The following is a 56,728-nucleotide window of genomic DNA, read 5'->3' on the forward strand; positions in this document are numbered from 1 at the left end:
ACCGACATGAAAGCCTTGTACGCCTACTTCATGCACGGCGTGGTGCCTGTCGCTCAGGAGAACAAGGACAGCCACATCCCCTGGCCTTTGAGCATGCGTTGGCCCCTTGCGGGCTGGCGCTGGATGTTTGCCCCGGCCGTGGCGGACTACAAAGCGGCACCCGGCGAAGATGCCGTGGTCAGTCGTGGGGCTTATCTGGTTGAAGGCCTCGGACATTGCGGCGCATGCCATACGCCACGAGCCCTGACCATGCAGGAAAAAGCCCTGAACTCAGGTGAGGGCAGTACATTTCTGTCAGGCAGTGCACCACTGGAAGGCTGGATCGCGAAAAGTCTGCGCGGCGATTACAAAGACGGCCTCGGCAGCTGGAGCGAAGAACAATTGGTGCAGTTTCTCAAGACCGGTCGCAGCGATCGCAGCGCGGTGTTTGGCGGCATGAGTGATGTGGTGACACACAGCATGCAGTACATGACCGACAACGATCTGACCGCAATTGCCCGCTACCTCAAGTCCTTACCAGCGAATGATCCCAAGGATCAGCCGCACCAGTACGACAAACAGGTCGCACAAGCGCTGTGGAACGGGGACGACAGCAAGCCCGGCGCTTCGGTGTACATCGACAACTGCGCGGCCTGCCACCGTACCGATGGCCATGGCTACACCAAAGTGTTCCCGGCGCTGGCAGGCAACCCGGTGTTGCAGTCGGAGGATCCGACGTCGCTGATTCACATCGTGCTCAAGGGCGGTACGCTGCCGGCGACACACACGGCGCCTTCGACCTTTACCATGCCGGGATTCGCCTGGCGCTTGTCGGATCAGGAAGTGGCGGATGTGGTGAGTTTCATCCGCAGCAGCTGGGGCAACGGCGGCTCGCCGGTCAAGGCGAGCGAGGTGGCGAACCTGCGCACGGATGATATGAAGACCACGTCGAGCGATGACCTAGGGCAAGTCACCCAGAAGAACTGACTGCCCAGCGGCACTAGCCAGATGAATAACGCCTCTATACTGTATATAAAAACAGTACCGAGGCGTTTTCATGTCCACCCCTCTTCCCCCGCGCGGCCGCGGCACCGCCACCAACCCGCACAACCGCTTCGCGCCGAATCGCTCGGTGGCCGAGGATGACGGCTGGTATCAGGAAGCGCCGATCACCCAAGGCACCGAGGTGCGCATCGAAACGGCGAAAACCATCATCACTCGCAACAACTCGCCGGATTTACCCTTCGATCGTTCGATCAATCCCTATCGCGGCTGCGAGCACGGCTGCATCTATTGCTACGCGCGGCCCAGCCATGCGTATTGGGACATGTCGCCAGGGCTGGATTTCGAAACCAAGCTGATCGCCAAGACCAACGCCGCCGATGTGCTGGAAGAACAGCTGTCCAAGCGCGGCTATCAATGTGCGCCGATCAATCTGGGCTCCAATACGGACCCTTATCAGCCGATCGAACGCGAACACAAAATCACCCGCAAAACCCTCGAAGTGCTGCTGCGTTATCGTCACCCGGTGACCATCATTACCAAGGGCTCGCTGATTCTTCGGGATCTGGACCTGCTGGCCGAACTCGCCGAGCAAAGACTGGTGGCGGTGATGATCAGCCTCACCACCCTGGACGATGAGCTCAAACGCATTCTCGAACCGCGCGCCGCGGCCCCCAAGGCTCGGTTGCGGGCGATCCGCGTGATGCGTGAAGCGGGAATTCCGGTGGGCGTGTTGTGTTCGCCGATGATTCCGATGATCAACGACAGCGAACTCGAAAGCCTGCTGGCCGAGGCACATACCGCCGGTGCTCAGAGTGCGGCCTATATGATGTTGCGCCTGCCTCTGGAAGTTGCGCCGCTGTTCGAAGAATGGCTGGCGGCCCACTATCCTCAGCGTGCCGCACATGTGTTGAGCCTGATTCGTCAGAGCCGTGGCGGCGAGCTCTACGACAGTCGCTTCGGTGCCAGGATGCGCGGCGAAGGGCCGTTTGCCGATCTGCTGGCGCAACGATTTGCCAAAACCATCAAACGTCTGGGGCTCAATCGTCGGGAGGGATTCGATCTGGACTGCGACGCCTTCTGTCCGCCGGGTCGCCAGATGTCATTGATATAAGCGCGGTCTTAAACAGGGTCGTTGGCCGATCTGTCGATCAGCCAACGACCCGATGATATGTCACCGGCTCCGCATGTTAACCCTGTAACGATATATCACTCCATCGACTATCAAGCATTATCACGCCCGAACAAACCAGCCCTGGATCCAGTCGCCGATGTTGCCAAAAGTATTCTTGATATCCTGGAAGGCGGTCTTGACCCAAGTAATAACTTTGGACAGCACCTTGGCGAGGAATTCATTGAAAACTCTCGACATTTCACGGAACAGACCGGTTACCAGTTCAGTGAATGTAACAATCGCCTCTTGCGCTGCAGGATGACGCTCGCCAATTTCAATGGCTGAGTCAAAGATCTTGTCGATGTTTTGTGCAGAAAGATGTTTTTCACGCTCGCGTTTCAGGTTCATTTTTTGTTTGAACGCCTCAGTCGCTCCAGGCGTGACGCCCTCATTGCTCAAGGCCTGGGCATCATTAATGATACTGACCTCCATATTTTTGTTCTGCTCTTCGGCCAACTTCTGCGACATGGCCTTCAATGCTTCAATTTCAAGAGCGGCTTCAGGGCTTACATCACTGGCACCATTGACAGTCGACATGGTAATACCACGCGAGAGAATAGTTGCAGTGTTAATATCTGTATCGTTACTCGTCTGAATGACACCCATATGTGGTGCAATGGCTGCCCGACCAGTCAGCCTGGCTTTGTGATAAGCCCGCAGACTATTCATGGTTTGTACGAAATGGCTCATTAGTTAAATCCTTTTAGTTAGCTAGTTAGCTAGTTAGTTATTCAAGTGCCTCAGCACTCGAGTTTCAGACTAATGCATCTTGCAAAAAACAACAGACTTTAAAAGTTTCACCTGATGTCAAAACAACAACTAAGAACAGCAATCAGCATTAAATAAAACCACTTTAGTTCTTCAATCCCGCAGTCATGGGGCCATCAATGATGATGCAGGCGAAACGACCGACGGTAAGCCGCTCGGATCTCTGGAACCATCGTTCCAGAGCCTTTGATTCAGTTTCAGTTAAGAATTCGCGACTATGGTGAAGGCGCTCCCATCGCATGGGAGTGACAGTTCATCGCCACAAGAGTTTTCGGATCAAATATCAGCCCATAGGCACGGTAAACTCCGACATACTCCCCTAATGCGCCAAAGAGGATGAATCATGAGTGACAAGGATAAACAGCCGTTGGCTGCGTCGGCTTCAGCCCAACCGGAGGCGGAAACCGCCGATGCAGCGCTGCAGCATATCGTTGACGGCTTTTTGCATTTTCATCACGAAGTTTTTCCTCAGCAGGAAGAACTCTTCAAAAAACTCGCCACGGCCCAGAGCCCCAGAGCGATGTTCATCGCCTGCGCCGATTCGCGCATCGTTCCTGAGTTGATCACCCAAAGCGCCCCCGGCGACCTGTTCGTGACCCGTAACGTCGGCAACGTTGTGCCGCCTTATGGGCAAATGAACGGCGGTGTTTCCACAGCAATCGAATACGCAGTACTGGCCCTCGGCGTGCAGCACATCATCATCTGCGGGCACTCCGACTGTGGCGCGATGCGCGCAGTGCTCAACCCGCAAAGCCTGGAAAAAATGCCGACGGTCAAAGCCTGGCTGCGTCATGCCGAAGTGGCAAAAACCATGGTCCAGGAAAACTGCCATTGCGCTGACGAAAACGAAAGCATGCACGTCCTCACCGAGGAGAATGTGATCGCTCAGCTGCAACATTTGCGCACGCACCCGTCGGTGGCCTCGCGTATGGCCAATGGTCAGCTGTTTATCCATGGTTGGATCTACAACATCGAAACCAGCGAAATCAGAGCTTACGACGCGGACAAGGGTTGTTTCCTGCCGCTCGATGGCAGCCATCCGATTCCGGTGGCGACGCCCAAAGCGCGCTTCTAAATCCTCCTAAATCCCAGTGTGGTTTAGCCAAGGCTGCCGATCAGGCAGCCTGGCTTCGCCACGCCTGAAGAAAACTTCGGGAGAGTCACCATGCGTGCTGCTCAACTCAAAGCTGTTCTGCCACGGGAGCTGCTGGCGTCCGTGGTTGTGTTTCTCGTCGCCCTGCCCTTGTGCATGGGCATCGCCATCGCCTCGGGGCTACCGCCGTCCAAAGGCTTGATCACCGGGATCATCGGTGGCCTGGTGGTGGGCTGGATTGCCGGTTCGCCACTGCAAGTCAGCGGCCCGGCGGCCGGTTTGGCTGTTCTGGTGTTCGAACTGGTGCGCCAGCACGGCATCGACATGCTCGGGCCAATCCTGCTGCTGGCCGGTTTTCTGCAACTGGTGGCCGGGCGTTTGAAACTGGGCTGTTGGTTTCGGGTCACCGCGCCTGCGGTGGTGTATGGCATGCTCGCCGGGATTGGCGTGTTGATCGTGCTGTCACAGGTGCATGTGATGCTCGACTCCGTGCCCAAGCCCTCTGGGCTGGATAATCTGGCAGCCTTCCCGGCGGCGGTCGCCCAGGCCTTGCCCTCCTTGGGCTGGCAAGCCGGTTTGCTCGGACTGTCGACGATTGCGGTGATGTGGTTGTGGGAGAAATTCCGCCCCCATTCCCTGCGCTTCATTCCCGGCGCACTGCTGGGTGTGGGCCTGGCGACCGTCGCCAGCCTGATGCTCGCCTTGCAGGTCAAACGAGTGGAAGTCCCAGCCAACCTGGCGGAAGCCATCGACTGGCTGAAACCCGCAGATTTACTCAACCTGGCTGATCCGACACTGCTAATCGCCGCATTTGCCGTGGCGTTTATCGCCAGCGCCGAAACCCTGCTCTCGGCCGCTGCGGTGGACCGCATGCACAGCGGCCAGCGCTCGGACTTCGACCGGGAATTGTCGGCTCAAGGCGTCGGCAACATGCTCTGTGGTCTGCTCGGCGCACTGCCAATGACCGGCGTGATCGTGCGCAGTTCGGCCAACGTCCAGGCCGGCGCCACCACGCGAATGTCGACGATCTTCCATGGCCTGTGGCTGCTGGCTTTCGTGTTGCTGCTGTCCAGCGTGCTGCAAAGCATCCCGGTGGCGAGCCTGGCGGGCGTTCTGGTTTACACCGGTTTCAAACTGGTCGATCTCAAGGCCTTTCGCGGTCTGGGCCGTTATGGGCGGATGCCGATGTTCACCTACGCGGCAACAGCCCTGGCGATCATCTTCACCGACCTGCTGACCGGCGTGCTGATCGGCTTCGGCCTGACCCTGGCCAAACTGGCCTGGAAGGCTTCGCGGCTGAAAATCAGCCTGATCGATCTGCCCAAGGACGGCGAAATGGAACTGCGATTGATAGGTGCAGCGACCTTCCTCAAAGTGCCGGCGCTGACCCAAGTGCTGGGGACCATTCCGGCAGGTACGACGGTGCATGTGCCGCTCAATAACTTGAGCTACATCGATCACTCGTGTCTGGAATTGCTGGAGGAATGGGGTCGGGCCAATGCGGCCAAGGGATCAACACTGTTGATTGAAGCGCGGGGGTTGAAACGCAGGCTGGAAGGGAGATTGCGGACCACGGCGGGCGTCGGCTCCGCAGCCGCTTAAAAAAAATCGCAGCCAATAGGCTGCGATTTTTTTATGGGCAACGAATCAAGCGGCTGGCTGATCCAGCTCCAGGCCTACGCCCAGTTGGCGCGACAGGCACGGCCAGCGCTTCCACGCAGCGCCAGTGTCCGGGCTGTTGAGTTTCTCACGGTAGGCTTCCACCGATTCCAGCGCGAAACTGTCTTCGTTGAGCATCTCGTCCACGGCGTGATGCACCGCCTCATCCAGTTGGTTGGCGAACTCCTCACCTATCAGCTGGTGAGCAATCAGGTTGGCAACAGTCGTGTCCAGTGGGATCAGCGGCTGGCCAAAATGCTTGATGTACAGGTCATTGACCTCTTCGACCAGGCGGTGCGCCAGATAGGCTTCGTCCAGCAGGCTGTCCAGACCGACATGACCGGCCATGATGGCCGGCGGCTGAAGGAAAAACTGCTCGGCGATTTTCAGCACCGGTTTGATCTGTGATTCGATACCCGCTTCCCTGGCGACTTCATTGGCTGCATCCAGCAGGTCCGGCACTTGCTCTATATACGCGGCCACAAAACGCGTCATCACGCCGTTGGCGTCGACATCCGGCAATTGGATGGCGGAGTGAAGGTGTGGCAGTTGGGTTTCCAGCTGACGAGTCAGCAGGCCGGTTTCGGCTTCATGTTGTTGGGCTTTTTGGATCTGCTCGCGCAATGCGGCGGTGTTCATGAAAACTCCAGGAAACAAAGGCAATGAAATAGGGAAGACATAACTTAGCTGGCATACGAAAAATGCTAAGACTCATTTGTCATAATTATTTCATCCTTGAGACATCAAAGTTATATCGATTTGCCACCACTCGTCTGCATCCTTCTCCATTCGTGACATAGAACGCAAGTCCCAGCTGTTTCAGATGATTTACGCCATCACGTTGCGAGGTGGCAGTCGCTGTCTATACTCGGGTGGGAATGGAGTTAGCTGATGACGCCCGACTGCACACGCAGCAAGGCTCGGCGATTCAAGTTCGTAGTCTGAAAAAGCCGCTCCCTTGCCGCAGGTGAAAGCCGGCGGGATAACAAGAACGATAAGGGGAACCCGCAATGATGCGACATCCACATGTCTGGATGGGCCTCCTGTTGTGGTCGATTTTCAGTCAGGCACAAGCGGCCTGGACTGTGAATATGGCGCCTGGAGCGACTGAAATCAGTCACGCAGTATTTGACCTGCACATGACCATTTTCTGGATCTGTGTAGTGATCGGCATCATCGTCTTCGGCGCCATGTTCTGGTCGATGATTCTCCACCGCCGCTCGACCGGGCAGGTGGCCGCAAAATTTCATGAAAGCACCACCGTTGAAATCCTCTGGACCATCGTGCCCTTCCTGATCCTGGTGGCCATGGCGGTTCCCGCGACTGCAACCCTGATCAAGATGTATGACGCCAGTGAGCCGGATATCGATATCCAGGTCACCGGCTATCAGTGGAAGTGGCACTACAAATACCTGGGCCAGGACGTTGAGTTCTTCAGCAACCTGACCACGCCCGCCGATCAGATCCACAACAAGGAAGCCAAGGGCGAGCACTACTTGCTTGAGGTCGATAAGCCTTTGGTGCTGCCGATCGGCGCCAAAGTGCGCTTCCTGGTGACTTCCGCCGACGTCATCCACTCCTGGTGGGTGCCGGCCTTTGCGGTCAAGCGCGATGCGATTCCGGGGTTCGTCAACGAAGCCTGGACCCGTGTCGACAAGCCCGGCCTCTATCGCGGCCAATGCGCCGAATTGTGCGGCAAGGACCACGGCTTCATGCCGATCGTGGTCGAGGTCAAGGAAAAGGCCGATTACGAAAAATGGCTGGCCGAGCGCAAGGCTGAAGCCCTGCAGCTCAAAGAGCTGACCAGCAAGGAATGGACCCTCGACGAGCTCAAAGAGCGCGGCGACAAGATCTATCACACCACCTGCGTCGCCTGTCACCAGGCCGAAGGTCAGGGCCTGCCGCCGATGTTCCCGGCGCTCAAGGGCTCGAAAATCGCTACCGGACCGAAAGAAGGTCACCTGAGCATTGTCTTCCACGGCAAGCCCGGCACCGCCATGGCGGCGTTCGGCAAGCAGCTCTCGGAAGTCGACATCGCAGCGGTCGTGACCTACGAACGTAACGCCTGGGGCAACAACAAAGGCGACATGGTCACCCCTAAAGAAGTGCTGGAGCTGAAACAGGCGGAAAGCAAATGACCCGGTCTATTGCGCACGTAAGGAACCAGTCGGGGCATCGCGCCCCGGCCTGCCCAGCCCATCTGTTTGCAGGAGACAGGACATGACTGCTGTCGTCGATGACCATGTTCATACCGGCACCGCCCACGCCCACGGCCCCGCCAAAGGCCTGATGCGCTGGGTGCTGACCACCAACCACAAGGATATCGGCACGCTGTACCTGTGGTTCGCGTTCTCCATGTTCTTGCTCGGTGGCTCGTTTGCGATGGTGATTCGCGCCGAGTTGTTCCAGCCGGGCCTGCAAATCGTCCAGCCGGAATTCTTCAACCAGATGACCACCATGCACGGTCTGGTGATGGTCTTCGGTGCGGTGATGCCGGCCTTCGTCGGCCTCGCCAACTGGATGATCCCGTTAATGATCGGCGCGCCGGACATGGCGCTGCCACGGATGAACAACTTCAGCTTCTGGCTGTTGCCGGCGGCGTTCATCCTGCTGGTATCGACCCTGTTCACCCCCGGCGGTGGACCGAACTTCGGCTGGACGTTCTACGCCCCGCTGTCGACGACCTACGCACCGGAAAGCGTGACCTTCTTCATCTTTGCCATCCACTTGATGGGGATCAGTTCGATCATGGGTGCGATCAACGTGATCGCCACCATCCTCAACCTGCGCGCCCCCGGCATGACGCTGATGAAAATGCCGCTGTTCGTCTGGACCTGGCTGATTACCGCGTTCCTGCTGATCGCGGTGATGCCGGTACTGGCCGGCTGCGTGACGATGATGCTGATGGACATCCACTTCGGCACCAGCTTCTTCAGTGCCGCCGGTGGCGGTGACCCGGTATTGTTCCAGCATGTGTTCTGGTTCTTCGGTCACCCCGAGGTGTACATCATGATCCTGCCGGCCTTCGGTGCCGTCAGCTCGATCATTCCGGCCTTTTCGCGCAAGCCGCTGTTTGGCTACACCTCGATGGTCTATGCGACGGCGAGTATTGCGTTCCTGTCGTTCATCGTCTGGGCGCACCACATGTTCGTGGTCGGCATTCCGTTGGTGGGCGAGTTGTTCTTCATGTACGCCACGTTGCTGATCGCGGTGCCGACCGGCGTGAAGGTGTTCAACTGGGCCAGCACCATGTGGCAAGGCTCGCTGACCTTCGAAACACCGATGCTGTTTGCGGTGGCGTTCGTGATCCTGTTCTCCATTGGCGGGTTCTCCGGGTTGATGCTGGCCATCGCCCCGGCGGACTTCCAGTACCAGGACACCTACTTTGTGGTCGCGCACTTCCACTATGTACTGGTACCGGGGGCGATCTTCGGGATCTTCGCCTCGGCCTACTTCTGGCTGCCGAAATGGACCGGCCACATGTACGACGAAACCCTGGGCAAGCTGCACTTCTGGCTCTCGTTCATCGGCATGAACATGGCGTTCTTCCCGATGCACTTCGTGGGGCTGGCGGGCATGCCGCGACGGATTCCCGACTACAACCTGCAATTCGCCGACTTCAACATGGTGTCGTCGATCGGTGCGTTCATGTTCGGCGCCACGCAGATCTTCTTCCTGTTCATCGTGATCAAGACCATCCGTGGTGGCCCGCCAGCACCGGCCAAACCGTGGGATGGGGCCGAAGGCCTGGAATGGAGCATCCCGTCACCGGCGCCGTATCACACCTTCACCACGCCGCCGGAAGTGAAATGAACAGCCTTGCCTTTGTGGGAGCGAGCGTATGTGGCGAGGGAGCTTGTCGGATCGCCGCACCGTCCCGCTCGGCTGCGAAGCAGACGCAAAGCTTTTGGGGCCGCTTCGCGCCCCAGCGGGAGCAAGCTCCCTCGCCACAAAGGCCCGCTCCTACAGGGTTATGCGTAGAGGTTGGAAGTCATGGCTGACTCTATTTCTTTGAAAAAACTGGTCACGCGCCTGCTGCTGGTGGTGGTGGCGATGTTTGTCTTCGGGTTTGCCCTGGTGCCGATCTACGACGTGATGTGCAAGGCGTTCGGCATCAACGGCAAGACCGGCGGGCAGTACGAGGGCGAACAAACGGTCGACACCTCGCGGCAGGTCCGCGTGCAGTTTCTGTCGACCAATTCCGCCGACATGTCCTGGGACTTCTACCCCAAGGGCGATGAACTGGTGGCGAACCCGGGGGCGGTGAACGAGATGATTTTCATCGCCCATAACCCGACCGACCGCCCGATGAGTGCCCAGGCAGTTCCGAGCATCGCACCCAGCGCCGCGGCGGCGTACTTCCACAAGACCGAATGTTTCTGCTTTACCCAGCAAGTGCTGCAGCCCGGTCAACGGATCGAGATGCCGGTACGTTTCATCGTTGACCGTGACATGCCCAAGGATGTGAAGCACCTGACGCTGTCCTACACGCTGTTCGATATCACCGCCCGACATCCACCGGTGGCTGTAAATACTGGCGGCTGAGCGTGCCCGATAAGGAGAACAATAAATGGCAACTCATGAACACTATTACGTACCGGCCCAAAGCAAATGGCCGATCATTGCCACGGTCGGTATGTTCGTCACCGTGTTCGGCCTGGCCACCTGGTTCAACGACCTGAAGGCGGCGCGGCCGGAGTCCCACGGCCCGCTGATCTTTTTCGTCGGTGGCCTGCTGGTGGCCTACATGCTGTTCGGCTGGTTCGGTACGGTGATCAAGGAAAGCCGCCAGGGGTTGTACAGCGCACAGATGGATCGCTCGTTCCGCTGGGGCATGAGCTGGTTCATCTTCTCGGAGGTGATGTTCTTCATCGCGTTCTTCGGCGCGCTGTTTTATGTGAGAAACATTTCCGGCCCGGCGCTTGGGGGTGAAGGAGCCAAAGGCCTCGCTCATATGCTCTGGCCGAACTTCCAGTTTGCATGGCCATTGCTGCATACCCCTGACCCGAAACTCTTTCCGCCGCCCAAAGAAGTCATCAGCCCCTGGGGCCTGCCGCTGCTCAATACCGTTCTGCTGGTGAGTTCCAGCGTCACCGTGACCATCGCTCACCACGCCTTGAAGAAAGGTCATCGCGGCGCGCTGAAAATTTGGCTGGCGCTCACCGTGTTATTGGGCTGCGCGTTCCTCAGTTTTCAGGCCGAAGAATACATCCATGCCTACCACGAACTGGGCCTGACGCTCGGTTCGGGCATCTACGGCGCGACCTTCTTCATGCTCACCGGCTTCCACGGCGCCCACGTGACCATCGGCACCATCATCCTGTTTGTGATGTTGATGCGGATCATGCGCGGGCACTTCGACGCCGATCATCAGTTCGCGTTTGAAGCGGCGAGTTGGTACTGGCACTTCGTGGACGTGGTGTGGATCGGTCTTTTCGTTTTCGTCTACGTGCTCTGAGGCTTACCAAGGTGCGTGTGACACCAACTGGCCGCTGAAAAAACCCCAGGCAATCAAGCCGACGGTAATGGCGGCCAGCGCAACACGAACACTCAAGGCAATGACGAGGCGGTTCGAGCTGCTGTCGTCCTTGACCAGAAAAAACAGGCCGCTGAACAGGCTGACAACCGTGGCAATCAGCATCAGGACGATGGCTGCTTTGAGCATGGTGAGACTCCGGGGGAAAGGCGATGCACTTGAGTATAGCTATCGCGACTACCGACTTTCTGGCGACGCCATGAAGCGTTTCCGGCCGGGCATCGTGCCGACCCTGGTGGTCGCAGTGTTGTTGCCCATGCTGGTGTCACTCGGGTTCTGGCAATTGAGCCGGGGCGCAGAGAAAAGCGCGCTGCTGCAAAGTTACACCCAGCGCCGTGCCGCCGAACCAATGGCCAGCACCGAGCTGCAACACACCGCAGATCCGGCCTTCCGCCGGGTTCGTTTGCACGGCCAGTTCGATGCCGCCCACAGCCTGTTGCTGGATAACCGTCAGCATGGCGGCAAGGTTGGCGTCGAACTGCTGCAACCGTTTCAGGATCAGGCGACCGGCCTCTGGCTGCTGGTCAATCGCGGCTGGCTGCCATGGCCGGATCGCCGCACCCCACCGCAATTCACCACACCGACCCAGGCCTTGAGTCTTGATGCCTGGGTCTACGTCTCCCCCGGCGCCACTTTCCAGTTGCACGCCGACCCGAACACCACGACCTGGCCACAACTGATCACCGCGGTCGAACCGGCCAGGCTCTGGACGGCGCTGGATCGCGAAGGTTTTGCCTACGAATTACGCGCAGAAAGCGGTCCCGCGACTTACCAGGCTGACTGGCCGGTAGTCGCCATGGGACCGGAAAAACACCTGGCTTATGCCGTGCAGTGGTTCGCCATGTCGATCGCCCTGTTCGGCCTCTATCTCTATCTCGGCTGGCACAACGCAAAGGAGAAACACCATGGGAGCGGCCATGAATCCACCCAGCATGTCTGAGGCGAAAACGCCGGCGAGTCGGCGTAAAGGTCGCTTGCAGTTGCTGCTGATCCTGCTTGGGGTGATCGGTCCGATGATCCTCGCCACCGGCATGTACAAATTACAGTTCTGGGTGCCGGAAGGTCGCAGCTATCACGGCGAACTGATCGGCAACGGCCAGACCCGCGCCGACCTCGGCGTGCAGGCGCAGGAGGATCGCTGGCAGATACTGGTGACCGCGCCCAAGGATTGCTCGGTGGACTGCCAGCAACTGGTGTACCTGGCGCGGCAGATCCAGATCGGCCTCGGCCGTGATGCCGGGCGCGCCAGTCATGCCTTGGCCGTGGCACAACCGCTGAGCAGCGAGTACGACGCCAAGCTCACGCGCGAGTATCCTCAATTGCAGCGCTATCCACTGAGCCTGACCGACTTCCAGAAAACTGCCGGCGACAAAGCTGTGCCGCAGCTGTGGATCATCGACCCTCACGGCAATCTGGTGCTGCGCTACGACCCGACGGTGAAGGGTAAGGATCTGCTCAACGACCTGCGCCATTTGCTGAAACTGTCGAACATCGGATAAGGGCATCGTCATGGCCAAACCTGGATTTCGCCTCGCGTTGTTTGCCACCTTGCTGGCACTGATTGTGGTGTTGCTCGGCGCCTACACCCGCCTGACCCACGCCGGGCTCGGCTGCCCGGACTGGCCGGGTTGCTATGGGTTTATCAGCGTGCCAAAAAGCGAAGTTCAATTGGCCCATGCCGAACTGCATTTTCCCGACGCTCCCGTCGAAGCCCATAAGGGCTGGAACGAAATGGTTCACCGCTACTTCGCCGGCACGCTGGGGCTGTTGATCTCGGTGCTGGCGGGTCGCGCCTGGGTCCATCGTCGTCATCCGGGGCAACCGGTGAAGTTGCCGTTGTTCCTGCTCGCCGTGGTGTTCGCCCAGGCAGCGTTCGGCATGTGGACGGTGACGCTCAAGCTCTGGCCGCAAGTGGTCACCGGGCATTTACTCGGTGGTTTTGCGACGTTGAGTCTATTGTTTTTGCTGACGTTGCGATTGTCCGGCGTGTTGCCGGCGCTGACCGTGCCACGGCGTTTGCAGTACTGGGCGACCGCCGGGTTGCTGCTGGTGATCCTGCAAATAGCCTTGGGTGGATGGGTCAGTTCCAACTACGCAGCGGTGGCCTGTATCGACTTCCCGACCTGTCATGGGCAATGGCTGCCGCCCGCGGACTTCGCCAATGGCTTTCACCTGACTCAACACATCGGCCCCAATTACCTCGGCGGGCAACTGGACAGCGATGCCCGCACCGCGATTCATGTGACTCACCGCATCGGCGCGTTGTTAGTGACGCTGGTGCTGATCGGGTTGGCGTGGCAATTGAAGGTGGTCGGCATGACGCGTCTGGCCGGGCTGGTACTGATAGCACTCGCCGCACAAATCACCCTCGGCATCAGCAATGTGCTGTTTCACCTGCCACTGCCAGTGGCCGTCGCGCATAACGCGGGCGGCGCGGCACTGTTGCTGACGATGGTGCTGGTCAATTATCACGCGCGAACCAGTCTGGTTCGGGTCAAGCAGCAACCCCCTGCGCGCTGGCGGTTCAGCCCGCGCAAACACTCAGCCGGGCCCATAACTATAAAAGGAGAGATGCCATGGCGACTCTGATCGGCGCACGTCACAGTCAGGCGATCTGGCGTGACTACCTGGAGCTGACCAAGCCGAAAGTGGTGGTGCTGATGCTCATCACCTCACTGGTGGGGATGTTCCTCGCGACCCGCGCCGGGGTGCCGTGGACGGTGCTGGTGTTCGGCAATCTGGGGATTGCCTTGTGTGCCGGTGGTGCGGCAGCCGTCAATCATGTGGTGGACCGACGCATCGATGCAGTCATGGCCCGCACGCACAAACGTCCCTTGGCCGAAGGTCGAGTGTCACCGGCGGCCGCGCTGACGTTTGCCTTGGTATTGGCGGTGCTTGGGCAAGCCATACTGCTGGCCTTCACCAATCCACTGACGGCCTGGCTGACCCTGGCCTCGCTGCTCGGCTATGCGGTGGTCTACACCGGTTTCCTGAAACGCGCGACGCCGCAAAACATCGTCATCGGCGGACTGGCCGGCGCCGCCCCACCGCTGCTCGGCTGGACCGCCGCCACCGGTCATGTCAGCGCCGAACCACTGCTGCTGGTGCTGATTATCTTCGCCTGGACCCCACCGCACTTTTGGGCGCTGGCCATTCACCGCAAAGAGGAATACGCCAAGGCCGACATTCCGATGCTGCCGGTGACCCATGGCGAGCACTACACCAAGGTCCACATCCTGCTTTATACCTTTGCGCTGCTGGCCGTCAGCCTGATGCCGTACGTGATCCACATGAGCGGCATGCTCTACCTGATTTGCGCGCTGGGACTGGGCGCGAGGTTTCTGCAATGGGCCGTGGTGCTGTACCGTGGCACTCGGCCGCACGCGGCGATCAACACGTTCAAGTACTCTATTTACTACTTGTTCCTGCTGTTTATCGCGCTGCTCGTAGACCACTACTTACTGTTGAACCTATGACTCGAACCCAGAAAACCGTCTTCATCCTTGTCGCCCTGATCGCGCTGGTCCTGGGCCTGACCATCAACAAAGTGCTGTCCGGCAAAGGCCAGGGCGACCCGACGGCGCTGATCGATGCCGGGATCATTCTGCTACCGCAAAGCCGTAACCTGCCGGCCCTGACAATGACCGACCAGAACGGCAAACCGGTGGCGGTCAACGAGCTGAAAGACAAATGGTCGCTGCTGTTCTTCGGCTACACCTTCTGCCCGGACATCTGCCCGACCACCCTCGCCCAGCTGCGCCAGATCAAAAGCGAACTGCCGCCAGAGGCGGTGGCCAGGTTGCAGATTATTCTGGTCAGCGTCGACCCGAATCGCGACACACCCAATCAGCTCAAGCAGTACCTGGGCTACTTCGATCCGCAGTTCCAAGGGCTGACGGCTTCGTCGGTTGAAGACATTCAGAAACTGGCCAACGCGGTGAGCATTCCGTTCATTCCGGCGGACACCAGCAAGCCAAACTACACCGTCGATCACAGCGGCAACCTGGCAGTGATCGGGCCGGATGGGACGCAACGTGGGTTCATTCGCGCACCGCTGAACAACGTGAAATTGGTGGCGCAGTTGCCGGTGATGCTTACCCGCAAATAATTAACACCGCATCCCCCCTGTAGGAGTGAGCCTGCTCGCGATAGCGGGCTGACCTTCAACATGAATGTTGGCAGTGATGGCGCTATCGCGAGCAGGCTCACTCCTACAGGGGACGGTGTTTCAGGCATAAAAAAATGGGGCGCATTCAATGCGCCCCATTTTTCGTTACAGCTTCGAATCAGAACGCCGGCACGACCGCGCCTTTGTACTTCTCGAGGATGAAGGCTTTCACTTCCGGGCTGTGCAGGGCAGCAATCAGCTTCTTCATCGCTTCGCTGTCCTTGTCGTCTGGACGGGCAACGAGGATGTTCACGTAAGGCGAGTCGCTGCCTTCGATGACCAGCGCGTCCTTGGACGGGTCAAGCTTGGCTTCCAGCGCGTAATTGGTGTTGATCAGCGCCAGGTCGACCTGGGTCAGCACGCGCGGGATGGTCGCGGCTTCCAGTTCACGGAATTTCAGGTCCTTGGTGTTCTCGGTGATGTCCTTCACGGTCGCCAGGATGTTGTTCGAATCCTTCAACTTGATCAGGCCAGCCTTGGCCAGCAGCAACAGCGCACGGCCGCCGTTGGTGGCGTCGTTCGGGATCACCACGTTGGCGCCACCTGGCAGCTCGGTCAGTGCTTTGTACTTGCTGGAGTAAGCGCCCAGTGGTTCCAGGTGTACGCCGGCAACGGCCACCAGGTTGGTGCCCTTGGCCTTGTTGAATTCATCGAGGTACGGCCGGTGCTGGAAGAAGTTGGCGTCCAGACGTTTTTCGGCCACCTGCACGTTCGGCTGGATGTAGTCGGTGAAGACTTTGACCTTCAGGTCCACGCCTTCTTTGGCCAGCGCCGGTTTCACGAATTCGAGGATTTCTGCGTGCGGGACCGGGGTGGCCGCGACGGTCAGTGTTTCATCGGCCTGAGCAGCAAACGCTGCAACGGCTGCGAACGCTACGAGTAGTTTTTTCATTCAGCTAACTCCTTGTGAGGCGCCTGAATTCGGCGCCTGCCAGCGAATGGCCGGCTCATGACTTATTGACGTGAACGCTTTATTTTCTGGAGAAATGGACAACCAGTTTGTCGCCAACGGTTTGCAAAACCTGAACGATCACCAGCAGCAACATCACCGTCACGACCATCACATCAGGCTGGAAACGCTGGTAACCGAAACGGATCGCCAGGTCGCCCAAACCACCTGCGCCGACCACACCTGCCATCGCCGTGTAGGACACCAGTGTAATGGCTGTCACCGTAATCGCGGCGAAGATGCCAGGGCGGGCTTCCGGCAGCAAGGCATTGGTGATGATCTGCCGCGTCGTCGCGCCCATGGCCTGGGTCGCCTCGATGATGCCGCGATCCACTTCACGCAGGGCGGTTTCCACCAGCCGCGCGAAGAACGGCGTAGCGCCCACCACCAGCGGTGGAATCGCACCGGCGACACCGAGGGACGTACCGGTGATCAACACCGTGAACGGAATCATCACGATCAGCAGAATGATGAACGGCAGCGAACGCAGGATGTTCACCACCAGTGACAGCATCGCGTAGACGCCTTTGGCTTCCAGCAACTGACGCGGGCTGCAGAGGAACAACAGCACGCCCAGGGGCAGGCCAAGCAAAACGGTGAACAACAGCGAACCGAAGAGCATGAGGAAGGTGTCGCCGGTAGCCAACCAGATTTCGAACCAGTCGATATTGACGAAGAAACTTGTCAGGACTTCCATCAGCGCAGCACCTCCATATGGACGTCAGCTGCAGTGAAGCGGGCGAACGCCGCTTCCATGTCGCCACCGGTAACGGCCAGGGTCAACTGCCCGTAGGGCACGTCTTTGATTCGGTCGATACGACCGGCCAGGATGCTGTAGTCCACACCCGTTTCACGAGCGACGGTGCCCAGTAGCGGTGCGTAGGTCGCTTCGCCCTGGAACGTCAGACGCACGATGCGGCCTGGAACGTGAGCGAAGTCGTCGCGCTGCTCGCTTTCGTCGATCTGCTCGTCTTCTTGCACGAAGCGCTTGGTGGTCGGGTGCTTCGGATGCAGGAACACCTCGGCGACCGAACCTTGCTCGACGATCACGCCAGCGTCCATCACCGCAACCTGGTCGCAGACCCGGCGGATCACGTCCATCTCGTGGGTGATCAACACGATGGTCAGCTTCAACTCGCGATTGATCTCGGCCAGCAATTGCAGGACCGACGCAGTGGTCTGCGGGTCCAGTGCGCTGGTGGCTTCGTCGCACAGCAGGATTTTCGGCTTGGTCGCCAGGGCGCGGGCGATGCCGACGCGCTGCTTCTGGCCACCGGACAATTGCGCCGGGTACTTTTTGGCATGGTCGGACAGGCCGACCCGCTTCAGCAATTCGGCCACACGCCGGTCAATCTCGCTGCGCGACAGTTCACCGGCCAGGGTCAGTGGCAGCGCGACGTTGTCGGCCACGGTCTTGGACGCCAGCAAGTTGAAGTGCTGGAAAATCATCCCGACTTGCTGACGGAAACGTCGCAGGCTGTTGGCGTCGAGCGCGGTGACTTCTTCGCCGTCGACGAATATCTTGCCGCCACTGGACTCTTCCAGGCGATTGATCAGACGCAGCAGGGTACTTTTTCCGGCACCGGAATGGCCGATCAGACCGAAGACCTCACCGTTCTCAATCGTCAGACTGGTCGGATGCAGGGCGGGAATATCCTTACCGGCGACGCGGTAGGTTTTGTGGACGTTTTGAAACTCGATCACGTAGCGAACCTTGTGGGGCGCGTTGGAAAAGGGTCAGCGGTTAGCCGGGCGCGCATTTTAGCCTGTCCGTATAGAGGTTATTAGCATTTATTCGGCATTCAACCTTCCATTTGGCAATAACGCGATCAAAGGTTAGAAAAAAGGAACGGCGCAAAACGTCATCAGTCACTAATTAGGCAACTCGAAAACGCCCCCGGTCCGTGCCTGGGGCATTGCTCAAGAGTCCTGGCTACGGCGGGAATCGCAACGAGGAGTTTTGTCTGATGAGTACTAAAAAACCTGCCGCAACCAAAAGCGCACTGGCCGGGACCGATACCCCGGACCGCGCAAACACCAATGCCAAGCTCGACAGCCTGGAACAATTTCGCTCCGACGCCACTGAACAGGCCCTGCGCACCAACCAGGGCGTGAAAGTCTCGGACAACCAGAACACGTTGAAGGCCGGCGCCCGCGGACCATCGTTGCTGGAAGACTTCATCATGCGTGAAAAGATCACGCACTTTGACCATGAACGCATTCCCGAGCGCATCGTCCACGCTCGAGGCACCGGTGCTCACGGCTACTTCCAGAGCTATGAAACCCATTCCGTGCTGACCAAGGCCGGATTCCTACAAGACCCAAGCCAAAAAACCCCGGTCTTCGTCCGCTTCTCCACGGTGCAGGGCCCTCGCGGGTCGGGCGATACCGTGCGGGACGTACGAGGTTTCGCGGTGAAGTTTTTCACCGACGAAGGCAACTTCGACCTGGTGGGCAACAACATGCCGGTGTTTTTCATTCAGGATGCGATCAAGTTTCCTGACTTCGTGCACGCGGTGAAACCCGAGCCGCACAATGAGATGCCCACCGGCGGTTCAGCTCACGATACCTTTTGGGATTTTGTCTCTCTGGTACCGGAGTCGGCACACATGGTGATCTGGACCATGTCCGACCGGGCGATCCCGAAAAGCCTGCGCAGCATGCAAGGCTTCGGTGTTCACACCTTTCGCCTGATCAACGCCGAAGGTAAATCGCGCTTCGTCAAATTCCATTGGCGCCCCACTGCCGGGACCTGTTCGCTGGTGTGGGATGAAGCGCAGAAGCTCGCCGGTAAAGACACGGATTACCACCGTCGCGATCTCTGGGAGTCGATCGAAATGGGCGACTACCCGCAATGGGAACTGGGCGTACAGATCATCGAGGAAGAGAACGAACATAAATTCGACTTCGACATCCTCGACCCGACCAAGCTGATTCCGGAAGAACTGGTGCCGATCACCCCATTGGGCAAAATGACCCTCAACCGTAATCCCGACAACTTCTTCGCCGAAACCGAACAGGTCGCCTTCTGCCCTGGGCATATCGTGCCGGGGATCGACTTTTCCAACGATCCATTGCTGCAAGGTCGATTGTTTTCCTACACCGATACGCAAATCAGCCGACTCGGTGGGCCGAACTTTCACGAAATCCCGATCAACCGCCCGGTGGCGCCGTTCCACAATGGTCAACGGGACGCGTTGCATCGCACCACCATCGACAAGGGTCGCGCGTCCTACGAGCCGAACTCCATTGATAGCGGTTGGCCGAAAGAAACCCCGCCGGCAGCCCAGGATGGCGGCTTCGAAAGTTATCCAGAGCGCATCGACGCCAACAAGATCCGTCAGCGCAGCGAATCATTCAGCGACCACTTCTCCCAGGCGCGGCTGTTTTTCCACAGCATGAGCAAGCACGAGCAGGAGCACATCATCTCGGCTTACAGCTTCGAGTTGGGCAAGGTGGAGCGGGAGTTCATCCGCGTGCGTCAGGTGAATGAGATTCTGGCCAACATCGATCTGGAACTGGCCAAGCGCGTGGCGCAGAACCTGGGGTTGCCCGCGCCCAAAGCCGGGACGGTCGAAGTACGCAAAACCTCACTGGATCACTCGCCGGCCCTGAGTCAGGCCAACTTGCTGCCGGCGGATATCAAAACCCGCAAAGTGGCAATCCTGGCAGCCAATGGCGTCGACGGTGCAGCGATTGATGCCATGAAGAAAGCGCTGAAGGCCGAAGGTGCGCACGCCAAACTGCTCGGCCCGACTTCTGCTCCTGTGACCACCGCCGATGGCAAAGTATTGCCGGTCGATGCGTCGATGGAAGGCTTGCCTTCGGTGGCGTTCGACGCGGTGTTTGTGCCCGGTGGCGCGGCGTCGATCAAGGCATTGAGCACGGACGGTGTGGCGCTGCATTACCTGTTGGAGGCGTACAAGCACTTGAAGGCGATTGCGCTGCAGGGCGAGGCCAAACAGTTGCTGGATGTGTTGAAGCTGGAGGCTGATGCGGGGTTGATCGTGGGCACGGATGCGAAGTTGATCAAAGCGTTTTTTGCCGCGATCGGGCAGCATCGGGTGTGGGACAGGGAGCCTAAGGCCAAGGCGATTCCGGCCTGAGGGTTTGTATCAATAGGGAGGACGCCTTCGCGGGCAAGCCTCGCTCCTACAGGTTTTGAGTCGTTCACATCATCAATGAACGACACCGAACCTGTAGGAGCGAGGCTTGCCCGCGAAGCTTTTAAGGTTTACGTGGACTCAGAACCATCTGCGCCGGCACGCTGCGCAGAATCTGCTTCTCCAGGTTCAGGTCAAAATCCGCATCGAGCCTCTTCACGCGTTTGGTCAGTAACGTGGTCAACCAAGGGAAGTCCTGGGTGCGTGGCGCCTGAATACTGACGTCGCACTGGTAATTCACCACATCGGCGGCGATCGCATCCAGTTGGCGGCGAAGCTTGGTCATATCCGTCAGGTTCAATGCAACCGTGGTGCTTTCAGCCGTCGGGTCAATGACCTTGGCCTGTGGCTTGGCTTCGGCAGCCATGAGCGCAGCTTCGGCTCTATCCAGTTCAGCTTTGCGGGCATCAACGATGGCATTGTTGACCCCGCCAGTCAGCGCCGGAGCCTTGGGCATCAACGACCGGGCGCGGCTCAGCGCCGTGGCAGCCGCATTCACATCGCCTTTTTGCAGCACAATCTGACTGCGGCGCAGATAGGCTTCGGCCAGTTGCCGCTGGTATTGCTCAAGGGATTGATCATTCGGCGACTCGGCCTGCAAGGCAGCGAGTTGATCTTCAGCCGTCGCCAGCTCACTGCTGGCGAGGCTTTGTTGCAGCTGCGCGATGGCCGCGGCCCGTGCACCGGTAGCCTCGGTGGCCGCCGGTGGCGTGCTTTGGCAAGCGCCCAGTAGCAGCGAAAATGCGACAAGGGGCAGATAACGGGAGGCGAACAGCTTCATTCCTGCGACTCTCTATTTGCGCAAAAAACGAGCAAGTCTACACCCCTCGACGGGGCAGGACAAAACTCAGCAGAAACAGTGCGGCGGCCATCACAACAATCGAAGGGCCTGCCGGGGTGTCCTTGAACCACGACAGCGCCAGCCCGCCACCGACCGCGAGCATACCCAGCAGGCTCGCGCCCAGTGCCATCTGCTCCGGTGACCGGGCGTGACGTTGTGCCGCAGCCGCCGGGATGATCAGCAAGGACGTAATCAGCAACACACCGACGATTTTCATCGCCACCGCGATCACCACAGCGATCAGCAACATCAGGGTCAAGCGCAACGCCGCCACCGGCAGACCTTCAACCCTGGCCAGTTCTTCATGCACCGTGATTGCCAGCAATGGCCGCCACAACGTCACCAGCAAGGCCAGAACGGCCGCGCTGCCGCCGAGTATCCAGGCCAGATCGGTCGGGCTGATCGCCAGCAAGTCGCCGAACAGATAAGCCATCAGGTCGATCCGCACTTCGTGCATGAAGCTTAGTACGACCAAACCCAAAGAGAGCGTGCTCGGTGCGAGAATTCCCAAAAGCGTGTCGGACGCCAGCGGTTGACGCTGTTGCAAGGTCACCAGCAACACCGCCAACAGCAGACAGCCTACGGTGACCGCAACGGTCGGGCTGACATCCAGCAGAAAACCCAGCGCCACGCCGAGCAGCGCTGCATGGGAAAGGGTGTCGCCGAAATAGGCCATGCGCCGCCAGACCACGAACGAACCCAACGGGCCCGCGACCAATGCCAGGGCCAGGCCTGCAAGCAGGGCGTAGAACAGAAAATCAGCCATGCTTGCAGCTATCTCCGTGAACGTGGGTAGGGGCCGACGAGGCCGCGCTGACCACCGAGCCATGCAAGTCATGGGCGTGGTCGTGATGGTGGTGATAAATCGCCAGGCTTTGTGCGTTCTTTCCGAACAGCTCGACGAAAGCCGGATCGCCGCTGACCTGCTCGGGGTGCCCGGAGCAGCAGACGTGACGGTTGAGGCAGACCACCTGGTCGGTGGTGCTCATCACCAGATGCAGATCGTGGGACACCATCAACACGCCGCAACCGTGGCGGTCACGCAATCGAGTGATCAGGCTATAGAGCTCGGCCTGACCGGCCACATCGACGCCTTGCACCGGTTCGTCGAGCACCAGCAGTTCCGGTTCACGCAGCAATGCCCGGGCCAGCAGTACGCGCTGCATTTCGCCACCGGAAACACTTTGCACTGGGCTGTCGATCACCTGTTCGGCGCCGACTTCCTTGAGTGCCGACAAAGCCATGGCGCGGTCCACGCCCGGCACCAGACGCAAGAAGCGCAGCACCGACAGCGGCAGCGTCGGATCGACGTGAAGTTTTTGCGGCATGTAACCGACCCGCAGTTTTGGCTTGCGCCACACGCTGCCGCTGTCCGGTTTCAACAGACCGAGTACAGCGCGCACCAGCGTGGTCTTGCCGGCGCCGTTAGGGCCGATCAGGGTGACGATCTGCCCGGGCTCGACGCTCAGCTCGATGTTATCCAGCACGTTTTGCCCGGCAAAGGTGACAGCAACCTGCTCGAGGCGGATCAGCGCGTTGCTCATCAAACCCCCTGGCAGCCCGAGCAGAGGCCGACCACTTCAACGGTCTGGCCCTCGACGACAAATCCGACATCCTTGGCGCTACTAATGATCGCGTCGCTGATGGATTTCTGTTCGAGTTCAATGGCGGCGTGGCATTCGCGGCAAATCAGGAACTGGCCCTGGTGGGCGTGTCCCGGGTGATTGCAGCCGACGAAGGCGTTCAGCGAGGAGATGCGGTGTACCAGGCCGTTTTCCAGCAGGAAATCCAGCGCACGGTACACAGTCGGCGGCGCCGCGCGGCGGCCGTCCTGCTCGCTCAGTACCGCGAGAATGTCGTAGGCACCCAACGGCTTGTGGCTTTGCCAGACCAATTCCAGCACCCGCCGGCGCAAGGCGGTCAGGCGCAGGCCTTGACGTGCGCACAGAGCATCGGCCTCAGACAATGCGCTATGGACGCAATGAGAGTGGTCGTGGGGACGGCTGGCAATCGGTGTTTTAGGCATGAGCGGCGACGAGTTTTGTGAGAGACGTTATTATGTTACCCGTTCTCGCCTCTTCGAGTAGTCATCGTGTCCCGACTTTTTTCTATCTTTGTCGCATTTGCCGCCAGTTTTCTGCTGATCAGTTCAGCTCACGCCGAAGTCAAAGTTCTCACCAGTATCAAGCCTCTACAGCTGATCGCCGCGGCGGTGCAGGACGGTGTGGCGATTCCGGAGGTCTTGCTGCCGCCTGGTGCCTCGCCTCATAACTATGCCTTGCGCCCATCCGACGTACGGAAGGTGCAATCGGTGGATCTGGTTTACTGGATCGGTCCGAGCATGGAAGGTTTCCTGCCCCGCGTGCTGAATGGTCGTACGCTGCCCAGTGTCGCCGTGCAGGATTTACCGGGCCTGAAACTCCGACATTTCGCCGAAGATAGCCACTCCCATGCTGAAGAAGCCGACGAGCATGACCACGATCACCGCCCCGGCAGTCTGGACGCGCACTTGTGGCTTTCGCCGGTCAACGCCCGTGTCATCGCCACAAGAATGGCTGCCGACTTGAGTGCAGCCGATCCGGCCAATGCCGCGCGTTATCAGAGCAACCTCAAGGCGTTCGATGAGCGCCTGGATGCCATGGATCTTCGCTTGAAAGCGCGTCTGGCCGGCATCGCGGGCAAACCGTACTTCGTCTTCCACGAGGCCTTCGACTACTTTGAAGACGCCTACGGCCTCAAGCACACCGGCGTATTCAGCGTCGCCGCCGAGGTCCAGCCCGGCGCCCAGCACGTCGCGGCGATGCGCACTCGTTTGCAGGAAGTCGGCAAAACCTGTGTGTTCAGCGAACCGCCTTTGCGTCCGCGCCTGGCGGAAACCCTGGTGGCGGGTCTGCCGGTGAAGCTGGCGGAACTGGACGCGCTGGGCGGGTACACGCCAGCGACCGCTCAGGGGTATGAGCAGGTGCTGGAGAAGTTGGGGAATGATTTGGCGGGGTGTCTGGAGTCGTTGTAACCGACACAAAACCTGTGGGAGCGAGCTTGCTCGCTCCCACAGGATTGCTGTGATCCCAGCCTTATCTGACTGGCATTTATAGGGCGAACGGCAGCGGCGTGCTGACCTTCTGCCGCTGTGCCAGACGCTGCTGAAACTCCATCGGATCGTGAATCAACACATCCTGCCCGGCAAATGACTCGGCGGCGATCAACCGCGACAGCCAGAACCGCACACACGCTACCCGCAACATGGTCGGCCACAACTCCGCCTCGGCCGCCGTGAACGGTCGCAGCGCTGCATAAGCACCGAGCAACGCCCTCGCCCGCGGCCCGTCGATCAACCCGCTCTCGTCCGAACACCAATCGTTCAAGGCGATCGCCACGTCGTAGAGCATCGGCCCCGAACACGCGTTGTAGAAGTCGATCAACCCGGTCAGGTGCGTGCCTTCGAACATCGCGTTATCGCGGAACAGGTCGGCGTGGATATTGGCTCGCGGCAGCGCCAGAATTTTCGTCTTCTGCTGTGTGATTTCGTCCAGAGCCCGTTGCAGCAGATCGCTTTGCTCGGCATTGAGGTGCGACAACAACTGCGTGCCCTCTTCCAGCATCCAGTCCAGGCCGCGATCGGTCTTGCGCTTGATCATGTTGGCCTGGGTCGCCAGATGCAGATGGCCGAGCAACTCGCCCACCTGAGCGCAATGCTGCGCGTTGGCTTCCTTGATGTGCTTGCCGGCCAGACGTGGCTGCAGCAGCGCAGGTTTGCCAGCCAGTTCGCGCAAGGCGACGCCGTCGGTGGTGCGCAAGGCATAAGGCACTGGCAGGTCGGCGTCATGCAGCACGTCGAGCAGTTCTATGAAGAACGGCATCTCCTGAACCGGACCACGCTCAACCAGGGTCAGGACAAATTCGCCCTGCTCCAGGCTGATGAAGAAATTGGTGTTTTCGCTACCGGCGGCAATCCCCTGGAAATCAAGCAGGCGGCCGAGCCCGTAAGGGGCGAGAAAGGTTTCCAGCTCGGGCCGAGCCAGCGGGGTGAACACAGACATGTTTGAACTGCCAGTACGGGCGCCGCTGCTTGAGCCAGCGCCGATTGAAATTAAGAAACTACTTCCACTCAAAGATCTTCCATGACGGAATCAGCATATCCGGCTGATCCGAGCGGATAAAGTTTGCATCGGTCCCGTCCGCGCGCACCAGAAAATACGGCGGCGCGCCCTTCGGTGTGACCTTGATCGCATACAGGAAACCGTTTTGACGGTACTCCTGGATGGTTTTATCCCCTTCCGTGCGGATAGTGACTTCCGGCTCCGGTGTCGGTGCATCGTCCGCCGCCATGACGGCTAACGGAACGTATGCAAACAACCCAGCCAGCAACAGGCGATTTAGTGTGCGCATGATAACCTTGTCCCTTTGTCGTCAACGGTCCCGCTATTCTAGCGCCGGACCCGCCGAAAAGGTTGATCCTGCTCATGAGCCAAGCCCCCCTCGTCCTGGTGGACGGTTCTTCTTACCTGTACCGCGCCTTTCACGCCCTCCCGCCGCTGACCACTTCCAAAGGTTTGCCGACCGGTGCGGTCAAAGGCGTGCTGAACATGCTCAAGAGTCTGCGCAAGCAGTACCCGGAAAGTCCGTTCGCCGTGGTGTTCGACGCCAAGGGTGGGACTTTTCGCGATGACATGTACGCCGAATACAAGGCCAACCGCCCGAGCATGCCCGACGACATGCGCGTGCAAATCGAGCCACTGCACCAGAGTGTGATCGCCCTGGGCTTCCCGCTCCTGTGCGTCGAAGGTGTCGAAGCCGATGACGTGATCGGCACCCTGGCCCGCAGCAGTGCGGCGGCCGACCGCCCGGTGGTGATCTCCACCGGCGACAAGGACATGGCGCAGCTGGTCGACGGCCACATTACCTTGGTCAATACCATGACCGGTAGCGCGCTGGACGTGGAGGGCGTGAAGGAGAAATTCGGCGTCGCTCCCGAGCAGATCATCGATTACCTGGCACTCATGGGCGATTCTTCCGACAACATTCCGGGTGTTCCGGGCATTGGCCCGAAGACCGCTTCTGGCCTGCTGGTCGGTGTGAACGGCGGCCTGACCGAGCTCTATTCACAGCTCGACATCGTCCCGACCCTGCCGATTCGCGGGGCCAAAACCCTGCCGGCCAAGCTCGAAGAGCACAAGGAGATGGCGTTTCTCTCCTACCAATTGGCAACCATCAAGATCGACGTGCCGCTGGATATCGGCCTCGACGACCTGCAAATGGGCAAGCCGGATCACGACAAACTCGCCGAGCTCTATACCCTGCTGGAGTTCAAGAGCTGGTTCGAAGACAACCAGCGCGACGCCAAGCGTTCCGGCCAGGAAGTCGCCGCTCCGGTGGCTGAAGAAGCGGCCGTCGATACCGAACTCAAGTACACCACCATCCTCACCCAGGCTGATTTTGACCTGTGGCTGAAGAAACTCAACGACGCCAAGCTGATTGCCTTCGATACCGAAACCACCGGCATCGACGCGCAACAGGCGCAACTGGTGGGCCTGTCTTTTGCTGTACACGCCAACGAAGCGGCCTACATCCCGCTGACCCATTCCTACATGGGCGTGCCGGATCAGCTCGATCGCGACACCGTGCTACGCGCGCTGAAGCCGATTTTGGAAGACCCGAGCAAACTCAAGGTTGGACAGCACGCCAAATTCGACATGAACATCCTGGCCAACTGCGCCATCGGTGGCGATCAGAGCTGCGGCATCACCGTCCAAGGCGTCGCTTTCGACACGATGCTCGAATCCTACGTACTGGACTCCACCGCGACCCGTCACGACATGGACAGCCTGGCGCTCAAGTACCTGAATCACACCACCACCAGTTTTCAGGACATCGCCGGCAAAGGCGCCAAACAGCTGACATTTGATCAGATCTCCCTTGAACTGGCCGGGCCTTACGCCGCCGAAGACGCCGACGTAACGCTGCGCCTGCATCAAACCCTGCTGGAAAAACTCAATGCCATCCCGAGCCTGAGCAAGGTCCTGAGCGAAATCGAAATGCCGTTGGTGCCGGTTCTGGCACGGATCGAACGCCAAGGCGCGCTGGTCGATGCCAACCTGCTGGGCATTCAGAGCGTTGAACTGGGCGAGAAAATGGTCGCCCTCGAGCGTGAGGCGTTCGCCATCGCCGGGGAAGAATTCAACCTTGGCTCGCCGAAGCAATTGGGCGTGATCCTGTACGAAAAACTCGGCCTGCCGATCCTCAGTAAAACCGCCAAGGGCCAGGCATCCACCGCCGAAGCCGTGCTGGCGGAACTGGCCGAACAGGATTTCCCGCTGCCCAAAGTGCTGATGCAGTACCGCTCGATGAGCAAGCTGAAAAGCACTTACACCGATCGCCTGCCAGAGCAGATCAACCCGCGCACCGGGCGAATTCATACCTCTTACCATCAGGCCGTCGCGGCGACCGGGCGCTTGTCGTCCAGCGACCCGAACCTGCAGAACATACCGATTCGCACTGCCGAAGGTCGTCGGATTCGTCAGGCGTTCGTCGCGCCAAATGGCTACAAGCTGCTGGCCGCGGACTATTCGCAAATCGAACTGCGAATCATGGCTCACCTGGCCAAGGACGAAGGTTTGCTGCACGCGTTCCGCAATGACCTGGACGTGCACAAGGCTACAGCCGCCGAAGTTTTCGGGGTTGAACTGGCGGAGGTCACCACCGACCAACGGCGCAGTGCCAAGGCGATCAACTTCGGCTTGATCTACGGCATGAGCGCGTTTGGCCTGGCCAAGCAAATTGGCGTTGATCGCAAGCAATCCCAGGCCTACATCGACCGATACTTCGCCCGCTACCCAGGCGTTCTCGAGTACATGGAGCGCACCCGCGCCCAGGCCGCCGAACAAGGTTTCGTTGAAACCATCTTCGGTCGTCGCCTGTACCTGCCAGAAATCAACGCGAAAAATCCGGCCCTGCGCAAAGGTGCCGAACGCACGGCGATCAACGCCCCGATGCAAGGCACCGCGGCGGACATCATCAAGAAAGCCATGATTGCCGTGGATAGCTGGCTGACAGCGTCAGGCCTCGACGCCAAAGTCATCCTGCAGGTGCACGATGAATTGGTGCTGGAAGTGCGTGAGGATTTGGTCGACCAGGTCCGCGATGAAATTCGCGTGCACATGAGCGAAGCAGCGAAGCTTGATGTGCCGCTGTTGGTAGAGGTTGGTGTAGGAAATAACTGGGATGAGGCTCACTGAGCCGTCTGAAAAGGCGCTTTCCGCTGCGGCATAGTGCCGCGGCAGAAGGGCCGGAAGGGCTCTTAGTTCGGAAAATTCGATGGCCTATTCCAAAGGCTTTTTAAAAAATTCTGAACTAATCTCCCGAATCGCCACTCAGAGTTACTGAATGGGTGGTGAAGCCCTTCGATGCTCCTAATGTTGTGTTAAGTGTTGGCAGATATCTGGACCCCGCCCTAGCGGTCCGGAACTTGAACCCCGGAACTTCCCCCTCCCCATAAGAAGTCCGGGGTTTTTTTTGCCCGCGATTTATTGCTCGGCAATCTCCGAGCCCTTGTCCGCGAGTTCCATCCAGCCTGCCAGTACAGTGTAGGCGTCTTCCAGGCCCATGCGTTTTGGCGCCGAGAACAGCTGGATGCTGATCGCATCTCCCCAACCCTTGCGGATGTCTGCCTGAACCTTGAGCAGGACGTTTTTCGCCGCGCCGTAGGTCAACTTGTCGGCTTTGGTCAGCAAAATGTGCATCGGCATGCCGCTGGCGACGGCCCAGTCGAGCATCAGCAAGTCGAAATCGGTCATTGGATGACGGATGTCCATCATCAAGATCAGACCCTTCAAACTCTCGCGACCACCCAGATAGGCTTCCAGGTGACGCTGCCAGTGCAGCTTCAACGGGATAGGTACTTTCGCGTAACCGTAACCCGGCAGGTCGACCAGACGACGATCATCGTCTAGCTTGAAGAAGTTCAAGAGCTGCGTGCGACCCGGAGTTTTCGAGGTCCGCGCAAGGCTGGCGTGCGTCAGGGTGTTCAGCGCACTGGACTTGCCGGCGTTGGAACGCCCGGCGAAGGCCACTTCAAAGCCTTCGTCGTCGGGACATTGATCGACTTTGGCAGCGCTGAGCATGAAGGTGGACTGTTGGCACAGGCCGAGGATGGGGTTCTTGAGTTGCATGGGATTTCCGATGTGGGCGGCGCCGGGAATGGACGCGGCGAGCAGTGTCGTTTCCGTTTCAGTGACGCCAGTATATAATGCCGCAGATTTTGTGTGCGCTTTGTCCCAGCGTAGGATGAAGTTCACGAGAGCGATTGACCTTGATTGCGCATTAGAACGCAGAACGCTCTCAACCCTGAAAAGGTCGTTTTATGACGAAATGGCTGCTAGCTGCCGGTGTCTTGATGCCGCTTTACAGCGCTCAGGCTACACAGGATCCGGAAGCTGTGTACAACCGTGTTTGTGGTGCCTGTCATTCCGGCCAACTACCCATGGCGCCCAAAAAGGGCGATCAGGAAGCTTGGACGCCGAGGTTGGCGAAAGGTATGGAGACGCTGGTGCAACACGTGACCCAGGGTTTCAAGGCGATGCCGCCGCGTGGTTTGTGCATGGACTGCAGTGCCGAGGATTACCAAGCAATCATCCAGTGGATGAGCGAGTGATCCCGGTCCATAACTCTTTAACCCTTAGCCGTAGTTGGATTAGCTGATGAACAAATTGATCGTGAGTCTGCTGTTGACCGTGGGGATCTCCGGCATTGCCCATGCTGCAGGTGATGCGACTGCTGGTCAGGCGAAAGCCGCAGTATGTGGCGCCTGTCATGGCCCGGATGGCAACAGTATGGCGCCTAACTTTCCGAAACTGGCAGGCCAGGGCGAGCGTTATCTGAACAAGCAGCTACACGACATCAAGTCCGGCAAACGCACGGTACTGGAAATGACCGGCCTGCTGACCAACCTGAGCGATCAGGACCTGGCCGATATCGCCGCCTACTTCGCCAGTCAGAAAGGCAGTGTTGGCGCCGCCGACCCGAAAGTCGTTGCTCGCGGTGAAGCACTGTTCCGCGGCGGCGATCTGACCAAGGGCTTGCCAGCCTGCACCGGTTGCCACTCGCCAAATGGCGCAGGCAACGCAGCTGCCGGCTTCCCGCACCTGGGTGGCCAGCACGCTCAATACGTTGCCAAGCAACTGACCGACTTCCGCAAGGAAGAGGCCGGCCGCACCAACGATGGCGACACCAAAACGATGCAGACCATCGCCAAAAAGCTGAGCGACGAAGATATCGCAGCCGTGTCCAGCTATATTCAGGGCCTGCACTAAGGCTGGCGGTTGGAGCGTTGCGCGGGATGTACATCTCCTGCAACGTTAACGCTCCATTAATCCGTCGCAGCAAGTATAAAAAGGGTGGCTTAGGCCGCCCTTTTTTGTGGCTGCTGCCGTTACACTACAGAACTCAAGCCCGCCAGGACCTGTCTGAAAACAGGTCGCGCGAGGCGACCAAAATTGTCCAGGAGTAAAGCATGCGTAATCTGATCATCAGCGCCGCACTCGTCGCTGCCAGCCTGTTCGGCATGACCGCCCAAGCTGCTGAAGCACCTGCAGCGCCTTATGTCGAACTGACCAATCCCGTCCCGGTGGCTGTGCCTGGCAAGATCGAAGTGGTGGAGCTGTTCTGGTATGGCTGCCCGCACTGCTACGCTTTCGAACCCGTGATCAATCCATGGGTTGAGAAACTGCCTTCCGACGTGAACTTCGTCCGTATTCCGGCCATGTTCGGCGGCCCGTGGAACGCACACGGCCAAATGTTCCTGACCCTTGAAGCCATGGGCGTCGAAAACAAGGTTCACGCTGCGGTGTTCAACGCCATTCAGAAAGAACACAAGAAGCTGGTCGACAAGAATGAAATGGCCGATTTCCTGGCCACTCAGGGCGTAGACAAGGACAAGTTCCTGGCCACCTTCGACTCCTTCGCCATCAAGGGCCAGATCGTCAAGGCCACTGACCTGGCCAAAAAGTATGAAATCTCCGGTGTTCCGACCATGATCGTCAACGGCAAGTATCGCTTCGACGTGGGCTCTGCCGGCGGCGCCGAGCAAGCGTTGCAACTGGCCGACAAGCTGATCGACAAAGAGCGAGCGGCTAACAAGGCTGCCGCCAACTAAGCGCGGCGACTGCCATGCGCCGCTGGGGCACTGAACGCGTCGTTGGCCTGCATGATCCGCGGGTCAACGAACATCATCTGGAATCGACGGGCCTGCCTGCGGACAGCCGTCTGCGCCTGCTCAGTTTCAACATCCAGGTCGGCATCAGCACCGAGCGCTATCACCACTACCTGACCCGGGGCTGGCAGCATCTGTTGCCGCACACCGGGCGTGCCGACAATCTGCAAAAGATCGGCAATCTGCTGGGCGACTTCGATCTGGTCGCCTTGCAGGAAGCCGATGGCGGCAGCTTGCGATCAGGCTACGTCAACCAGGTCGAACACCTGGCGCAGCTCGGCGCATTCCCCTACTGGTATCAACAACTCAATCGCAATCTCGGACGCCTCGGCCAGCACAGCAATGGCGTGCTCAGCCGCCTGCGCCCGTGGGCGATTGAAGATCATCCTCTACCGGGGCCCAAGGGTCGCGGGGCGATTCTGGTGCGCTTTGGCGAAGGTCCAGAGGCGCTGGTAGTGGTCATGATGCACCTGGCACTGGGCGCCCGCGCCCGCAGCATGCAACTGGCTTATATCCGCGAGCTTATCGGCGGCTATAAACACCAGGTACTGATGGGCGACATGAATACCCACGCCAGTGACTTGCTGCAAAACTCCCCGCTGCGCGACCTCGGCCTGCTCGCGCCGCAACTGGAAGCGACGTTCCCTAGCTGGCGTCCGCAGCGCTGCCTGGACCATATTCTTCTGAGCCCCACCCTGACCCTTGAAAAGGTCGAGGTGCTGGCACAACCCATTTCCGATCACCTGCCGGTCGCGGTAGAGATTCGTCTGCCGGGTTCGCTCACGGCTGATGCATTGCCCGCGTTGAGTCCTGCCCCTCGCGGATCCCATGAATGAGCGACGAAGCACAGCGCTGGAAAGAGAAATACCTCAAAAGCATCGAACAACAGGAAAAACTCGAACGTCGATGGGACGCCCGACTCGACCTGCTGCGTCGTGGCCTGGTGCGCAGCACGCTGGCAGCCGAGGGCACCGACCGCGTCGTTGACGAATGCATGAAGGAAATGCGTGAAGTCGTGCGCAGCGACGACATGGACGCCGGCCTGGCCGCTCTGCTTCCGCGGCTGGAAAAAGCGGTACTCGACTCCGAACAACGCCGGGAAACCCGGGTTAATCAAACCAGCGCTGCATTGACCGCACTGGTCTCGCAACTGCAAACATTACCGCTGCCCCGCGAAGTAAGCCGGCCGCTGAAAAACTTCGCCAAGCAACTGGATGCAAGAGTCGGGCAGGTGCGCGAAATTCCGTTGCTGCTCAGCGAACTGAGCGGTCTGCAAGGCAAGGCCCTGAATCAACTTGAAAACCCGGCAGAACCCGGGCGTCCTGGCCTGCTGCAGCGACTGTTTGGTAGCCGTGAAGCGGATGAAGCGGCATCACAGATTACCTCCGATACCTTCCCGACGCTCGCCCCGCAGCCGGCCGAAATGGTTGCTGTGGCTCATGCCGAGACACCACAGGTAACTATCGATCTCGCGCCAGAGGTCGCTAAGCCGCAAGTGGCGGTCGCACAAGTTGCCGCGTCCGCTACTGCATCCGAGCCACCGACGATCGAGGCTCCGCCTTCTCCGGCAGTTGCAGCATTTGTCCCGCCGGTGCTTGAGCCGGAGCGAGCCCCCACCCCGACTCCAGAGACGCAACCACAACCTCATATAGAACATCCAGAAGAACCCGCTCCATCAATCATCGAGCCAGAAATACAGGCTCAACCGACTATCAATCCCGACGAACTGACCCCGGTGGTCTATCTCGACAGCCTGCCGTTGCCCTCGGCCATGGCCGAAGTGTTGGCCGCCGTAGACACCGAACAATCCGAGCCGGATGTTCTCTACGCCCTGCCGGACTCACCCGAGCCGTCCTACAGCTCGGTGGCCAGACATATCGAAGACACGCTACTGGGCCTGCTCGACGACCTGACGCTGCCCGAGCGTCATCGTCCGCAAGCCGAAGCGATGCGCGATCGTCTGCAAAACGGTTTGAATTGGTACGAACTGCTGCCAATCCTCGACGATCTGGCAACCTTGATGCTGGCAATCACCGACAGTGGCCAGCATGAATTCGAAGCCTACTTGCAACAGCTCAACGAACGCCTCGAGTCGTTCCAAAGCAACTTGCAAGCCGCCAGCGAAGGCCATGCCGACAACCGCTCCGCCGCACGCGAGATGGACACGCAGATCCGCGAGCAGGTCGACGGCTTGCAGAGCAGCATGCAAGAAGCCGCCGACCTGGACGATCTCAAGCACGTCCTGGAAAACCATCTGGAAGGCCTGCTCGGCACCATGGACCAGCACCAGAAGCAGCGTAACGAGCGCGAGCAGGAAGTCGCAGCCCGCCTTCATGGTCTGGCCGAACGCGTTGCGCACATGGAGCAGGAAGCCCTGGGTTACCGCGAGCATCTTGAAGAACAGCGTCAGAAAGCCTTGATCGACCCGCTGACCGGCCTGCCTAACCGGGCTGCCTGGAGCGAACGGCTGGATCACGAAATCAACCAATGGCAGCAACACGGCAACACCCTGTTGCTGGCAATGCTCGACCTCGACCACTTCAAACGCATTAACGATAACTATGGCCACCTGGCGGGCGACAAAGTACTGAAGATCATTGCCAACGTGCTACGCAAGCGCCTGCGCGGGACGGATTTCATTGCCCGGTTCGGCGGCGAGGAATTTGTCCTGTTGATGCCAGACACAGCGCCCACTGCTGGCGCGAAACTGCTGGAAAAGCTGCGCGCCTCGATCGAAGCCTGCCCTTTCCACTTCAAGGGAGAGCCAGTCACCATCACCATTTCCATGGGCCTGACTGCATTCAAACCCGGCGAACATAGCGATCTGGTGCTTAAAAGAGCCGATCAGGCTCTATATCGCGCGAAACACGCCGGACGTAACCAAGTGGCACTGGGCTGACGGTCAATTGTTCCATTTTGTTTAAAACTTCGCGTTGGCCGTCTGCGCGCAAGGCAGTACGTTACACTGTTGCATTACTGTCTTGCGTGTATTGCCTTCTGCCATGAAATATCTATCTCTCATCGTGTCGCTGATTCTGTTGGCCGGTTGTGCCAGCGGCCCCCGGTATGACACCAGCCACCCTTCAGCCAATTACGACAGCCGCATTCAGTTCGTGGTGGTGCATTACACCAACGCGTCACTGGAGCGCTCGCTGCAACTGCTGACCCACGGCGAGGTCAGCAGCCACTATCTGATTGGCGACGACAAAAACGCCACTATCTATAAGCTGGTGGATGAAAATCAGCGGTCCTGGCATGCCGGGGAAAGCGAATGGGAAGGCCGGACCTGGTTGAACTCCAGCTCCATCGGCATCGAAATCGTCAATCCGGGCTTCAAAGTCATCCCGACAGGGCGTCTCTGGTACCCCTATAGCGAAGCCCAGGTCCAGTCCCTGATCGTCCTGCTCAAAGACATCAGCAAGCGTTACGCCATCAGCCCCCGCAACATCATCGGCCATAGCGACATCGCACCGCTGCGCAAGCTCGATCCGGGGCCGATGTTTCCTTGGAAACGCCTGGCTGCCGAAGGCCTGGGAATCTGGCCGAACGAGCAGGCCGTAATGCGTCAGCAAGTACAATTCGAAGCACAACTGCCAACCATCAGCTGGTTTCAGGCACAGCTGGCCCGCGCGGGTTATCCCACGCCGCAAACCGGCGAACTGGATGTTGCGACACATCATGTGATTGCGGCCTTCCAGATGCATTTCCGACCGTCACGTTTCGATGGCACCCCGGATGCGCAAACCGCAGCGCTTCTACAAGTCTTGAACCAGACAAAATAATGACGCCCGCCCGACGGTCAGGGCTTTTTTTCAAGTAGCAGCTATAACTCATTGGTAATTCTTCGGATATTCCCTATGCCTGCTGCTCGAGAGACACTACGTAGTTGGTTCTTTCGCCCTTGGTTTTTGGCGATACTGGCTGCTGCCTTGAGCGCGACATTTCTGATGGCCGGCAGCCTGTTCGTGGCCATGCATCAAGTCGAGCAGAGCGAAAGCGAAGAAATGAATGCCCAGGGCGAGCGCTTCCTTGCTCGCCTGGAGCAACTTTTCGGGCAGTTGCGTGAAAGCCTCGACGACCTGGAAGCCCAGCCGTTACGCGGCTGCGATGACGAAATGATCGCGACCTTGCAACAGGTCAGCTTCAATTACCGTTTCGTTTACGAAGCCGTTTATATGGACGCTTCGCGGATCTGTTCCAACCGTCCCCGCCAGGAAGGGCTGTCGATGATAAGGCCGCCAGACATCAAGGGGCCGACCTACAGCTACTGGCTGAACACCACCACCGAACCCGATGAAAACCGCGCTGCGCTGATGCTCGGGCGCGGCAATTTTCGTGTCGCGACGTCTCGCGGGCATTTGACCGACATGGTCGACTTGCCACCGGGAAGCAGCCTGCTGGTGGTGCTCGACCGCGGTACGCGCGCGATTCCGGTACTGGGTGTCTCGCAGGCCTGGCCACCCACCGAACCGTGGCCCCCGAAAAGCCTCGACGCGCTACAAGTGACGCATTCGCGCTTGATTTACCGCATGCCCACCAACAATCCGGAATACCAATTGGTGCTGATCAGTCCGCGCACCGGCATGCATGTACCCGCAGTCTGGTGGTGGTTGCTGCCGGCCAGCCTGGCACTCGCCTTATGCGTGGGTTTTCTGGTGCTTTTGCTGGTGCGCCAGCGACAGTCGCTGGACGCCGAACTGAGTGGCGCCATACGACGAGGCGAATTGCAGGTGTTGTATCAACCGATCTTCGACCTCGACAGCCGCAACTGTGTCGGGGCAGAAGCCTTGCTGCGCTGGCGAAGGCCGGACGGCACCCTGACCAGCCCCGACCTGTTTATTCCGATGGCGGAAAACACCGGCCAGATCCGCCAGATGACCGACTTCGTCCTGCAACGCCTGCTTGAGCAGCTGGGTCAATTGTTGCGGGCCAATCCGCAACTGTACATCTCGGTCAACCTGGCGGCCTGCGACGTCATGGTGCCGCGTATCGGTCAGGTAATGGCGCGACTGTTGACCTTGCACCGTGTCGCGGCAAAGCAAATTGCCTTTGAGGTCACCGAGCGGGGATTGATCGATGTCGTGGTCGCCCGGGAAAACCTGCAAGCCTTGCGGGATGTCGGGCATCAAGTGCTGATTGATGACTTTGGCACCGGCTATTGCAGCCTCGCCTATCTGCAAACCCTGCCAGTCGACTGCCTGAAAATCGACAAGGCGTTTATCGATGCGCTGGGTCATGACGCGGCAAGCAGCGGTGTCGCCCCGCACATCATTCACATGGCCCAGGCCCTGCAACTCAAGGTGATTGCCGAAGGCATCGAACTTGAATCCCAGGCGGCGCTTCTGAGCAGTGAAGGCGTGAAGTTCGGTCAGGGTTGGCTGTTCGCCCATGCGTTGAGTGCGGTGCAATTCATCGAGCTGATAACCCGTGGCCGCCGATTGGCTGCCCGACGTCTCGATGACGAAGCCTGAAGCGGCTGCCGCTTAAACCGACAGCGCCATATAGAACTGAGTACCCTGCCCTGGCCGCGAATAAACACCCATCCGACCGCCGTGCAACTGCACGATTTCCTTGCACAGCGCCAGACCGAGCCCGGCACCGCCCTTCTTGCGACCGACCTGTACAAAGGGTTCGAAAATCCGCCCCTGCTGACCATAGGCAATGCCTTCGCCATTGTCCTCGACGCTGATAATCACTCGATCCCCATGGCGTCGAGCCTGCAAACGTATTTGCCCGCCGGCAGCGGTGTGGCGCATCGCGTTGTCGATCAGGTTATCGAGCACCCGCTCCAGCTGCGGCTGATCGGCCTGCAATCGCGGTAATGGCCCTTGGACTTCCACCAGCAGGTCGATGCCCTGCTCTCCTGCTGGGCCGGCAAAACGTGCCCGGGCCTGCTCCAGCAAATCCTCGATGGAGCACGGCGCCAACGTGAGTTTCTGCAAGCCGTTCTGGTAGCGGGAGAAGTTCAGCAGGTCGTTGATCAACTGCATCAAGCGCTGCATCTCTTCGTTCACGGTGTCCAGCAGATCAGCTTCACGCGAGTCCTTGGCAAAGTGCGCGCGCTCGCGAAACAGGCCGAACGCCATGTGCATCCCGGTAACCGGCGTTCGCAATTCATGGGAGGCACGCAGCACGAACTCGCTGCGCACCCGCTCAAACGCCCGCTGTTCGGTGACGTCATGCAGCACCATCACGGCGCCGAGAATATGACCCTGTGTATGGCTGACCGGCGTCAGGCTAAAGGTCAGCAACCGCGACTCACCGTCGACCTCGATACTCAGGTCCTCAGGCGCCCGCTCCAGGGTGCCGCCGCGCAGCACCAGTTGCAGCTGATCATCGAGCTCGGGACGCTCAAGCGCAGTACCCAGACCTTGACCGAGACGATCGCCGTCCCAACCCAACTGACGCTGCGCCACTGGATTGAGGTGTTCCAGACGACCATCGCGGTCAATCATCAACAACCCATCGTCGATGCTATCGAGCACGGCCTGCAAACGCTGCTGGCCGGCGAGCAGTTCATCGACATTGGTGGCCTGATGTTCACGCAAGGCCTCGGCCATGATCCCGAAGCGCTTGGTCAGCAGGTTCATTTCCACGGCCGAGGAAATCGGTAGAGTCACTTCGAAATTGCCTTGGCCGATATTGTCCGCCGCCTGGGCCAGGGCCTCGATCGGTTCACCAAAACGCCGAGCGATAGCGTGGGCGGTGATGAAGCCGATGATCAGCACCGCCAACCCCACCAGCCCGAGCAGGCCGGCAACCAGCAGCGCCCTCTCCCGAGCCTGCTGTTCGGTGGCATTGATGTTATCCAGCGCACGCTGTTGCTCGACGATCAAACCATTGCGCAGCGCATTGAATTTTTCGGTGAGTTCTTTGTTGCCACTCAACACCTGCGTCGAGTCACGTGACAGGCCATACACCTGCAGAAAGCTCAGGTAGTCAGTCTTGGCCTGTTCGAAACCGAACTGGTGCTCATCGCCGGCCTGGGCATGGGCAATACTGTCGTCAAGCAACTGTAAATAATGCTGCTTGGACGCCTCGAACGCTGCAGGATCCGGCTTCTCGCTGAGCATGATCATCAGCTGATCGCCCAGGGTCTGGCGCATTTTCAGTCCCAGGTCGAGCGTGACGAAATTGTTGCGAATCAGCGCTTCCTGGGAACTCGCCATCTGCATCACGCTGACCAGCCCGAGCAACAGCCCAAGCAGCGCCACCGTAATCAGTGCGGAAATACTCAGAAACAGCCGTGTGCGCAACTTCATCGCCAGTCTCATCGGAGACAGCTCACAAGTTGTACTGCTTGCGTTTTCGGTACAAGGTCGAGGCATCGATGCCCAGGGTCTTGGCGGCCTGGTCCAGCGTATCTGCAGTGGCGAGGACCGCTCCGATGTGAGCTTTTTCCAATTCATCCAGACTCAGCGCAGCGCCGATGCGAGGTGCGTTGTTGACCGGGGTTTCAGCCATGCCCAAGTGACTGATCTCGACCCGTTCCTGTGGACAAATGATGCTTGCCCGCTCCACAACGTTGCGCAGTTCGCGAATGTTCCCCGGCCAGCGGTAACCGAGCAGCGCTTCACGGGCTTCGTCGCTGAAACCCCGAGCCGGACGCGCGTATTCCTTGACGAAACGGGCCAGAAAACGATCGGCCAGGTTCAGAATATCTTCCCTGCGTTCGCGCAGTGGTGGCAGGTGCAGGGTGATGACGTTCAGGCGGTAGAGCAGGTCTTCGCGGAAACGGCCGTCGCGGACCATGTCTTCAAGGATCTGGTTAGTGGCTGCCAGGATGCGCACATCGGCGCGGCGGGTGACCGGGTCGCCCACCCGTTCGTATTCTTTATCCTGGATGAAACGCAGCAGTTTAGGCTGCAAAACCACAGGAAAATCGCCGATCTCGTCAAGAAACAGCGTGCCACCGTCGGCCTGATTGACCCGACCCAGCGTACTTTCGCTGGCCCCGGTGAACGCGCCACGGCTGTGGCCGAAGAGCTCGCTTTCCATGAGTTCGGCGGTCAGTGACGGGCAGTTGATCGTGATGCAGGATTTCTTCGCGCGCTTGCTCCAGCCGTGAATGGCTTGGGACAGTTCGCCTTTACCGGTACCGGACTCGCCGAGAATCAAAATATTGGCATCGGTGTTGGCCACCTGGCGGGCGGTTTCGAGCACGACTTTCATCGCCGGGCTGTGAGAGTCGAGGCCATCCTTGGGTTTGCGCACTTCGCCTTCAAGGGCTTCCAGACGTGCCGACAGTTGCCGCACTTCCAGCTGCTTGGCGGTGGCCAGGCGCAATTGGTCTGGGCTGCAAGGCTTGACCAGATAGTCGGCGGCACCCGCCTGAATGGCATCCACGGCAGTATCCACGGCCGAATGAGCGGTGACGATCACCACCCTCATCCACGGCGCCTGAATGCGCATTTGGGCCAGCACATCGAGGCCATTGTCTTCACCCAGACGCAGGTCGAGGAAGCACAGGTCGAAGACCTGGCGCTGAAGCAGCGCGTCAGCCTGGGCGGCGCTGTTGGCGGTAGCGACGCTGTAGCCTTCATCTTCGAGGCAATAACGAAAAGTACGCAGGATGGCGGACTCATCGTCCACCAGCAGAATGCGGCCTTGATGCTCAGTGGCTGATTCCATTTTCCTACGCTCCTTAATGAGTAATCTTGGTTAGTCCCGGAATAATCGGGCAAGTTGCATGGTTGATTCTGGTCGATTCCAGCCACAGCAGCGTAGCTCTCTACTTACCCTACGGCTAATCGCCTGATTTTGTTGTTTTTTTATCAGATAGCCGGTTCGCAGGCGATTACCGCTGTCCCTTTGTGACATCCGCGCCCTCCTCGCAATTCAAAAAAATTGAAAGTACCTACGAATCCATCGTGCATTACGCACGACTTCAAAAGGACCATCGTGCAGGATGCGTCCGGCCCGCTTTCCACACGATTCATAACTAGTTGATTTTATTGAGTTTTATTATCAGTAAAAGCTGGCATGCAGACTGCAATAGTCTGATTAACCAGGGCATTCAAGACGTCGCCCCTAACCAGATCACCACAAGAGTGGGAGGAGCTTCAGGATGAGTCGCCAACATGCCGCCCAGTTGCGTATCTCGCCACTGCATATCCAGCAAGTACTGTTTTCTGTTTTGGCGCTATTGATCACCTTGATCGCCGGCCAGCAGTTTCAGCGCTGGGAGCAGAACAACCGGCAGCAAGAAGCGCCACGCTTGTCGATTCAGCACCCGACCCAAACCCATTTCAGCGCGGCCAGCAGTAACCAGGCTGACAGCCCCCCAATGCGAATGATGGACGTCGACCAGGCTCAGCCTGTGGATGAGATGCCTCGCCAGGAACGTTGGGTGTTCTAAACACATGAACTTGGCGCTTTCGATGCGCCGGGAATAGCACCACAAGCAACACCTCTAAATAGAAGCGTAAGGAGAATCACCATGTTGAGCTGGGCAATCACATTCTTGATCATTGCCATCATCGCTGCAGTACTGGGCTTCGGTGGTATCGCGGGCACCGCCACGGGTATCGCCAAGATTCTCTTTGTCGTGTTCCTGGTGATGTTCATTGCTTCCTTCTTCTTCGGCCGTCGCGGTCGAGGGTGAACATAAGCGTTTTCTGAAAGACACTGGCAGCCGCCCTGCCTCTGGGCGGCAGTGCCATAGCAACAGCGTATGCAGGACTTGTTAATGGAACAGCTGTAGAAAGATCCACGCGGGTACTGAATTCGTAACATGAAAGAAGCAGCATGGCTTCTTTCCACTGCGCTACCCGAGGACGGTAGACGCATGATCAAGGGGCCGGGACGTTCTGCCTGTTTCAGGGGCGGAGTGACCTACGGGTACAGGGAGTACCTGCGCAAGGGCCGGATCAGGCAGAAGCTGCGACGCAAGTTCGTCGGTCACTCATGGATCGACGGACTTGCGAAGAGCTTCCTCAGCGCAAAGCGTTGTCTTAGAGCGTTCTGCTCGCATCCCCGTTTCATCTCCGTTATTCCCTCGCAAAACCATTTCGCGGTATTTCTTTGGTGACCGTATATCGAGAAAACTGCGACTCAACGCACGAGAATTTTCGCGCTTAAACGTAGGATTTTTCCAAAGTTTTAGCCCACATTCCTTTGTTCAAAAAACAACCAATCTCCTCTGCGATGGCCGGTTCACGGCACTTATGCCTGCCGAAATGTCGTATTCGAACCGGTTGGGACGCGTGTTTCAGTTAAAAAAGCTCATGCCGATTCGGCATAGGGTAGGCGTTTACGGCATTAGACGTCGCTTCCTTGCATCTGAATAGTTGCGCCTTTTTTCGCCTGCCAGAGAGCCGATAACAAGCGCTCCGGGGCACCTTATACGGGGGCAGATGCACAAGACTTTTTCGCCACAAGCGTTCCAGTTCTTGCATCGGTCTGAGTCAAACGCAAGTAAGGGTAAAGATATGAAGAAGGCAAAGCTTAGCCTCGCCTGGCAGATCCTCATCGGTCTGGTATTGGGGATTGCAATCGGTGCGCTGCTCAACCATTTCAGTGCCGAAAAAGCCTGGTGGGTCAGCAACGTCCTGCAACCAGCAGGCGATATCTTTATCCGTCTGATCAAGATGATTGTGATCCCGATCGTGATCTCTTCGCTGATCGTCGGTATTGCAGGCGTCGGCGACGCGAAGAAGCTTGGGCGCATCGGCCTCAAGACCATCCTTTACTTCGAGATCGTCACCACCATCGCCATCGTGGTCGGTCTGGTGTTGGCCAACGTGTTCCATCCGGGCACCGGCATCGACATGAGCACCCTGGGTACCGTGGATATTTCCAAGTACCAGGCCACCGCTGCTGAGGTTCAGCATGAACATGCGTTCATCCAAACCATCCTCAACCTGATCCCGTCGAACATCTTCGCGGCCATGGCCCGCGGCGAGATGCTGCCGATCATCTTCTTCTCCGTATTGTTCGGTCTCGGTCTGTCGAGCCTGCAATCGGACCTGCGCGAGCCGCTGGTGAAGATGTTCCAGGGCGTGTCGGAAAGCATGTTCAAAGTCACGCACATGATCATGAGCTACGCCCCGATCGGCGTTTTCGCACTGATCGCGGTGACCGTGGCCAACTTCGGCTTCGCCTCTCTGATACCGCTGGCCAAACTGGTGATCCTGGTTTACGTCGCCATCGCGTTCTTCGCCTTCGTGGTGCTGGGCCTGATAGCCAAGATGTTCGGCTTCTCGGTGATCAGGCTGATGCGCATCTTCAAGGATGAGCTGGTGCTGGCCTACTCCACCGCCAGTTCCGAAACCGTGCTGCCGCGCGTGATCGAGAAAATGGAAGCCTACGGCGCACCGAAAGCCATTTGCAGCTTCGTGGTCCCGACCGGCTACTCGTTCAACCTCGACGGTTCGACCCTGTACCAGAGCATCGCGGCGATTTTTATTGCCCAGCTCTACGGCATCGACCTGTCGATCAGCCAGCAATTGCTGCTGGTACTGACCCTGATGGTCACCTCCAAAGGCATCGCCGGCGTACCGGGTGTGTCCTTTGTGGTGCTGCTGGCCACCTTGGGCAGCGTGGGTATTCCACTCGAAGGCCTGGCGTTCATCGCCGGTGTCGACCGCATCATGGACATGGCCCGTACCGCACTGAACGTGATCGGCAATGCCTTGGCCGTGCTGGTCATCTCCCGCTGGGAAGGCATGTACGACGACGCCAAGGGCCAGCGCTACTGGAACTCCTTGCCGCACTGGCGCAGCAAGGAAAAATTGCCGGTGGGTGAAGTCTCCAGCAACTGACACAAAACCTTGTAGGAGTGAGCCTGCTCGCGATAGCGGTGTATCAAACAACAGCGATGTTGGATGTGCCGCCTTCATCGCGAGCAGGCTCACTCCTACAAAGGTCCGGTGTAAGCCGAACAAACAAACCCCGGAGAAATCCGGGGTTTGTCGTTTCTGGCTACCCCGCTATCATTCGCCACATTCTTCGGGGGATTTGACTGATGCTTAATGGCCTATGGCTTGGCTTCTTCATCGTGGCTGCCGTTTCGGCACTGGCGCAATGGCTGATCGGCGGTAACGCCGGGATCTTCGCGGCGATGGTGGAAAGCATTTTTGCCATGGCCAAGTTGTCGGTCGAAGTCATGGTCCTGTTGTTCGGCACCCTGACGCTCTGGCTGGGCTTTCTGCGGATTGCAGAGAAGGCCGGGATCGTCGAGTGGCTGGCCAAAGCACTGGGCCCGTTGTTCCTGCGGCTGATGCCGGGAGTGCCGGCCGGGCACCCAGCCATCGGCCTGATCACGCTGAACTTCGCCGCCAACGGCCTGGGCCTGGACAACGCCGCCACGCCGATCGGCCTTAAAGCCATGAAGGCGCTGCAAGAGCTCAACCCCAGCGACACCATCGCCAGCAACGCGCAGATCCTGTTCCTGGTGCTCAACGCCTCCTCCCTGACCCTGTTGCCGGTGACGATTTTCATGTACCGCGCCCAGCAAGGCGCGCCCGATCCGACCCTGGTGTTCCTGCCAATCCTGCTCGCCACCAGTTGCTCGACATTGGTCGGCCTGCTGTCGGTGGCGTTCATGCAGCGCCTGCGCCTGTGGGACCCGGTGGTGCTCGCGTACCTGATTCCCGGCGCCCTGGCCCTCGGTGCCTTCATGGCCCTGCTGGCGACGCTCTCAGCGACCGCTCTGGCCGGCCTGTCATCGATCCTCGGTAACGTGACGCTGTTCGGGCTGATCATGTTGTTTCTGGTCATCGGCGCGCTGCGCAAAGTGAAGGTGTACGAAGCATTCGTCGAAGGTGCGAAAGAAGGCTTCGACGTGGCCAAGAACCTGCTGCCGTATCTGGTGGCGATGCTGTGTGCCGTCGGCGTGCTGCGGGCATCCGGAGCGCTGGACTTTGGCCTGGACGGGATTCGGCATCTGGTGGAATGGGCCGGTTGGGACACGCGCTTCGTCGATGCGCTGCCGACCGCCATGGTCAAGCCGTTCTCCGGCAGTGCCGCCCGGGCGATGCTGATCGAAACCATGAAAACATCTGGCGTGGACAGCTTCCCGGCGCTGGTGGCAGCAACGATTCAGGGCAGTACCGAAACGACCTTCTATGTATTGGCGGTGTACTTCGGCTCGGTGGGAATCCAGCGGGCGCGGCATGCGGTGGGGTGTGCGTTGCTGGCCGAACTGGCCGGGGTGCTGGGCGCTATCGGCGTTTGCTACTGGTTCTTCGGCTAACCGAGATCCCCTGTGGGAGTGAGCCTGCTCGCGATAGCGGTTTTACAGTCAACATTTGGGGTGACTGATTTACCGCTATCGCGAGCAGGCTCACTCCTACAGAGGGACAAGTTGGCCTTAAGGACGGGGAGGCGGCGCAACTTTCTGCCCTTGCTCAACCGCCCAATTCACCACCTGCGCCGTCAACTGGTCACTGGCCTGACCAAACCCGGTAACCACCGCCGGCACCTTCGCATCGCTCAACGGCTGGCGCACTTCAAAGCGGCGGCTGGCGAGGAGTCGCTGGTCATAACCGCGCACCAACACTGCATCCAGACGAACGACGACGCTCGCGTTCGTGCCTTGGTACTCAGTCTGGAACGCCTGCAGATTTCCACCCAATTCCAGATCCGCCTGGAAGTTGCTGTCATCGGTGCTCAACAACGGCACCCGACCATCACGCTGGAACCCATCGAGCAGTCGATTACGCAGCAACACCGGTGCCGGATCGCTCCAACGCGAAGCCTTGTAGCTGCTGATCAGATCACCTTGAGGGATCACGGCGATCTTCGGGCTGTTCAACGCCTCGCTGGCCTGCGGCTTGGTCAGGCGCAGCGACCAGCGTTGCGGCGTCCCGTGACTGGCCGATGCGCCGCTCTGGGCCGAAGGCAACCGATAGACATCGGACGGCTCGGACTTGGGCAGGATCGAGCAGGCGCTGAGCACAATGAAGCTGGCGAGGAGGGCGAGGTGAAGCGGCCTCATGGCGTGAACTCCTTGTTCTTGTCATCGCCCAGCAAATAACCGGCAGGGTTGGCTTCCAGACGCTGGGAAATAGCCCGCAATGCGGTCAGGGTGTCGCGCAGTTCACGCACCGCCGGAGCCAGGCCATTGAGGCCTTGCATGCCGCTGTTGAGCGAATCCTGATTGGTCGTGAGCAACGAATTGATGGTCGCGCTGCTCTGTTCCAGCGACTTCATCGCCTGCTCGGCACTGCCGAACATCTGCTTACCTTGATCGTTGAGCATGCCATTGGCATTGCGCATCAGCGTCGACGTCTGTTCCAGCATGGCGCCGGCCTGTTTGCCGACCGAGGCCAGTTGCTGCATCGCCTGGCGAATATCGCCGCGCTGGTCGGCGATGGTGCCGGTGGTTTGCTCCAGATGCTCAAGGGTCTTGCTGATGCGCTCGACGTTCTCCGAAGAAAACATCTGATTGGCGTTGTGCATCAGCATATTCACACCGGCCACCAGGTCGCCACTGTCATTCAGCAAACGAGCGATGGGCGAGGGCGATGCAATAATGGTCGGTAAGTTACCGTCCTTGCCCTTGAGCTTCGGACTCTGCGGTGTACCACCGCTGAGCTGAATGATCGAGGTCCCGGTGATCCCGGTCAGCGCCAGTATGGCCTGGGTGTCTTCCTTGATCGGCGTATCACCGCCCAGACGAATCCGCGCCAGCACCCGGCGCGGGTCTTTCGGGTCCAGGCGCAGGGCCACCACGTCGCCGACCTTGATCCCGCTGTACTGCACGGCGCTGCCCTTGGACAGACCGCTGACCGCCTCGTTGAAGACGATTTCGTAATCCTTGAACTCGGTGTCGACGCTGGATTTGGCCAGCCACAAACCGAAGAGCAGGGCGCCCGCCACCACAATCACGGTGAACAGGCCGATCAATACATGATGGGCTCGGGTTTCCATGTCAGACCTCCTTAAGCTGTTGAGCGGCGGTCAGCGCCGCGCGGCCGCGAGGGCCATGGAAGTATTCGTGAATCCACGGGTCGTCAGTTTCCGACACCGTGTCGATGGCATCCGCCACCAGCACTTTCTTCTGCGCCAGCACCGCCACGCGGTCGGTGATGGTGTAGAGCGTGTCGAGGTCATGGGTGACCAGAAACACACTCAGGCCCAACGCATCGCGCAGCGTCAGGATCAATTGATCGAACGCGGCCGCGCCAATCGGATCGAGGCCGGCGGTGGGTTCGTCAAGAAACAGGATGTCCGGGTCCAGCGCCAGCGCCCGGGCCAGTGCCGCACGCTTGATCATGCCGCCTGACAGCGAAGCGGGGTACTTGTCGGCCGCCGACAGCGGCAGCCCGGCCAAGGCCATTTTCACTGCCGCCAGGTGCTCGGCGTCCTCTCGGCTCAAACCGGCATGCTCAATCAGGGGCAGGGCGACGTTCTCGGTCACGGTCAGCGAAGAGAACAGGGCGCCTTTCTGGAACAGCACGCCGAAGCGCCGTTCAACCATCGAACGCTCGTGTTCAGACAGCGTCGGCAGGTTTTTGCCAAAGACCTTCACCACCCCTTCGCTGGGCTGACGCAAGCCGACGATGCTGCGCAACAGCACCGATTTACCGCTGCCGGAACCGCCGACCACGGCCAGGATTTCGCCCTTGTACAAATCCAGGTCGAGGTTCTCATGCACGCTCTGGCGACCAAAGCGATTGCACAGACCGCGGACTTCAATCACCGCCTCGGAGGGCGCTCGGGGTAGACGACTCACCAGCCCATCTCCATGAAAAACAGCGCGGCAACGGCATCGAGCACGATCACCACGAAAATAGACTGGACCACGCTCGACGTGGTGTGAGCACCGACGGACTCGGCGCTGCCGCTGACCTTGAAGCCTTCGAGACAGCCGATGGCGGCGATCAGGAACGCGAAGATCGGCGCTTTGACGATCCCCACCAAAAAGTGCTGAACACCGATGTCGGTTTGCAGCAGCGACAGGAACATCGCCGGCGAGATATCCAGCGCCACCGCGCACACCACACCGCCGCCGACAATCCCCGAAAGCATCGCCAGAAAGGTCAGCATCGGCAGCGCGACCAGCAAGGCCAAGACTCGCGGCACCACCAGCAGCTCCATCGGGTCGAGGCCCAGAGTGCGGATCGCGTCGATTTCTTCGTTGGCTTTCATCGAGCCGATCTGCGCGGTGAACGCACTGGCGGTGCGGCCGGCCATCAGGATCGCGGTCAGCAACACACCGAATTCGCGCAGGAAGGAGAACGCCACCAGGTCCACGGTGAAAATACTCGCGCCGAAACTCGCCAGCACCGTCGCCCCGAGAAACGCCACCACGGCGCCCACCAGAAAGGTCAGCAGGGCAACGATGGGGGCGGCATCGAGGCCGGTCTGTTCGATGTGCGCCACCATCGGCGTGATGCGCCAGCGTTTCGGGCGAAACAGACCGCGGGCGATGGTTTCCAGAATCAGGCCGACGAAACCCAGCAGCTGCAGGGTGTCTTGCCAGACCGCGTCGACCGCGCGGCCGATGCGGGTCAGCAGTTGAATGCCGACGCTGATTTCCGGTTCCTTGATCGGCACGCAGAAGTCAGTCAGCGAGCAATAGACGGTCTGCAACAAGGCTCGGTCGGCCGAGGACAGCGTGCAATCGGGGTGTTCGGCGGATCGGCCCAAACGCTCGGACCCGAGCAACTCCACCAGCAGCGACGCGCCGGCGGTGTCGAGCGCGCCGAGGCCATTGAGGTCGATGTGAGTGCTGTCGTCGTATTGGCCGCGAAGCTTTTCGCTCAGGTGCTTGAGGTCGGCGTAATGGACAAGCGTCCAGTCACCCGTGACCCGCAATTGAGCAGGGGTGTGAGAGGTGTCCAGTCGGGCACTGCCGGGCATTGTGCTGCTGGTCATAAGCTCCGTGCTTTATCGGCTATTACGCAGCTCTACGTAATAGCACGAACGGGTTACTTTGCGGCAGTCTCAGGCTTGTTGTCCTTTACCACGAAGCGCAACACACCGATGACCTGGCCATCTTCGGTCAGCACCCGAACCTGCCATTTACCCGCGGGGTTGCCGGGGAAATTCTGTTTGTGGGTCCAGGCCCGATAGCCTTCCTTGCGCCCGCCGTTGATATCCAGCGGGATACGGTCGACTTCTTTACCGTTGAACATCCAGACGTGATAAATCCGTTCGGCCAGACCTCGCGGGGCATTGATCGCGGTGTACGCGTACAGCCCGCCGCCACGAATCTGCTCGGCGCTGACTTCTTCCAGGCTCTTGCCGGGGGTGCGGTCCTGCATTTGGGTGCTGATCGCCACGTCGGTCATCCACAGGGTCGCCGGCGGTACCCAGGATCGCAGCACCCAACCCAGCGCGCCGATGCCCAGCGTGATACTGAGAATCGCCAAGGCGTTGCGCACGGTACGAATAGGGAAGATCGATGCCAGACTCGGGAACGACAGCACGACGGCGATGCCCAGGGCCAGTTTGAAGCTCTGAGCGGTGGTCAGGTGCAGGATGACGGGCAGGGCGGTCAGCAGTGCCGCGAACAGCGTCAGGGTATGCAGTGCCAGGAACGCCCAGCGCCGGGGGGCCAGCCATTTGTAGTAGAGCGGGTCGATGATGGAAATCAGCGCTGCGATGCCCAGCAGCCCGGTGAAGAACAGTTGGCCGCTGTTCCAGGTGGTGGTGATAAAAAAGAACGGCAGGACGAAGAACAGGCTTTCCTGGTGGATCATCTGCGTGGCGTAGCGCAGCAGAGGCTGGGGTATTTCGCGTTTGAAGATCCTGGTGAACAGCTTGGTGAGGCTGTTTTCCAGCATCAGCCAGATCCAGCTGACCAGCATGATGGTGGTGATCCAGGTCGCCAGACCTTGCTGGCGATCCACCAGAATGAAACTGCCGACCCCGGAAATGAAACCACCGAGCGCAATGACCCCCGGGTAGCGCTTCATCAATTCCAGGATGCGCTGGACGTATAGGGTCAGAGTAGGCATTCGGCGGTTCGCATTAGTCGTGGGAAAAATCCTCGACAGGGTAACCGCCGAGGGTCGGCGTGGCGAGGGGGATACGTCCGTATGACCAATGCATTGTGGCGAGGGAGCTTGCTCCCGCTCGGCTGCGCAGCAGTCGTAAAACCGGTGCAGGCGTTCTATCTGATAATACTCAGTGTCCGGTTTTGGGGGCGCTTCGCACCCCAGCGGGAGCAAGCTCCCTCGCCACAGGGAACTGTTACTTTCGGCGATGTACTCGCCAAGCCAACAGGCTGAGTACAAGCAACCCAAGCACCCCGGCAATCGCCCACATAAGCTGATCATCACTGATCAACGGCTTTTCGATCCGCAGGTAGCCCGGCTGCATCAGCAATTCACGCATGGCCTTGTTTGCTGCCTCCAGCGTCACCCCTTGCAGTTCCTTGGCCGGGTTGGCAAAACGGCCATCCTCGTAGTCCCCAAGGGCACTCCAGTAATAATCGGCCAACGCGCTGTTGCCTTGCACGGCCCAGGCCTGGCGGGCGATGGCGGCCTCCTTGAGGCGGTTGAAGGTGCGGGCATTGAGACCGTCCCTGAGCAACCCGGCCTTCAGATCATCCAGCACCTGCTCGGCCTCCGGCACGTCGTCACGATCAAGGTCCGCGTTCAGGCTCATGAAGCCCACACCACCAAACACCTCGCGCTCGGCCGAAGGCCCATAGGACAAGCCATGGCCCAGGCGCAATTTGCGGTAGAGCGCCCAGTCCAGATAGTCCTTGAGCAAGTCGAAGGTTTCGTCGTGCCGATCTTCCAGCACCGGCTCTGGCACCAGCCAATGCAACTTGGCACTGCCGCCGACAAAACCGTGACTCAGGGTGCGCTCATGGGCAGCACTGGCCTGGATCGCCGGCAGGGGCGGGTGATCGGTCGGGTCGACCGCTTCAAGCGCGCCATAAGACCGCTCCAGATAGGCCGGCAGCAACCGGTCGAGGTCGCCGACGACGATCAGGGTCATGTTGTTGGGCGCGTACCAGGCCTTGCGTACCTTTTCCAGCTGATCGCGGGTCAGGTGATCGACCTCAGGCCGCTCGGGGCATTTGAGGCCCAGTTCCACCGCCAGTTGATTACTCGCCGTGTGGCCAAGATCCTGGCGATCCAGCCAGCGTTGCAGGTGCGAGTAATGGCCGCCGTCTTCGCGCTCGACCACTTGTTTGGCGGCGTTGATGGCGTTGTCATCGATTCGGGTCTGGGTCAGCAGCGCCAGCAGCAGGTCGAGGACCTTGCGCTGGTTTTTCGCCGGGGCTTCGATGACGAACGTCGTGTCGGCATTGCTGGTGTAGGCGTTCCACTCGCCACCCAGGGCCTGCATGCGTTCTTCCAGCCCGCCTTCGCCCGTGGCGTCGATGCCGCTGAACAGCAAGTGCTCAAGCAGGTGTGGCAGCTCCTTTTCGGCGCAGCCGAAATCATCGATGCCGACGCCGACCACCAGACGAATCGCCACATGCCCGCGCTCGGTACCGGGCTTGAGCAGCAATTGCAGACCGTTGGGCAGCGTATAGCCCTCGACCTGAAAGCGATCCAGGGCAAATGAAGAGAATGAGCCAAGCAACAGACAGGCGAACAACAGACAACGCATAACGAGCTTCCATACGGCCAGCGTAAGTTCAACAGACTTCAAGCAACGGTGGACGTTCAGGGTGAATGCGTGATGTCAGCCAAATCATCGACAATGAGTGCGCCGGTGTCGGAAGTTTCCAGCACCACATAGGCGCTGCTGCAAAACAGCGAATTCAGACGCTTCATGTCGGCAATCAACTCCAGGTGCAACGAACTGGTCTCGATACTCTGCACGATCTTACGTTGCAACCGGCTGACGTGGGCATGGGCCAGGCGGCGTTCCTGTGCGCGAAAGCGACGTTTCTCACGCAATAACTGGCGGGCACTTTCCTTATCGGCACTGAGGAACACCGACAAGCCGAGCCGCAGGTTGGAGATCAACTGACTGTGCAGCCCTGCCAACTCTTCGAGGCCGACCTCGGAAAAAGACCGGCGCTGCGAGGTTTTCTGCTGCTGAACCTTGCGCAGCATGCGTTCGATGAGGTCGCTGGCCAGTTTAAGGTTGATCGCCAGCTCGATGATTTCCGCCCAGCGCCGGCTGTCCTGCTCACTGAGGTCTTCGCGGGGCATCTGCGCCAGATACAGCTTGATCGCACCGTAGAGCGATTCCACATCATCGGTCAGTCGTCGCATTTCCTGGGTGACGGCGGTTTGCTTGCCGTTCAGCACGTCGAGCATGGCCTCGAGCATGTTGTCGATCAGGTCGCCGATGCGCAGGGTTTCCCGGGCGGCATTCGCCAGCGCCAGGCTGGGCGTGACCAGCGCTGTTGGATCAAGATGCCGCGGTTTGGCGGTGCCGTTGACTTGCGGGCGCTCCGGCAGCACCCACGCACAGAACCTGGCCATCGCTCCGACACTCGGCAGCAAGAGCAGGCAGCGCGCGGTGTTGTAGAGCAGGTGAAAGCCGATGACCATTTCCTGAGGGCTGAAGTCCAGGCTGTCGATCCAGTGCACCAACGGGTCGAGTACCGGGATGATCAGCAACAGGCCGATCAGTTTGTACAGCAGGCTGCCCAACGCCACTTGGCGACCGGCGGCGTTCTGCATGCTGGTGCTGAGGAAGGCAAGGATGCCGCTGCCGATGTTGGCGCCGATCACCAGGCCGATGGCCACGGGCAGGCTGATCACTGCGGCACCGGCCAGGGTCGCCGTCAGCAGGACGGCGGCCAGGCTGGAGTAGGAAACCATCGCAAACAGCGCGCCGACCAAGGCATCCAGCAAGATGTCGCCGGTCAGCGAGGCGAAAATCACTTTCACGCCTTGGGCCTGGGTAATCGGCGCGGCAGCCTCGACGATCAGTTGCAGCGCCAGAATGATCAGCCCCAGTCCGATACTGACCCGGCCCATCTGGCCCAGTCGGGTCTGTTTGCGCGACAGGAAGAAAATCACCCCAAGAAAGATCAGCAGCGGTGACAGCCATGACAGGTCGAAGGTCAGCACTCGCGCCATCAGCGCGGTACCGACGTCGGCCCCGAGCATGGTCGCCAGGGCCGGGGTCAGCGCCATCAGGCCCTGACCGACAAAGGAGGTGACGAGCATGGCGGTGGCGTTGCTGCTCTGGACCATCGCCGTCACGACGATCCCCGAGATGAACGCCAGCCAGCGCTTGGACATGTTCCGGCCAATCACATGGCGCAGGTTGGAACCGTAGACCCGCAGGATGCCGGTTCGGACGATGTGCGTGCCCCAAATCAACAAGGCCACGGCAGATAATAAATTGAGCAGGGTGAGCATGCAGGCCCCCTGTGGTGGTAGCGCCCCAAAGGGGCAAGTTGACGGTGCCGCGCGTTCTTCTACGTTCTGTACTTTAGCTGTAGCTGGCTAACGGTCTGCGCGCCAGCATCGCACAGCTAAAGAAGCGATTGAAACAAAACTGTCATGAAAACAGTTTGATGCAGAGATAAAAAAGGGGCCCGAAGGCTCGTTTCATGGATTGAAGCCACAGGTCATGTGTAGCAAGAGCGTTTGAGCAGAGTTCAATCGCTGAAGAGATCCAACATTCTCGACGCCCCGAGAAATGAATCTTCATTTTCCGATGCGATCCCGACCAACGCTGATATCGATCAGGTATTTTGCCGTTGTTGAATCACGCTCATCGCAGCGTGCATAACACTTAATCAGAAGCAGCAAACTGTATTTTCCCGGCACGTACAGATCGATACCGTCAGCCTGATCGAAAAGCTTTGCCTGTAGTTGTTCACGCTCTGCAACAGAGTCGAGTCTGAACCAATCGTTCTTCTCTTCGGGCTGAAGCTCCCATCCTTGGTTTTTAAGGGTGTTCTGCAAGCCGTCCAACTGTTCCACTGCCTTTCCAAATGACATTGTTTCTGACATGGGCGACGTGGTCAGGGTTGCGACCTTCAGGCTTCTATAGGTAACCGCACCAAAGACCGTAGGAGGAAGTTTGAACCCGTAAACAGGATCATCAAACTCTATAACGGTCGGGCTGGTGATCCATGTAGAACTCGGATGAGGAGGGTCTTTAGCGTCGTTAGGATCACCAGGATAAATCGCCGTGTTTCCTTCGACCGGGAATGTCGAGTCTTTGATGACCTGCTCGTAGGGCTTTCCTATGTAGACGGATAAAGTCTTGGTGCTCCAACGGGAATACACCACGCTACCTGCCACCAGAAGAGCGAAAAAAACCAAAATCAGCCAGCGTTGCTTTGAACCGATCACTGACGTACCCCATTTCCATTTGCGATATCTGTAATAGAGTTTTTTAGCTGACTTTTAGTGGTTGGATTCTTTAGCAGGTTGTTGAATTGTGCTGCGGCCCGGAGGACGAACTCCATCCTTTGATTTTTATCCGCAAGATTGGCGAGCGGATTACTGCTGAAAGAAACGCTCCGATTGTCTGGTGCTCTGCACTGACTGGCCAACGTGAGTTGTATCCCCTCTGGAACGCCGGAAAGCAGACCTGTGACGACAGAAACAATGTCTGAAGCATGTGTGCCACGAATGAGCGAGGCGAATTGCACGTCCTCATACATCGCGGGTTGCAGGATATTGATCTGCTCATGAGCAGCCATGGAGTTAACGCTGTCGGCAATTTCCCCGGCCTCGATTGCCCCAAAAGTCTCAAAAATTTCTTTATGGGCGACACCGAACGCTACGCTTTTTCCTATTGGCCACATCACATCCTTCGCTATTTCCCTTCGGCTTTTCAGGCATTTCTCCATTTCCTTGTATCCACGCACCATAAAAAAGCGATGCAGAGGATAAACATCCAGAAATAGCGCGGTGTTACCCAATGCAAGCATCTCGTACACGTAGTCCAATTGTTGTTGAACTAGTGAGCGAGAATTATCGCCGAAGGTTATGTCTGCATTAGGGACCGGGTTCTCTGACCTGGCTTTGTCTACTTCCTCTTGAACTTTAGGATCGGTTCGGCTGAATTTGAACCCAAATCCCTCGAACAAAGTTTCCGACGGTGCTTCGCGCAATTTGCGGTGCGCTTCTTTTTCTGCGGCGATGCCTTTTTGTAGCTTGGCAGCATGCAACAACCCACACCCCACCTGCTTAGAAGCAAACGCCGCCAACCCAGCCCACTGAAACCGGTTATCCGCCAGCCACAACTGCGCATAGGCCGCGTTGATCTTGCGGTTGCGCACTTGCGGGTCGGCAATCAACACGCCACCCGGTGCGACCCATTCTTCGGCTTCTTTCTGAAACCTGCGCCACAGGCAGTTACAAGTCAGCAATGGCACTTCGACACGGGTTTTCGGGTTGGGGCCGCCGGTGGTGGTTTCGCGTTTGCAGGTAGGCAGTTCGCAGGTGCTGTCCCACAGTTTTTTCATGTCCAGGTCGTCTGGAGCGATGCATTGTCCGGTCATTTCATTCTTCCTTGAGGCTCAGACGGTCCAGCGGACTACGGCGAGGTCGGGCTGTAAGGTGACGACGCTTTGCGTCATGCCCTGAGCATTGGTCTGGCCTTTGACGATGCGGCCTTCCGCGGTTTCGATTTCGTAGTCTTGTGCGGCGATCGGTTCGCCATTGCCGGCGCTGACGGCTTTGAATTCGACCAAGGGTTGGCCGATGATCGGCAAGGGCGGAATGAATGGCGCGGCGGTGTGACTGCTGCCGATGATGACGTTGCCAGAGCCGCCGATCACCACGCCGCCATGACTAGCGGTGCTGTCGAGGGTTATGGCGTTCAGGCCATTGATGAACACCGTTGAAGAGAATCCACCGTTGAGGGCCTGACCGCAGGTGCATTTGTCGCTGACCCGAGCGGCGGCGAGACTGTTGAAAAAGACATCGGGTGAGCCGCTGGCAATCGGGTTAGTGCCGTGGCCGGGAAGGGGACAGGTGGTCGGGTCCGTGAGACGTGCAGCCGGTTTTCCAGACATATGCATTCCTTGTCATTGTCGTTTGAAGCGAGCGGAGGACGCTAACCACCAGAGCTCTGTGCGTCAACCTTAGGAAAGAACTGTCGGCTAATTCTTCAACTGCGTTGATGTGATTCACGCGATCTGCGACACATGTTTAATGACACCCAGAGTTACTTCTCAGAGGCTACAACGCCTTGCGCCGTTGCCTACGGTTACGCCAGAATCCGCCGGCTTGTGCGCCTTGGCCCGGGTCTCTATCGTTTCCCAGTCGCTGAAAAACAGTGATCGGGTTTGGTAGCCCGGAGTCTGGCGCATAGCCACTTCTTGCGGACGCTTATTGAGGTCGCAGCTTTATGGTGGCCATGCGCAGGGTCCCTTCGGGGGCGCCGGTTCCAGTACTCCGGTCTACCAACCTGTGTATGGCCGCCACCCTTCGTTTGGTAGCGAGAGTGATGGCTCCACGTAATCAGTACTGGAGTTCTATCTATGTTCAAGGTAACGCCCAACCCACCGGACACCGATCCGGTCCCCCACGACTTCCCACCGCGTAAACCCAGCAGCATTTTCTTCATAGACCCCAAGGTCGATAACGAAACCTTGCTCGGGCACGCCTGCGAATCGTTGGCGTCAGCCAGCGTAATGGCCAGTGATTTCGCGGGGTTTCTGGATGGCCCACAGCGCAGCACTCTGCTGGGGATTCAGCAAAGCATCATGTTGGGGGAATTGGCGGTGAATCGAGTGCTGGATAACCTCGATCCGCCAGGGTAATCACAGAGCAAAAAAAATGTGGGAGCGAGCCTGCTCGCGATGGGGCCGTCACATTCAACATTGATGTTGACTGACAGGCCGCTATCGCGAGCAGGCTCGCTCCCACAGGTTTTGTGCACTGGCTGACACCAGCCAGTGCACAGGTTCGGGTTACTGACCCGGAATGTCCTTGCGCAGTTTTACTGGGTCTGGCTGCTTGCGCTTTTTCGCCATCGCGGTGCGCATCTTGATGTTGATCGCTTCCACCGCCAGCGAGAACGCCATGGCGAAGTAGACGTAGCCTTTTGGCACGTGAACGTCGAAGGATTCAGCAATCAGCACAGTGCCGACGATCAACAGGAACGACAGCGCCAGCATCTTCAGCGACGGGTGCTTGTCGATGAACTCGCTGATGGTGCCGGAAGCCCACATCATCACCAGCACGGCAACGATGATCGCCGCGACCATGACCGGTACGTGGGACACCATGCCCACGGCGGTGATGACCGAGTCCAGCGAGAACACGATGTCGATGATCGCGATCTGAATGATGGTGTAGAAGAATTTGCCGCCCTTGCCACCCGGCTGCTCATTGGTTTCGTCTTC

54 protein-coding genes (2 of these 54 cut by a window edge) are annotated in these 56,728 nt (G+C 58.9%); 28 read left to right on the forward strand and 26 right to left on the reverse strand.

Features of this window, described 5'->3' with window-relative positions; genetic code table 11:
• Nucleotides 1-966 carry the 3' portion of a c-type cytochrome gene (locus ABH912_RS19850; protein ID WP_429511443.1) on the forward strand. It extends 339 nt beyond the left edge of the window, so only the last 966 of its 1,305 coding nucleotides appear in the window; its start codon lies off the left edge, out of view; it ends in the stop codon at nt 964-966.
• A gap of 70 nt (nt 967-1,036) precedes the next feature.
• Nucleotides 1,037-2,095, forward strand: a complete 1,059-nt coding sequence (locus ABH912_RS19855) for a PA0069 family radical SAM protein (protein ID WP_033059833.1) — start codon at nt 1,037-1,039, stop codon at nt 2,093-2,095.
• Nucleotides 2,096-2,215: 120 nt separating this feature from the next.
• Here ABH912_RS19855 and ABH912_RS19860 read toward each other — a convergent pair whose 3' ends face one another.
• Nucleotides 2,216-2,845: a hypothetical protein gene (locus ABH912_RS19860; protein ID WP_429511444.1), complete on the reverse strand. Its 630-nt coding sequence runs from the start codon at nt 2,843-2,845 to the stop codon at nt 2,216-2,218.
• A gap of 421 nt (nt 2,846-3,266) precedes the next feature.
• Between ABH912_RS19860 and ABH912_RS19865 the strand changes: the two genes are divergently transcribed.
• Both ABH912_RS19865 and ABH912_RS19870 read left to right on the forward strand, forming a co-directional pair.
• The gene (locus ABH912_RS19865) at nt 3,267-3,998 is read left to right on the forward strand and encodes a carbonic anhydrase (protein ID WP_033059830.1); all 732 of its coding nucleotides are present in this window, start codon (nt 3,267-3,269) and stop codon (nt 3,996-3,998) included.
• A 90-nt stretch (nt 3,999-4,088) separates the two neighbouring features.
• Nucleotides 4,089-5,618 (forward strand): SulP family inorganic anion transporter, encoded by a 1,530-nt coding sequence (locus ABH912_RS19870; protein ID WP_033059828.1) that lies wholly within the window; start codon nt 4,089-4,091, stop codon nt 5,616-5,618.
• A 45-nt stretch (nt 5,619-5,663) separates the two neighbouring features.
• Here the strand turns inward: ABH912_RS19870 and ABH912_RS19875 are convergent, their stop codons facing one another.
• Nucleotides 5,664-6,314 carry a hypothetical protein gene (locus ABH912_RS19875; RefSeq protein WP_033059826.1) on the reverse strand — a complete coding sequence of 217 codons (651 nt, stop codon included), beginning with the start codon at nt 6,312-6,314 and terminating at the stop codon, nt 5,664-5,666.
• Nucleotides 6,315-6,685: 371 nt separating this feature from the next.
• Here ABH912_RS19875 and coxB point away from each other — a divergent pair, with 371 nt between their 5' ends.
• The 4 genes from coxB to ABH912_RS19895 all read left to right on the forward strand — a co-directional run bounded on the left by coxB (nt 6,686) and on the right by ABH912_RS19895 (nt 11,133).
• Nucleotides 6,686-7,813: a cytochrome c oxidase subunit II gene (gene coxB, locus ABH912_RS19880; protein ID WP_033059824.1), complete on the forward strand. Its 1,128-nt coding sequence runs from the start codon at nt 6,686-6,688 to the stop codon at nt 7,811-7,813.
• 82 nt (nt 7,814-7,895) lie between these two features.
• On the forward strand, nt 7,896-9,488 hold the full coding sequence (gene ctaD / locus ABH912_RS19885) for a cytochrome c oxidase subunit I (RefSeq protein ID WP_046055319.1): 1,593 nt from the start codon (nt 7,896-7,898) through the stop codon (nt 9,486-9,488).
• Between the two features lie 180 nt (nt 9,489-9,668).
• Nucleotides 9,669-10,220 carry a cytochrome c oxidase assembly protein gene (locus tag ABH912_RS19890; RefSeq protein ID WP_046044864.1) on the forward strand — a complete coding sequence of 184 codons (552 nt, stop codon included), beginning with the start codon at nt 9,669-9,671 and terminating at the stop codon, nt 10,218-10,220.
• Nucleotides 10,221-10,245: 25 nt separating this feature from the next.
• Entirely contained in the window at nt 10,246-11,133 is an 888-nt protein-coding gene (locus ABH912_RS19895; RefSeq protein ID WP_033059820.1) for a cytochrome c oxidase subunit 3, read from the forward strand.
• Between the two features lie 3 nt (nt 11,134-11,136).
• Here ABH912_RS19895 and ABH912_RS19900 read toward each other — a convergent pair whose 3' ends face one another.
• Entirely contained in the window at nt 11,137-11,340 is a 204-nt protein-coding gene (locus tag ABH912_RS19900; RefSeq protein ID WP_008064738.1) for a twin transmembrane helix small protein, read from the reverse strand.
• A 70-nt stretch (nt 11,341-11,410) separates the two neighbouring features.
• On the opposite strand from ABH912_RS19900, the gene ABH912_RS19905 reads away from it, so the two are divergent.
• From ABH912_RS19905 to ABH912_RS19925, 5 genes are read left to right on the forward strand one after another with little or no spacing between them, the layout of a single operon-like run.
• Entirely contained in the window at nt 11,411-12,151 is a 741-nt protein-coding gene (locus ABH912_RS19905) for an SURF1 family protein (RefSeq protein WP_429511445.1), read from the forward strand.
• On the forward strand, nt 12,117-12,710 hold the full coding sequence (locus ABH912_RS19910; protein ID WP_033059816.1) for a hypothetical protein: 594 nt from the start codon (nt 12,117-12,119) through the stop codon (nt 12,708-12,710). Before ABH912_RS19905 ends, ABH912_RS19910 begins: the two co-directional genes overlap by 35 nt.
• 10 nt (nt 12,711-12,720) lie before the next feature.
• Nucleotides 12,721-13,800 carry a COX15/CtaA family protein gene (locus ABH912_RS19915; protein ID WP_033059814.1) on the forward strand — a complete coding sequence of 360 codons (1,080 nt, stop codon included), beginning with the start codon at nt 12,721-12,723 and terminating at the stop codon, nt 13,798-13,800.
• Complete coding sequence (gene cyoE / locus ABH912_RS19920; protein ID WP_134421173.1) at nt 13,788-14,687, forward strand: heme o synthase; 900 nt, start codon at nt 13,788-13,790, stop codon at nt 14,685-14,687. The genes ABH912_RS19915 and cyoE overlap by 13 nt, the downstream gene beginning before the upstream one ends.
• On the forward strand, nt 14,684-15,319 hold the full coding sequence (locus tag ABH912_RS19925; RefSeq protein ID WP_033059810.1) for an SCO family protein: 636 nt from the start codon (nt 14,684-14,686) through the stop codon (nt 15,317-15,319). The genes cyoE and ABH912_RS19925 overlap by 4 nt, the downstream gene beginning before the upstream one ends.
• A 178-nt stretch (nt 15,320-15,497) precedes the next feature.
• Here ABH912_RS19925 and ABH912_RS19930 read toward each other — a convergent pair whose 3' ends face one another.
• From ABH912_RS19930 to ABH912_RS19940, 3 genes are all read right to left on the reverse strand, one after another.
• The gene (locus ABH912_RS19930) at nt 15,498-16,271 is read right to left on the reverse strand and encodes a MetQ/NlpA family ABC transporter substrate-binding protein (RefSeq protein WP_033059809.1); all 774 of its coding nucleotides are present in this window, start codon (nt 16,269-16,271) and stop codon (nt 15,498-15,500) included.
• 79 nt (nt 16,272-16,350) lie between these two features.
• The gene (locus ABH912_RS19935) at nt 16,351-17,025 is read right to left on the reverse strand and encodes a methionine ABC transporter permease (protein ID WP_033059807.1); all 675 of its coding nucleotides are present in this window, start codon (nt 17,023-17,025) and stop codon (nt 16,351-16,353) included.
• Nucleotides 17,025-18,032: a methionine ABC transporter ATP-binding protein gene (locus tag ABH912_RS19940; RefSeq protein ID WP_033059805.1), complete on the reverse strand. Its 1,008-nt coding sequence runs from the start codon at nt 18,030-18,032 to the stop codon at nt 17,025-17,027. The genes ABH912_RS19935 and ABH912_RS19940 overlap by 1 nt, the downstream gene beginning before the upstream one ends.
• Before the next feature lie 263 nt (nt 18,033-18,295).
• Here ABH912_RS19940 and katE point away from each other — a divergent pair, with 263 nt between their 5' ends.
• The gene (gene katE, locus ABH912_RS19945; protein WP_033059803.1) at nt 18,296-20,434 is read left to right on the forward strand and encodes a catalase HPII; all 2,139 of its coding nucleotides are present in this window, start codon (nt 18,296-18,298) and stop codon (nt 20,432-20,434) included.
• 121 nt (nt 20,435-20,555) lie between these two features.
• Here the strand turns inward: katE and ABH912_RS19950 are convergent, their stop codons facing one another.
• From ABH912_RS19950 to zur, 4 genes are read right to left on the reverse strand one after another with little or no spacing between them, the layout of a single operon-like run.
• Nucleotides 20,556-21,272, reverse strand: a complete 717-nt coding sequence (locus ABH912_RS19950; protein ID WP_033059802.1) for a PA5502 family lipoprotein — start codon at nt 21,270-21,272, stop codon at nt 20,556-20,558.
• 37 nt (nt 21,273-21,309) lie between these two features.
• On the reverse strand, nt 21,310-22,098 hold the full coding sequence (gene znuB, locus ABH912_RS19955; protein ID WP_429511446.1) for a zinc ABC transporter permease subunit ZnuB: 789 nt from the start codon (nt 22,096-22,098) through the stop codon (nt 21,310-21,312).
• Nucleotides 22,091-22,876: a zinc ABC transporter ATP-binding protein ZnuC gene (gene znuC / locus ABH912_RS19960; protein WP_033059800.1), complete on the reverse strand. Its 786-nt coding sequence runs from the start codon at nt 22,874-22,876 to the stop codon at nt 22,091-22,093. The genes znuB and znuC overlap by 8 nt, the downstream gene beginning before the upstream one ends.
• The gene (gene zur / locus ABH912_RS19965) at nt 22,876-23,358 is read right to left on the reverse strand and encodes a zinc uptake transcriptional repressor Zur (RefSeq protein ID WP_033059798.1); all 483 of its coding nucleotides are present in this window, start codon (nt 23,356-23,358) and stop codon (nt 22,876-22,878) included. The genes znuC and zur overlap by 1 nt, the downstream gene beginning before the upstream one ends.
• A gap of 66 nt (nt 23,359-23,424) precedes the next feature.
• Here zur and ABH912_RS19970 point away from each other — a divergent pair, with 66 nt between their 5' ends.
• The gene (locus ABH912_RS19970) at nt 23,425-24,345 is read left to right on the forward strand and encodes a zinc ABC transporter substrate-binding protein ZnuA (protein WP_033059796.1); all 921 of its coding nucleotides are present in this window, start codon (nt 23,425-23,427) and stop codon (nt 24,343-24,345) included.
• Nucleotides 24,346-24,421: 76 nt separating this feature from the next.
• On the opposite strand, the gene ABH912_RS19975 is transcribed toward ABH912_RS19970, so the two are convergent.
• Both ABH912_RS19975 and ABH912_RS19980 read right to left on the reverse strand, forming a co-directional pair.
• On the reverse strand, nt 24,422-25,372 hold the full coding sequence (locus tag ABH912_RS19975; protein ID WP_046044879.1) for a homoserine kinase: 951 nt from the start codon (nt 25,370-25,372) through the stop codon (nt 24,422-24,424).
• A gap of 58 nt (nt 25,373-25,430) precedes the next feature.
• Nucleotides 25,431-25,721 (reverse strand): DUF2782 domain-containing protein, encoded by a 291-nt coding sequence (locus tag ABH912_RS19980; protein WP_033059792.1) that lies wholly within the window; start codon nt 25,719-25,721, stop codon nt 25,431-25,433.
• Between the two features lie 74 nt (nt 25,722-25,795).
• On the opposite strand from ABH912_RS19980, the gene polA reads away from it, so the two are divergent.
• Complete coding sequence (gene polA, locus ABH912_RS19985; protein WP_429511447.1) at nt 25,796-28,567, forward strand: DNA polymerase I; 2,772 nt, start codon at nt 25,796-25,798, stop codon at nt 28,565-28,567.
• Nucleotides 28,568-28,855: 288 nt separating this feature from the next.
• Here polA and yihA read toward each other — a convergent pair whose 3' ends face one another.
• On the reverse strand, nt 28,856-29,500 hold the full coding sequence (gene yihA / locus ABH912_RS19990; protein WP_033059788.1) for a ribosome biogenesis GTP-binding protein YihA/YsxC: 645 nt from the start codon (nt 29,498-29,500) through the stop codon (nt 28,856-28,858).
• A 191-nt stretch (nt 29,501-29,691) separates the two neighbouring features.
• On the opposite strand from yihA, the gene ABH912_RS19995 reads away from it, so the two are divergent.
• From ABH912_RS19995 to ABH912_RS20025, 7 genes are all read left to right on the forward strand, one after another.
• Complete coding sequence (locus ABH912_RS19995) at nt 29,692-29,982, forward strand: c-type cytochrome (RefSeq protein WP_008156007.1); 291 nt, start codon at nt 29,692-29,694, stop codon at nt 29,980-29,982.
• A 46-nt stretch (nt 29,983-30,028) separates the two neighbouring features.
• The gene (locus ABH912_RS20000) at nt 30,029-30,640 is read left to right on the forward strand and encodes a c-type cytochrome (protein ID WP_033059786.1); all 612 of its coding nucleotides are present in this window, start codon (nt 30,029-30,031) and stop codon (nt 30,638-30,640) included.
• Between the two features lie 200 nt (nt 30,641-30,840).
• The gene (locus ABH912_RS20005; protein ID WP_008156010.1) at nt 30,841-31,482 is read left to right on the forward strand and encodes a thiol:disulfide interchange protein DsbA/DsbL; all 642 of its coding nucleotides are present in this window, start codon (nt 30,841-30,843) and stop codon (nt 31,480-31,482) included.
• Nucleotides 31,483-31,496: 14 nt separating this feature from the next.
• Nucleotides 31,497-32,375 (forward strand): endonuclease/exonuclease/phosphatase family protein, encoded by an 879-nt coding sequence (locus ABH912_RS20010; RefSeq protein ID WP_033059783.1) that lies wholly within the window; start codon nt 31,497-31,499, stop codon nt 32,373-32,375.
• Nucleotides 32,372-34,438 carry a diguanylate cyclase gene (locus tag ABH912_RS20015; protein WP_429511448.1) on the forward strand — a complete coding sequence of 689 codons (2,067 nt, stop codon included), beginning with the start codon at nt 32,372-32,374 and terminating at the stop codon, nt 34,436-34,438. The genes ABH912_RS20010 and ABH912_RS20015 overlap by 4 nt, the downstream gene beginning before the upstream one ends.
• 103 nt (nt 34,439-34,541) lie before the next feature.
• On the forward strand, nt 34,542-35,321 hold the full coding sequence (locus ABH912_RS20020) for an N-acetylmuramoyl-L-alanine amidase (protein WP_429511450.1): 780 nt from the start codon (nt 34,542-34,544) through the stop codon (nt 35,319-35,321).
• A 75-nt stretch (nt 35,322-35,396) separates the two neighbouring features.
• Nucleotides 35,397-37,010, forward strand: a complete 1,614-nt coding sequence (locus tag ABH912_RS20025; protein ID WP_033059777.1) for an EAL domain-containing protein — start codon at nt 35,397-35,399, stop codon at nt 37,008-37,010.
• A 12-nt stretch (nt 37,011-37,022) separates the two neighbouring features.
• Here the strand turns inward: ABH912_RS20025 and ABH912_RS20030 are convergent, their stop codons facing one another.
• Together ABH912_RS20030 and algB are read right to left on the reverse strand one after the other, a co-directional pair.
• Nucleotides 37,023-38,813: an ATP-binding protein gene (locus ABH912_RS20030; RefSeq protein WP_429511451.1), complete on the reverse strand. Its 1,791-nt coding sequence runs from the start codon at nt 38,811-38,813 to the stop codon at nt 37,023-37,025.
• 10 nt (nt 38,814-38,823) lie between these two features.
• Nucleotides 38,824-40,170, reverse strand: coding sequence for a sigma-54-dependent response regulator transcription factor AlgB (algB, locus tag ABH912_RS20035; protein WP_033059773.1), 1,347 nt, complete (start codon nt 40,168-40,170; stop codon nt 38,824-38,826).
• Nucleotides 40,171-40,606: 436 nt separating this feature from the next.
• Here algB and ABH912_RS20040 point away from each other — a divergent pair, with 436 nt between their 5' ends.
• The 4 genes from ABH912_RS20040 to ABH912_RS20055 all read left to right on the forward strand — a co-directional run bounded on the left by ABH912_RS20040 (nt 40,607) and on the right by ABH912_RS20055 (nt 44,734).
• Nucleotides 40,607-40,897, forward strand: coding sequence for a hypothetical protein (locus ABH912_RS20040; RefSeq protein ID WP_033059771.1), 291 nt, complete (start codon nt 40,607-40,609; stop codon nt 40,895-40,897).
• A gap of 81 nt (nt 40,898-40,978) precedes the next feature.
• Complete coding sequence (locus tag ABH912_RS20045; protein WP_003177151.1) at nt 40,979-41,143, forward strand: DUF1328 domain-containing protein; 165 nt, start codon at nt 40,979-40,981, stop codon at nt 41,141-41,143.
• An 826-nt stretch (nt 41,144-41,969) separates the two neighbouring features.
• The gene (gene gltP / locus ABH912_RS20050; protein WP_033059770.1) at nt 41,970-43,301 is read left to right on the forward strand and encodes a glutamate/aspartate:proton symporter GltP; all 1,332 of its coding nucleotides are present in this window, start codon (nt 41,970-41,972) and stop codon (nt 43,299-43,301) included.
• A gap of 203 nt (nt 43,302-43,504) precedes the next feature.
• On the forward strand, nt 43,505-44,734 hold the full coding sequence (locus ABH912_RS20055) for a nucleoside recognition domain-containing protein (RefSeq protein ID WP_033059768.1): 1,230 nt from the start codon (nt 43,505-43,507) through the stop codon (nt 44,732-44,734).
• A 117-nt stretch (nt 44,735-44,851) separates the two neighbouring features.
• Here the strand turns inward: ABH912_RS20055 and ABH912_RS20060 are convergent, their stop codons facing one another.
• The 10 genes from ABH912_RS20060 to ABH912_RS20105 form a co-directional block, all read right to left on the reverse strand.
• Nucleotides 44,852-45,478: an ABC-type transport auxiliary lipoprotein family protein gene (locus ABH912_RS20060; protein WP_429511453.1), complete on the reverse strand. Its 627-nt coding sequence runs from the start codon at nt 45,476-45,478 to the stop codon at nt 44,852-44,854.
• Complete coding sequence (locus ABH912_RS20065) at nt 45,475-46,413, reverse strand: MlaD family protein (RefSeq protein ID WP_033059764.1); 939 nt, start codon at nt 46,411-46,413, stop codon at nt 45,475-45,477. The genes ABH912_RS20060 and ABH912_RS20065 overlap by 4 nt, the downstream gene beginning before the upstream one ends.
• A gap of 1 nt (nt 46,414) precedes the next feature.
• Nucleotides 46,415-47,218, reverse strand: a complete 804-nt coding sequence (locus ABH912_RS20070; protein WP_429511454.1) for an ABC transporter ATP-binding protein — start codon at nt 47,216-47,218, stop codon at nt 46,415-46,417.
• A complete protein-coding gene (locus ABH912_RS20075; protein ID WP_429511455.1) occupies nt 47,215-48,363 on the reverse strand; it encodes an MlaE family lipid ABC transporter permease subunit in 1,149 nt (382 codons plus the stop codon). Before ABH912_RS20075 ends, ABH912_RS20070 begins: the two co-directional genes overlap by 4 nt.
• A 53-nt stretch (nt 48,364-48,416) precedes the next feature.
• Nucleotides 48,417-49,448: a DUF5924 family protein gene (locus tag ABH912_RS20080; RefSeq protein ID WP_429511456.1), complete on the reverse strand. Its 1,032-nt coding sequence runs from the start codon at nt 49,446-49,448 to the stop codon at nt 48,417-48,419.
• Nucleotides 49,449-49,683: 235 nt separating this feature from the next.
• Nucleotides 49,684-51,060: a M16 family metallopeptidase gene (locus ABH912_RS20085; protein WP_429511457.1), complete on the reverse strand. Its 1,377-nt coding sequence runs from the start codon at nt 51,058-51,060 to the stop codon at nt 49,684-49,686.
• Nucleotides 51,061-51,116: 56 nt separating this feature from the next.
• Nucleotides 51,117-52,775: a Na/Pi cotransporter family protein gene (locus ABH912_RS20090; protein ID WP_429511458.1), complete on the reverse strand. Its 1,659-nt coding sequence runs from the start codon at nt 52,773-52,775 to the stop codon at nt 51,117-51,119.
• 291 nt (nt 52,776-53,066) lie between these two features.
• Nucleotides 53,067-53,720, reverse strand: a complete 654-nt coding sequence (locus ABH912_RS20095) for a hypothetical protein (RefSeq protein ID WP_429511459.1) — start codon at nt 53,718-53,720, stop codon at nt 53,067-53,069.
• Nucleotides 53,717-54,877, reverse strand: a complete 1,161-nt coding sequence (locus ABH912_RS20100; RefSeq protein ID WP_429511460.1) for a DUF2515 family protein — start codon at nt 54,875-54,877, stop codon at nt 53,717-53,719. The genes ABH912_RS20095 and ABH912_RS20100 overlap by 4 nt, the downstream gene beginning before the upstream one ends.
• Before the next feature lie 18 nt (nt 54,878-54,895).
• Nucleotides 54,896-55,393: a PAAR domain-containing protein gene (locus ABH912_RS20105; RefSeq protein WP_429511461.1), complete on the reverse strand. Its 498-nt coding sequence runs from the start codon at nt 55,391-55,393 to the stop codon at nt 54,896-54,898.
• A 468-nt stretch (nt 55,394-55,861) separates the two neighbouring features.
• Between ABH912_RS20105 and ABH912_RS20110 the strand changes: the two genes are divergently transcribed.
• Complete coding sequence (locus ABH912_RS20110; RefSeq protein ID WP_046044899.1) at nt 55,862-56,143, forward strand: DUF6124 family protein; 282 nt, start codon at nt 55,862-55,864, stop codon at nt 56,141-56,143.
• Nucleotides 56,144-56,293: 150 nt separating this feature from the next.
• On the opposite strand, the gene ABH912_RS20115 is transcribed toward ABH912_RS20110, so the two are convergent.
• Nucleotides 56,294-56,728, reverse strand: the 3' portion of a protein-coding gene (locus tag ABH912_RS20115) for a TerC family protein (protein WP_033059745.1). The gene runs 333 nt beyond the window's last position; 435 of the gene's 768 nt are visible here — the last part of the coding sequence; its start codon lies beyond the right edge, outside the window; it ends in the stop codon at nt 56,294-56,296.

It is taken from the genome of Pseudomonas sp. BT76 TE3572, from assembly GCF_050435365.1.
Taxonomy (GTDB): Bacteria; Pseudomonadota; Gammaproteobacteria; order Pseudomonadales; family Pseudomonadaceae; genus Aquipseudomonas; species Aquipseudomonas fluorescens_W.

Coding starts and splice junctions, on each gene's coding strand:
- ABH912_RS19855 (WP_033059833.1), top strand. CDS start 1,037: ATGTCCACCCCTCTTCCCCCGCGCGGCCGCGGCACCGCCACCAACCCG.
- ABH912_RS19860 (WP_429511444.1), bottom strand. CDS start 2,845: ATGAGCCATTTCGTACAAACCATGAATAGTCTGCGGGCTTATCACAAA.
- ABH912_RS19865 (WP_033059830.1), top strand. CDS start 3,267: ATGAGTGACAAGGATAAACAGCCGTTGGCTGCGTCGGCTTCAGCCCAA.
- ABH912_RS19870 (WP_033059828.1), top strand. CDS start 4,089: ATGCGTGCTGCTCAACTCAAAGCTGTTCTGCCACGGGAGCTGCTGGCG.
- ABH912_RS19875 (WP_033059826.1), bottom strand. CDS start 6,314: ATGAACACCGCCGCATTGCGCGAGCAGATCCAAAAAGCCCAACAACAT.
- coxB (WP_033059824.1), top strand. CDS start 6,686: ATGATGCGACATCCACATGTCTGGATGGGCCTCCTGTTGTGGTCGATT.
- ctaD (WP_046055319.1), top strand. CDS start 7,896: ATGACTGCTGTCGTCGATGACCATGTTCATACCGGCACCGCCCACGCC.
- ABH912_RS19890 (WP_046044864.1), top strand. CDS start 9,669: ATGGCTGACTCTATTTCTTTGAAAAAACTGGTCACGCGCCTGCTGCTG.
- ABH912_RS19895 (WP_033059820.1), top strand. CDS start 10,246: ATGGCAACTCATGAACACTATTACGTACCGGCCCAAAGCAAATGGCCG.
- ABH912_RS19900 (WP_008064738.1), bottom strand. CDS start 11,340: ATGCTCAAAGCAGCCATCGTCCTGATGCTGATTGCCACGGTTGTCAGC.
- ABH912_RS19905 (WP_429511445.1), top strand. CDS start 11,411: ATGAAGCGTTTCCGGCCGGGCATCGTGCCGACCCTGGTGGTCGCAGTG.
- ABH912_RS19910 (WP_033059816.1), top strand. CDS start 12,117: ATGGGAGCGGCCATGAATCCACCCAGCATGTCTGAGGCGAAAACGCCG.
- ABH912_RS19915 (WP_033059814.1), top strand. CDS start 12,721: ATGGCCAAACCTGGATTTCGCCTCGCGTTGTTTGCCACCTTGCTGGCA.
- cyoE (WP_134421173.1), top strand. CDS start 13,788: ATGGCGACTCTGATCGGCGCACGTCACAGTCAGGCGATCTGGCGTGAC.
- ABH912_RS19925 (WP_033059810.1), top strand. CDS start 14,684: ATGACTCGAACCCAGAAAACCGTCTTCATCCTTGTCGCCCTGATCGCG.
- ABH912_RS19930 (WP_033059809.1), bottom strand. CDS start 16,271: ATGAAAAAACTACTCGTAGCGTTCGCAGCCGTTGCAGCGTTTGCTGCT.
- ABH912_RS19935 (WP_033059807.1), bottom strand. CDS start 17,025: ATGGAAGTCCTGACAAGTTTCTTCGTCAATATCGACTGGTTCGAAATC.
- katE (WP_033059803.1), top strand. CDS start 18,296: ATGAGTACTAAAAAACCTGCCGCAACCAAAAGCGCACTGGCCGGGACC.
- ABH912_RS19950 (WP_033059802.1), bottom strand. CDS start 21,272: ATGAAGCTGTTCGCCTCCCGTTATCTGCCCCTTGTCGCATTTTCGCTG.
- znuB (WP_429511446.1), bottom strand. CDS start 22,098: ATGGCTGATTTTCTGTTCTACGCCCTGCTTGCAGGCCTGGCCCTGGCA.
- znuC (WP_033059800.1), bottom strand. CDS start 22,876: ATGAGCAACGCGCTGATCCGCCTCGAGCAGGTTGCTGTCACCTTTGCC.
- zur (WP_033059798.1), bottom strand. CDS start 23,358: ATGCCTAAAACACCGATTGCCAGCCGTCCCCACGACCACTCTCATTGC.
- ABH912_RS19975 (WP_046044879.1), bottom strand. CDS start 25,372: ATGTCTGTGTTCACCCCGCTGGCTCGGCCCGAGCTGGAAACCTTTCTC.
- ABH912_RS19980 (WP_033059792.1), bottom strand. CDS start 25,721: ATGCGCACACTAAATCGCCTGTTGCTGGCTGGGTTGTTTGCATACGTT.
- polA (WP_429511447.1), top strand. CDS start 25,796: ATGAGCCAAGCCCCCCTCGTCCTGGTGGACGGTTCTTCTTACCTGTAC.
- yihA (WP_033059788.1), bottom strand. CDS start 29,500: ATGCAACTCAAGAACCCCATCCTCGGCCTGTGCCAACAGTCCACCTTC.
- ABH912_RS19995 (WP_008156007.1), top strand. CDS start 29,692: ATGACGAAATGGCTGCTAGCTGCCGGTGTCTTGATGCCGCTTTACAGC.
- ABH912_RS20000 (WP_033059786.1), top strand. CDS start 30,029: ATGAACAAATTGATCGTGAGTCTGCTGTTGACCGTGGGGATCTCCGGC.
- ABH912_RS20005 (WP_008156010.1), top strand. CDS start 30,841: ATGCGTAATCTGATCATCAGCGCCGCACTCGTCGCTGCCAGCCTGTTC.
- ABH912_RS20010 (WP_033059783.1), top strand. CDS start 31,497: ATGCGCCGCTGGGGCACTGAACGCGTCGTTGGCCTGCATGATCCGCGG.
- ABH912_RS20015 (WP_429511448.1), top strand. CDS start 32,372: ATGAGCGACGAAGCACAGCGCTGGAAAGAGAAATACCTCAAAAGCATC.
- ABH912_RS20020 (WP_429511450.1), top strand. CDS start 34,542: ATGAAATATCTATCTCTCATCGTGTCGCTGATTCTGTTGGCCGGTTGT.
- ABH912_RS20025 (WP_033059777.1), top strand. CDS start 35,397: ATGCCTGCTGCTCGAGAGACACTACGTAGTTGGTTCTTTCGCCCTTGG.
- ABH912_RS20030 (WP_429511451.1), bottom strand. CDS start 38,813: ATGAGACTGGCGATGAAGTTGCGCACACGGCTGTTTCTGAGTATTTCC.
- algB (WP_033059773.1), bottom strand. CDS start 40,170: ATGGAATCAGCCACTGAGCATCAAGGCCGCATTCTGCTGGTGGACGAT.
- ABH912_RS20040 (WP_033059771.1), top strand. CDS start 40,607: ATGAGTCGCCAACATGCCGCCCAGTTGCGTATCTCGCCACTGCATATC.
- ABH912_RS20045 (WP_003177151.1), top strand. CDS start 40,979: ATGTTGAGCTGGGCAATCACATTCTTGATCATTGCCATCATCGCTGCA.
- gltP (WP_033059770.1), top strand. CDS start 41,970: ATGAAGAAGGCAAAGCTTAGCCTCGCCTGGCAGATCCTCATCGGTCTG.
- ABH912_RS20055 (WP_033059768.1), top strand. CDS start 43,505: ATGCTTAATGGCCTATGGCTTGGCTTCTTCATCGTGGCTGCCGTTTCG.
- ABH912_RS20060 (WP_429511453.1), bottom strand. CDS start 45,478: ATGAGGCCGCTTCACCTCGCCCTCCTCGCCAGCTTCATTGTGCTCAGC.
- ABH912_RS20065 (WP_033059764.1), bottom strand. CDS start 46,413: ATGGAAACCCGAGCCCATCATGTATTGATCGGCCTGTTCACCGTGATT.
- ABH912_RS20075 (WP_429511455.1), bottom strand. CDS start 48,363: ATGACCAGCAGCACAATGCCCGGCAGTGCCCGACTGGACACCTCTCAC.
- ABH912_RS20080 (WP_429511456.1), bottom strand. CDS start 49,448: ATGCCTACTCTGACCCTATACGTCCAGCGCATCCTGGAATTGATGAAG.
- ABH912_RS20085 (WP_429511457.1), bottom strand. CDS start 51,060: ATGCGTTGTCTGTTGTTCGCCTGTCTGTTGCTTGGCTCATTCTCTTCA.
- ABH912_RS20090 (WP_429511458.1), bottom strand. CDS start 52,775: ATGCTCACCCTGCTCAATTTATTATCTGCCGTGGCCTTGTTGATTTGG.
- ABH912_RS20100 (WP_429511460.1), bottom strand. CDS start 54,877: ATGACCGGACAATGCATCGCTCCAGACGACCTGGACATGAAAAAACTG.
- ABH912_RS20105 (WP_429511461.1), bottom strand. CDS start 55,393: ATGTCTGGAAAACCGGCTGCACGTCTCACGGACCCGACCACCTGTCCC.
- ABH912_RS20110 (WP_046044899.1), top strand. CDS start 55,862: ATGTTCAAGGTAACGCCCAACCCACCGGACACCGATCCGGTCCCCCAC.